Source organism: Micrococcus cohnii (assembly GCF_014205175.1).
In the GTDB taxonomy this organism is placed as follows: domain Bacteria; phylum Actinomycetota; class Actinomycetes; order Actinomycetales; family Micrococcaceae; genus Micrococcus; species Micrococcus cohnii.
On the sequence record NZ_JACHNA010000001.1, the window covers coordinates 1,032,055 to 1,089,725 of the forward strand.

A 57,671-nucleotide genomic window follows, 5' to 3' on the forward strand; every position below is an offset into this window, starting at 1 on the left:
TGGACTCGCCGGCGGCCGAACAAGTGCTCGGCATGCTCAAGCACTCCGCCGTCGGGACGGGCTCGAGCGTGGCGGAGCATGTCCGCGGCTTCGCGGACCACGTGCGTGCGGACGAGGTCATGGTGACGGCCCTGGCCCCGGACCTGGCCCCGCGGCGGCGCACCCTCGAGCTGCTGGGCGAGCACCTGGTCCGTGCCTGATCACCGCAGCACGATGCCGCCCGCCGCCGGCCCGCTCACAGACCGTAAAAGTGCTTCTCGAACACCTGCCGTGCGTGTCGGCTCACCCTCAGGTAGTGCTGCTCGAACTCGGTGCCGGCGGCATCAGGCCCGAGACACCACAGCGCCAACACCGCCAGGTCGGTGGCCTTGGCCGGCAGCACGTCGCTGGTCTTGCCCGTCCACAGGAAGCTGACGGCCCGCACCCGCGTGGCCAGCAGCCACGCGGCTTCGAGGGCCCGGGCGTCCTCTGCCGGCAGCAGCTCGTGCTCGGCCAGGGCGCACAGTGCCGGCAGCGTCTGGGTCGTGCGGAGAGCCTCGACCCGGTGAGCATGCCGCAGCTGCAGCGTCTGCACGAGCCACTCGACATCTGAGAGCCCACCGCGGCCGAGCTTGACGTGCCGGGCGGGGTCCGCGCCGCGTGGCAGCCGCTCGGACTCGACCCGAGCCTTGATCCGGCGAATCTCGCGCAGCTGAGCGTCGGTGAGATCGCCGCGGTAGCGCACCGAGTCGATCCACTCGCGCGTGGTCTCCGCCAGGTCCGGATCGCCCGCGATCACGCGGGCGCGCGTCATCGCCTGGCGCTCCCACACCTCGGCCCAACGTTCGTAATACTCGCGGTAGGACTCGAGGGTGCGGGCCAGCGGCCCCTGCCGGCCCTCGGGCCTGAGGTCAGCGTCCATCTCGAGCGTGCGCTCGCCGGGCAGCGGCGGGGAGGCCGGCCTCCGCAGCAGCGCAGCCACCTGCTGGGCGATCCGCACGGCCTGACGCTGCGCGGCGTCCTCGTCGACCCCCGGCCGTGGACGATGCACGTACATGACGTCCATGTCCGATCCATAGGTGATCTCGCGCCCGCCCTGACGGCCCATGGCGATCACGGCGACGTCGGTGAGCAGCTGTTCCTCGGCCTCCAGCACGCGCAGGCACGTCTGGAGCGCACCGACCACGGCGACGGCGTCAATGTCGGCCAGGGCCAGGGACGCCTGGCTCTGGTCAAGCCGACCCAGGGCATCCGCGACCGCGATGCGCAGCACCTCACGACGCCGCACCTGCCGCACGTGCCGGATCACCTGGGCGGCGGTCTCGTCGTCGCTGTGCCGTGCCAGCCGGGCTCCCAGCTGCCGCCACAGCGCGGCCGCGTCGATCGGGCTGAGCTGTTTGTCGTCACCGAACCATGCCGCGGCCTCGGGCGTGTGCTCAAGCTGGTCGCCGATGAAGCGCGATGTCGAGAGAACGCGGCACAGCCGTCTCGCCGCGGCATCCGAGTCCCGCAGCATCCGCAGAAACCACGACGAGGATCCCAGATTCTCGGAGAGTCGGCGGAAGGCGACCAGGCCCGTGTCCGGATCGGCGCCCTCGGCGAGCCATCCCAGCATGACCGGCAGCAGATGACGCTGCATCGCGGCCCGGCGGGACACACCCGTGGTCAGCGACTCGATATGGCGCAGGGCCCCGCGCGGGTCGCGATAGCCCAGGGCAGCCAACCGTGCCCGCACGGAGTCCGCGCTCAGCTGTGCCTCCCCCGCCGACAGGGCCGCCGTCGTCGAGAGCAGCGGGCGGAAGAAGATGCGTTCGTGCAGCTGCCGGACCTCGCGTCGGACCTGCCGGAACCGGGCCTGCACGTCCTCCCCGCGCGTGGGGCGCACATCCGCCGCCCCGCGCATCACCCGGGAGAGCACGCGCAGCGCCTCGTCCTTGGCCGGCAGAAGGTGGGTGCGACGCATGTGCGTCAGTTGGACACGGTGCTCGAGGCAGCGCAGCCACCGGTAGTGCTGCGCGAGGGCCTCGGCGTCGCGCGTGCCGATGTAGGCGGCCTGTTGCAGGCGCGAGACCGCCTCGAGCGTGCCGCGCACACGCACGGTCTCATCGGCACGGCCGTGCACCAGCTGCAGCAGCTGTGCTGTGAACTCGACGTCGCGCAGTCCGCCGGCACCGAGCTTGATCTGCCGCTCGCGTTCGGCCGGGGCGATGTTCTCCTGCACCCGTGCCCGCATGCGCCGCACGTTTTCGACGAAGCCCTCCCGCTGCGAGGACTCCCACACCAACGGCCAGATCCGGTCGATGTAGACCTGCCCGAGCGCGGCGTCCCCGGCGATCGGCCGCGCCTTAAGTAGCGCTTGGAACTCCCAGCCATGGGCCCACCTCCGGTAATACTGGGCGTGCGAGTCCAGGGTCCGCGAGAGCGCTCCGTCCTTGCCCTCCGGGCGCAGGTTCGCGTCGACCTCCCACAGCCCGGGTTCCGGGGCGGCTGCACCGATCACCTTCGAGATCCCGGCGGCCAGGTCCGCGGCGATGCCGGACACCTGCGCCTCGTCGAGCTCCGCTGTTGCCGGGCAGTCCGGATCCGTGGAGTCCGGCGTCTGGGACGGCGTCGGATCGGCGTGGACGAAGATCACGTCGACGTCGGAGATGTAGTTCAGCTCGCGGGCCCCGCATTTGCCCATCCCGATGACGGCCAGCCGCACCTGCGCGGCGGCCTCGCCATGACGCTCGCGCAGCTGCGCACGAGTCACCGCGAGCGCGGCCTCGATCGCAGCCGCCGCGAGATCGGCCAGCCAGGCCGAGACGCTCGGCTGGACCGCGGTCGGGTCCTGTGCGGAGAGGTCCCGCAGGGCGATCGCGGTCAGCTGCCGGCGGTACGCACGGCGCAGCGCGACGGCGGCGTCGGGACCGTCCAGGCCCGCCACGGGCGGCCCGGTCCGTCCGGGTTCGGCACGGACCGCCTCGAGCAGCAGAGAGCGCAGCCGGTCCCGCCCGTCGGACCACGCCGTGCCCTCACGGGTGGGGTCCGGCTCCCCCAACGCCGGTGCCGTGGCGACAGCCCGCGCCGGGTCGAACACCAGGTCGGCGTTCTCGGGCACGCGGATGAGGAACTCCGCCAGGCTCTCGGAGGCTCCCAGCAGCCGCATCAGGGTGGCGGCCCGGTCCTCGTCGCTCAGGACGGCGTGCAGGCCGGGGACCCGTTCGGACAGCCGGATCCACAGCAGCAGAGCCTGGTCGGGGTCCGGCGCGTGGGCCAGGGCGCCCAACAGCGCGTCCCGGTCGAGCTGAGCGAGCTCAGGATCGGCGAACAGCCGCTGGGCGCGGCTCAGGTCCGTGAAGCCCGCCGCCGTCAGGGCGCGGCGGGACGGGCCGTCGTCGGGGGCGGAGGAGCCGGGCAGCTCATTCATAGGCACTGCTGCTCAGAGCCCGGTGAGGTAGCGCTTGATCTCGTACGGGGTGACCTCCACACGGTAGTCGTCCCATTCCTGACGCTTGTTGCGCAGCAGCGTCGAGAAGACGTGCTCGCCGAGCACCTCCGCCACGAACTCGGAGTCCTCCATCACGCGCACCGCGTCGTGCAGCGTGCCCGGCAACGGCGCGTGGCCGAGGGCCCGACGTTCAAACGTGGTCAAGGCGTTGACGTCGTCCTGGGCGGGGTCCGGCAGCTCGTAGCCCTCTTCGATGCCCTTGAGCCCCGCCGAGATCAGCACCGCGTACGCGAGATACGGGTTGGCGGAGGCGTCGATGCCCCGGTACTCGATGCGGGCGGAGCCGGCCTTGTCCGGTTTGTACAGGGGCACCCGGACCAGCGCCGAGCGGTTGTTGTGGCCCCAGGAGACGTAGGCGGGCGCCTCTCCGCCGCCCCAGAGTCGCTTGTAGGAGTTCACGAACTGGTGAGTGATCGCGGTGATCTCCTCCGAATGGCGCAGCAGTCCCGCAATGAACTGACGCGCGGTGCGCGAGAGCCGGTACTCGTCGGCCGGGTCGTAGAAGGAGTTGGAATCGCCCTCGAACAGCGAGAAGTGCGTGTGCATGCCGGATCCGGGGTGATGGGAGAACGGCTTCGGCATGAACGTGGCGTACAGCCCCTGGCTGCGGGCGACCTCCTTGACGATCGTGCGGAAGGTCATGATGTTGTCGGCCGTCGTCAGGGCGTCCGCGGCGCGCAGGTCAATCTCGTTCTGTCCCGGCCCGTCCTCGTGGTGGGAGAACTCGACGGAGATCCCCATCTCCTCCAGCAGCGTCACCGAGCTGCGGCGGAAGTCCTGGGCATCGCTTCCGGGCACATGGTCGAAATAGCCCGAGGTGTCCGCAGGCACCGGCTGCCCGTCGGGCCCGGGCTGGTCGCTGGCGAGCAGATAGAACTCGATCTCCGGGTGGGTGAAGCAGGTGAACCCCATGTCCGCGGCCTTGTCGAGCGCACGGCGCAGCACATGCCGCGGATCGGCCGGGTACGGCTCGCCCTCCGGCGTGAGCACGTCACAGAACATGCGGGAGGTCTCATCGTCCTCGCCGCGCCAGGGAAGCACCTGGAACGTCGACGGGTCCGGTTGCAGCAGCATGTCGGACTCGAAGATGCGGGTGTACCCGTCGATCGACGAGCCATCGAAGCCCAGGCCCTCGGAAAACGCCGCGTCCACCTCGGCGGGCGAGAGCGCGACAGACTTGAGCGTGCCGATCACGTCGGTGAACCACAGACGCACGAAGCGCACGTCCCGGTCCTGGATGGTGCGGAGAACGAAATCCTGCTGACGGTCCATGCGCTCACTCTAGGCCGGTGCCCGACGACACCGACAACCGCCGCGCGACGGACCTGCCCGTGCCGCGCGGCCCTAGAATCGTGAGCATGTCCAGCGCAGAGCAGAACCCCGCGTCCCCCGCCGACACCGCATCCGTGTACGGCCCGCCGGCCCCGGCGAAGTACCGCACCGTGCACTTCCAGCGGGCGAAGGACGAGGGACGCCGGTTCGCGATGCTCACCAGCTACGACGCCATGACGGCAGAGATCTTCGATGCGGCCGGCGTCGAGATGCTGCTGATCGGCGACTCGGTCGGGAACACCGTGCTCGGCCACTCGACGACCCTGCCGGTGAGCCTGGACGACATGGTGCTGTTCGCCTCCGCCGTGACTCGCGGGGCCACCCGGGCTTTCGTCGTGGCGGACCTGCCGTTCGGCTCGTACGAGGCCTCCCCGCAGGACGCGGTCGCCGCGGGCGTTCGCCTGGTCAAGGAGGCCGGCGTGCACGCAGTGAAGATGGAGGGTGACGAGCGCTTCGCCGAGCACGTGGCCGCCATGACCGCCGCCGGCGTGGCCGTCATGGCCCACATCGGCTTCACCCCGCAGTCCGAGAACGTCCTGGGCGGCTATCGGGTGCAGGGCCGCGGCGAGGACGCGACGCGGCGCATGGTCGCCTCCGCCCGCGCCCTCGAGGAGGCCGGGGCGTTCGCGGTGCTGATGGAGATGGTCCCCTCCGAGGTCGCCGCCGCCGTGGACGCCGCGCTGACCGTGCCGACGGTCGGCATCGGCGCCGGCGCCGAGACGACCGGTCAGGTGCTCGTCTGGCAGGACATGCTCGGGATGCGCACCGGGGGCGTGCCGCGGTTCGTGCGCCGGTACGCCGACTTGCACGGCACGATCACCGACGCGGTCACCCAGTACCGCCGCGATGTGCTCTCCGGGCAGTTCCCCGCCCCGGAGCACGGCTTCGAATCCTGAGCCGCGGCGCCTCGGTCCGCCGGCTCAGCTGGCGTCGTTCAGCGGGTTCGCATCCCAGTCTCGGTCTTCAGCGTTCTGTTCGTCAGTGGCCTCGTTGTTCGCCGCGACGCGGCTCATCGCCGCCACGGCCTCGTCCCGGCTGGCGTAGGGACCCAGCAGCTGCGACCAGTCAGACTGGGCCCCCTGCTCGACCTCGCCGGTGCGGACGTTGTACCAAAACTGCGTGTCTTCGCTCATGGTCGACCAGCCTAGACCGGCGGCCCGGAGCCCGGCGATAGGGTGGCGACCATGTCCGAGAACTCCACGCACCCTGCCCCCACGCACAATGGCCCGCGACCAGACGGCCCCGCCGCCCCGGCCGAGGGCTCCCGCGCGCCGGTGGGCACACTCGCCCCGGGCGTGCAGTCCCCCGCGCCGCCGGTGCCCGCCTCGATTCCCCGGCCGGAGTACGTCGGGAAGAAGGACGCCGACGAGGGCAACGCCTCGGACGTCTACGACGCGGCCGGGATCGAACGCATCCGCGCGGCCGGGCGCCTGGCGGCCGAGGCCATGGAGCACACCGCCGCGCACATCCGTCCGGGCGTGAGCACCGACGAGCTGGATCGCATCGCGCACGCCTACCTCGTCGAGCACGGCGCCTACCCCTCGTGCCTGGGCTACCGCGGGTTCCCCCGCTCCATCTGCACGTCCCTGAACGAGGTGATCTGCCACGGCATCCCCGACGGCACGGTCCTCGAGGACGGCGACATCGTCAATCTGGACATCACCGCCTACCTCGACGGCGTGCACGGCGATCACAATCGCACCTTCCTCGTCGGCGACGTGGACGAACAGTCCCGGCTGCTGGTCGAGCGCACCCACGAGGCGATGATGCGCGGGATCCGGGCCGTGAAACCGGGCCGACAGATCAACGTGATCGGCCGGGCCATCGAGTCCTACGCCAAACGCTTCGGCTACGGCGTGGTGCGCGACTTCATCGGCCACGGCGTGGGCGTCGAGTTCCACTCCGGCCTGGTGATCCCCCACTACGACACCGCACCGGCCAATGACCGCCTCATGGTGCCCGGCATGGTCTTCACGATCGAACCGATGATCACCCTCGGCACTCATGAGTGGCAGATGTGGGACGACGGCTGGACGGTCGTCACCAAGGACCGGCAGCGGACCGCTCAGTTCGAGCACACCATCGTGGTGACCGACGACGGCGCGCAGATCCTCACGACCACGGACTGAGCCTGACGGCCCCTGCCGCCACCGGTCCGTAGACTTAGGCCCGTGAGCAACGACAGGCAGACCACGCGCGGCAAGTACCCCACCGTGATGGGGGTGGACATCGGCGGCACTGGGACCAAGGGCGGGCTGGCGCGCCTCGGCTCCGGGGCGAAGGCCGGCACCCTGCGAGGCGATCGGTTCCGCCTGCCCACGCCGCAGCCGGCCATGCCGGCGACGGTGGCGCAGACGGTCGCGCAGGTGGCCGCCGAGCTCGGCTCACGGGAGAAGGCCCCGCCGGCCGGCTCGGCCGTCGGCGTCTGTTTCCCGTCGATCATCCGTGGTGGCGTGTGCTGCTCGGCGAGCAACATCGACTCCAGCTGGATCGGCACCGATGTGGCCGACCTGCTCGCCACGCACTTGGACCGCCCCGTGACCGTCCTGAACGACGCGGACGCCGCCGGCCTCGCCGAGGCGCGCTACGGAGCCGGACGCGGGCGCTCCGGCACCGTCATGGTGGTCACTCTGGGCACGGGCATCGGCGGCGCCCTGATCCACGACGGTCGGCTCGTGCCGAACTTCGAGGCGGGCGCACTCGAGCTGGACGGCGTGATGGCCGAGTCCCGTGCCTCGGCCAAGGCGCGTGAGCGCGAGGGGCTCTCGTGGTCCGAATACGCTGCACGTCTGCAGCGTTACTTCACCCACCTGGAGCGGGTCTTCTCCCCGGATCTGTTCATCGTCGGCGGCGGCATCTCCAAGCGCCCCGACGACTACCTGCCGCTGCTGGATCTGAGCACGCAGATCATCCCCGCGCAGCTGCAGAACAACGCGGGCATCGTCGGCGCGGCTCTGGCGGCGCACGACGACCCGGCCGACGCGAACTGACCGACCGCGGCGGTCCCGGACAGACCGAGGGCGGTTCCGGCTTCCCCTCCGGAACCGCCCTCGGCCATTCTCGAGCCGATCCGGAAATGCCACCGTCGGGGCGGCCCGCTCGGATCAGCCTCGCGCCATACTCTAGCGGGTGAACAGGCGCGGCTGTAAAGCGGGACGACGCGGGGTCTCCCCAGTCTCCCGCAGGTCGTCGAGCGCGGCCTGGAAGTCCTGCAGGGACTCGAAACCCCGGTAGACCGAGGCGAAGCGCAGATACGCCACCTGGTCGAGCCGACGCAGCGGTTCGAGGATCGCCAGCCCCACGTCGTGAGCGTCCACCTCCGCGTGTCCGGTCGCCCGGATGGCCTCCTCGACCTCCTGGGCGAGCATCGCCAGGTCGTCGCTCGTCACGGGTCGGCCCTGGCATGCCTTGCGCACTCCGTTGATGACCTTCGACCGGTCGAACGGCTCCGCCACGCCCGAGCGCTTGACCACCGTGAGCGCCGTCGTCTCCATCGTCGTGAATCGTTTGTGGCAGGACTGACACTGGCGTCGGCGTCGGATGGCCGACCCGTCCTCCAGAGAGCGCGAGTCGACGACCCGAGAGTCCTCGTGCCGACAGTAGGGGCAGTGCACGGTCGCCTCCTCGAAGCGCGCGGGAACAGTGGTGGACGCAGACCGACCCGGGGCCGGGCCTGCGCCCATGCTACGTCCGCCGTGGCCCGGGCGCGGCTCCCGTCAGCTCAGGCAGTTCGAACCGAGCAGAATCTTCAGGTCCCCGAACAGGGCCGGGTTCGGACTGACCCGGAACTGCGGCGCCAGCTGGAACACCTCGGTCGACCGCTGCCCGACCAGCTGCAGCCGCACGTCGTTCGGTCCCTCGTGGTTGCGCAAGGTGTCCGCGAGCTGCCCCATCAGGTCCTGGGTCGCCCGGAACGAGGGAATCGAGATCGTGACCGGGCCTGCGTCAGCGTCCTTGAGCTCGGGGATGGTCATCTCCTGCGCCGAGAGCACAACCGACCCGTCATCACGACGCTGCACGCGCCCGCGCACCGCCACCACGAGGTCCTCAGCCAGCATCATCGCGATCGGGGCGTACACCTGGCCGAAGAACATCACGTCCATCGAGGCACCGAGATCCTCGATCTCGCAGCGGGCGTACGCATTGCCTGAACTCTTGGCCACACGTCGCTCCAGGGTCGTGATGAGCCCGGCGATCGTCACCGACGATCCGTCGGCGGGTCCGTCGTCGTCGAGCACGCGGGTGATCTGCGTGTCCGCGTACTGGCCGAGCACCCCGTCGAGCCCCTGCAACGGGTGGTCCGAGACGTAGAGGCCCAGCATCTCGCGTTCGAAGGCAAGTTTGTCCTTCTTCGTCCACTCCGGCAGCTCCGGCACGACCACGGACTCCTGCTGCTGGTCCTCGGCCGCGTCCGCCGCACCGCCCAGCGCGAAGATGTCGAAGGTGAACTCGCCGTGGTCCTCCTTGCGCTTCTGGGCGACGGTCGCGTCGACCGCCTCCTCGTGCACCGCGAGCAGCGCCCGGCGCGCATAGCCGAGCGAGTCGAACGCGCCGGCCTTGATCATCGACTCGATCGTGCGCTTATTGCACACCGCCAGCGGCACTTTGGCCAGGAAGTCGCCGAACGAGGTGTAGGCGCCCTTGTCCTCGCGTCCGGCGACCATGCCCGTGACGACGTTCGCGCCCACGTTGCGCACCGCGCCCATGCCGAAGCGGATGTCGGTGCCCACCGGGGTGAAATTCTGGTGGGACTCGTTCACGTCCGGCGGCAGCACCGTGATGCCCATGTGGCGGCACTCGTTGAGGTACATCGCCAGCTTGTCCTTGTCGTCGCCGACGGAGGTGAGCAGTGCGGCCATGTACTCGGCCGGGTAGTGGGCCTTGAGGTAGGCCGTCCAGTACGAGACGAGGCCGTAGGCGGCCGAGTGCGCCTTGTTGAACGCGTAGTCGGAGAAGGGCAGCAGAATGTCCCACAGGGCCGTGACGGCGGCCTCCGAGTACCCGTTGTCCAGCATGCCCTGGTGGAAGGCGACGTACTGCTTGTCCAGCTCCGCCTTCTTCTTCTTGCCCATCGCCCGGCGCAGGATGTCCGCCTGGCCGAGCGTGTACCCGGCGACCTTCTGCGCGATGGCCATGACCTGCTCCTGATACACGATCAGGCCGTAGGTCGTGTCGAGGATCTCCTTGAGCGGCTCCTCGAGCTCGGGATGGATCGGCGTGATCTCCTGCTGCCCGTTCTTGCGCAGTGCGTAGTTGGTGTGCGAGTTGGCGCCCATCGGCCCTGGCCGGTAGAGCGCGATGGTCGCGGAGATGTCCTCGAAGTTGTCGGGGCGCATCATCTTCAGCAACGCACGCATCGGCCCGCCGTCCAGCTGGAACACGCCCAGGGTGTCGCCTCGGGCCAGCAGCTCGTACGAGGCCGGATCGTCGACGTCGAGGGTCTCCAGGTCCAGGTCGACGCCCTGGTTCGCCTTCACGTTCTCGATGGCGTCCGAGATGATCGTGAGGTTGCGAAGCCCCAGGAAGTCCATCTTGATCAGCCCCAGCGACTCCGCCATCGGGTAGTCGAACTGGGTAATGACCTGGCCGTCCTGCAGGCGACGCATGATCGGGATGACGTCGATGACCGGCTCCGAGGACATGATCACCCCGGCCGCGTGCACGCCCCACTGACGTTTGAGCCCCTCGATGCCCTTCGCGGTCTCGAAAACCTCCTTGGCCACGGGGTCCGACCCGATCAGCTCGCGGAACTCACCCGCCTCGCCGTAGCGCGGCGCGTCCGGGTTCTCGATGTCTTTGAGCGGGATGTCCTTGGCCATCACCGCCGGGGGCAGCGCCTTCGTCAGGGACTCGCCCATCGAGAAGGGCTGGTCCATCACGCGGGCGGAGTCCTTCAGGGCCTGCTTCGTCTTGATCGTGCCGTAGGTGACGATCATCGTGACGCGCTCGTCGCCGTACTTGCGCGTGACGTAGTCGATCACCTCGCCGCGCCGGCGGTCGTCGAAGTCGACGTCAAAGTCCGGCATGGACACGCGCTCCGGGTTCAGGAAGCGCTCGAAGATCAGCCCGTGCTTGAGCGGGTCCAGATCCGTGATGCGCAGCGCGTACGCGACCATCGAGCCCGCGCCCGAGCCGCGGCCCGGGCCCACGCGGATGCCGTTCTCCTTGGCCCAGTTAATGAAGTCCGCGACGACCAGGAAGTAGCCGGGGAAACCCATGCTGATGATGACGTCGAGCTCATAGTCCGCCTGCGCGCGCGAGGCCTCAGGGACGCCGTCGGGGTACCGATAGGCCAGGCCCGTGGCGACCTCCTTGATCAGCCAGCTCGTCTCGTCCTCCCCCTCGGGCGTGGGGAACTCCGGCATGTAATTGGCATCGGTGTCGAACGACGTCTCACACCGCTCGGCGATCAGCAGCGTGTTGTCGCAGGCCTCGGGCAGCTCCTTGAACAGCTCGCGCATCTGCCGCGGGGACTTCAGGTAGTACTCCGTGCCGGAGAACGCGAAGCGGGAGCCGCCTTCGTCGTAGCTGGGCTCGTTGAGCTTGGATCCGGACTGCAGCGCCAGCAGCGCCTCATGCGCCTTCGAGTCGTGCTCATGTGTGTAGTGCAGGTCGTTCGTCGCGACGAAGGGCAGGTCCAAGTCCTTGGCCAGCCGGCGCAGGTCGGTCATGACGCGGCGCTCGATGTCGAGTCCGTGGTGCATGACCTCGCAGAAGTAGTTGTCCTTGCCGAAGATGTCCCGGAAATCCGACGCCGCCTGCAGGGCCTCGCGATACTGGCCCAGGCGAAGGCGGGTCTGCACCTCGCCCGAGGGGCAGCCGGTCGTCGCGATCAGGCCCGTGGAGTACTGGCTGAGCAGCTCCTTGTCGATGCGCGGCCACTTGGCGTACACCGAGTCCAGCGAGGCGATCGAGCTCATCCGGAACAGGTTGTGCATCCCGGTGTTGTTCTCGCTGAGCAGGGTCATGTGCGTGTAGGCGCCGCCGCCGGAGACGTCGTCGCCCTTCTGGTGCGGCTCGCCCCAGCGGGTCTTCTCCTTGTCCGTGCGGTGCTGGCCGCCCGGGGTCACGTAGGCCTCCAGCCCGATGATCGGTTTCACGCCGGCCGCCGTGGCCTTCGACCAGAAGTCGTAGGCGCCGAACAGGTAGCCGTGGTCCGTGATGGCCAGCGAGTCCATGCCGAGTCGGTTGGCCTCGGCGAACAGGTCGTCGAGCTTCGCGGCCCCGTCGAGCATCGAGTACTCAGTGTGCGTGTGCAGGTGGACGAAGCCGCCGTCCTTGACGGCCTCGGCGGTGGTCTCTGCGGACGCGGTCATCGGGGGCACCTCTTCGGCGGGTCGGAGTGGTCAGGTCGCGCGACGCGGTCAGCGCTCGCGCAGCAGGGTCAGCGCGTGCGCCAGATCGTGCGGATACTCAGAGACGATCTCGAGGTGCTCACCCGTGACCGGGTGCGGCAACTCGAGTCGATGGGCGTGCAGCCATTGGCGGGTCAGGCCCAGCTCGGCCGCCTGCCGCGGATTCGCCCCGTAGGTCAGATCGCCGACGCAGGGGTGTCGCAGGGCGGAGGTGTGCACACGAATCTGATGGGTGCGGCCGGTCTCGAGTCGGACCCTCAGCAGCGAGGCGCCCGCGAACATCTCGATTGTCTCGTAGTGCGTCACCGACGCACGGCCCCCGTCGATGACGGCGAAACGCCACGCATGGCCGGGGTGACGTCCGATCGGAGCGTCGATCGTCCCCTCGAGCGGGTCCATCATGCCCTGGACCAGCGCGTGGTAGATCTTCGTCGGCACCCGATCGCGGAACTGATCCTTCAACACCGTGTAGGCCTGCTCGGTCTTGGCCACAGCCATCACGCCGGTGGTGCCCACGTCCAGGCGGTGCACGATTCCCTGTCGTTCCTGCGCGCCCGAGGTCGAGATGTCGTAGCCGAGCGCCGCCAGGCCCCCGGCCACCGTCGGCCCGAGCCAGCCGGGAGAGGGATGCGCCGCCACGCCGGTGGGCTTGTCCACGGCGAGCATGTGCTCATCCTCGTACAGGATGCGCATGTCCTCCACGATCTCGACCCTCACTTCCCGTCCGTCGGCGTCCTCGGGGACCTCGACCACGATGATCTCACCGGCCACGGCCTTCGCGGACTTCGCCAGGACGCGGTCGCGCCGACCGGTGCGGGTCTGAGCGCGGACCAGGCCGCGTGCGAACAGGTCGGCCAGCGCCGAACGGGACACCGCGTGCTGCTCGGCGAGCAGAGCGTCGCAGCGGCGTCCGGCCTGCTCCTCACGGACCTCATACCGCACGGTGATGCCGGGGCGCAGCGCCATTCAGCCGCGCCCCACGGTGTCACCGGTGGCGGCCTCGACGTGGTGGTCGCGTTCCTCACCCTCGCGGGTCCCGTCGAGGCGTCGACCCGTGAGCACCAGCAGCGCCAGCGCGATCATCGAGCACACGATGAACGAGTCCGCGACGTTGAACACCGCGAAATGCGGCACGGAGATCATGTCCACGACGTGCCCGCGCGCGAAGGACGGGGGCCGGAAAAGACGGTCGGTCAGGTTGCCCAGCACCCCGCCGAGCAGTCCGCCGAGGCATAGCGCCCACGGCCGCGAGCGGACTCGCACCAACGCGACGAGCGCACCGACCGCGACGATCGTCTGGACGAGCGTGAACACCCAGGTCATCGACGTTCCGATCGAGAAGGCCGCACCCGGGTTCAGGACGTGGTGCCAGCGCAGCAGCCCCGGGAGGACATCGATGCTCTCCCCCACGGCCAGAGTCGCCTCGACCCATGCCTTGCTCCCCTGGTCCGCGGCATAGGCGGCCGCCGCCACGACCGCGGCGAGCCCGCCGAGGCGACGCCCCGCGGGGTCCGCGGAAGCGCTCATGCGATCCCCCGCAGCACCAGCTTCGCCAGGCTGACGGCCAAGTAGAGCACGATGAACGCCAGGTCCAGGGCGATGCCGCCCAGCTGCAGCGGAGGGACCACGCGGCGCACGGCCGCCAGGGGACGGTCGGTCAGGGCCGCGACGGCACTGGCCAGCACCAGCACGATTCCTCGGGGACGCCACTGCGGCGCGAACGCCTCCACGACGTCCAGCACGATGCGCAGCGTCAGCACGAGCTGCGCCAGCGTCAGGACGATGTAGAGCAGGTTCAGCAGCGTGATCATGCGATCGGGTCAGTCCTCGTCGAACAGGTCGGTGGACTCGGACTTCTTCTCGGCGTCCTCGCCGACGACCTCCACATCGGCCGGAGACAGCAGGAACACCTTGCTGGTGATGCGGGTGATCGTCCCGTGCAGGCCGAACACCAGACCGGCGGCGAAGTCGACGAGACGCTTGGCCTCGTTGTCGCCCAGCTCGGTGACGTTCATGATCACGGGGGTGCCGTCACGGAAGGCCTCGCCGATGGACTTCGCGTCGTTGTAGGAGCGCGGGTGGACGGTGGTCAGAGTGCGCACAGAGGCTCCTTCGGTCGACGAGGCTGCGGCTCGCTTGATGGGGGTGACGGGGGCACGGTACTCGCCCTCCGAGGCGCGGTCGGTGCTCGACCGGGTGCGGGAGGACGACGCGTCCGCGGCTCGGGCCGCGGCGGAGTCCGTGCCGCGGGGGGCGGCCGGCCGGCTGCCTGAGCGGGGAGCGGGCGCCTGCGCTTCGACGCTGCGTGGCGCCGGCCGGCGGGTCTGCTCGGCGCGCGGAGCCTCGCGCTCGGCCGGCTCGGTCCGCCGGACCTGCTCGGTCTCGATGGGCCCGGTGTCCACCGCATCGTGCTCGTCGCGCACGTCAGCGGCACGCCGCGGCGCGGGACGAGGATCGTCGTACTCCTCGCCATCGGCCAGGCCGAGGTAGATCATCGTCTTCTTCAAGGCGCCAGACATACGTCGCTTCCTTCACGGGGGATGATCGCTTGCGCCGACGGGGCTCGCGATCGCCGTCACTTGCGGTCTGTTCTTCGACACGGCCGCTGTCGTCCGCGCCAGTCACGGCGCGACGGACACGCGGGCGCGCCGTGGGACCACGCTATCCCACGCGCGTGGTCCCACCCAGAATGTCCGAGCCCACCCTCAGGTGTGTCGCCCCGGCCGCGACGGCCTGCTCGAGGTCGGCGCTCATGCCCATCGACAGCCAGTCCGCCTCCGGGTGGCTCTCGCGCAGGCGCGCGCCGTGCCGGGCCAGGCCGGCGAACGCCTCGGCCGGATCGATGCCGCGCGGGGCCACACACATCAGGCCGCGCAGGCGCAGCCGCGGGCGGGCTGCGATGGTCGCAGCGATCTCGGCGATCGCGTCGGGGGCGGCCCCGCCACGTGCCCCGATGCCCACGGGCCGCTCCTGTGGCGGTCGTGGGTCGAGGTCGACCTGCACGAGGCAGTCCAGCGGCTCGCGTTCGGACTCGCCGGCGGCGTGCGCCCGTTCGGCGGCGACGTCCATGGCACGGCCCAGCGCCTCGACCAGGTCGACCCGGTCCACAGAGTGCACCGCGGAGGCGTAGCGCACGACGTACTTGGACTTATTCGTCTGCAGCTGGCCCACGAAGTGCCAGCGCGGGGCGCTCGCTCCCGCAGCCTGCGCGACGGCAGCGGCCTTGGGGCGCGCCTCCTGATCGCGGTTCTCCCCCACGTTCCGCACCCCGGACTCCACCAGGGCGAGCACGTCCGTGGCCGGGTGCGTCTTGGTGACGACGATCAGCTCCGGCGCCTGAGTCCGACCGGCGTCCTGGCACGCAGCCGCGATGCGTGCGCGCACCTCGGCCAGGGCGGCTGCGATCTGCTCTCGGCGTGACTGCTGTCTGGCCTCCGTCATCGGTGGGCTGTCCCTTCTGCACTCTTCGACCGTGTCCCTGGCGGCGAGGTCCGCGGGGCGTGCTCGGTCCACACGACTCCCACGAAACGTCCGCGCCCGGGGGCTCGACGATGGGAGAACAGCCGCTGGTCCTCCCGGGTGCAGGCCTCCACGCGTTCGACCTCGACACCCAGCCGACTCAGGACCGCCTGCGCCCCGGCGCGCAGGTCGAGCGCGGGGGTGCCCCAGGACGTCACGGCCTCGGCCTCCGGCAGGATGCGCACGCTCTCTCGGCGGAGCTTCTCGGGGACCTCATAGCAGGCGCCGCAGATGCTCGGACCGATCCACGCGCGCAGGGTGGGGCTACAGGCGCCACTCTGCGCCTGTGCGGACCGACGTAAACGGGCCACCGTGTTCTGCAGCACACCGTCGAGCAGACCGCGGCGCCCCGCGTGGGCCACCGCCGTGGCGCCCGTCGACTCGTCGACGAACACGACCGGCAGGCAGTCAGCGACCATGATCGCCAGAGGCGTCATTCCGTCGTGACTGACCAGGGCGTCCGCCTCGGCCTGCCCACCAGGGGACGCCGCGGCGCCGCCCCAGGCGTGGCCGGTGGCGTCCACGACATCGGCAGAGTGAACCTGCCGGACATAGGCGGTCGAGCCCGCAGCGACGCCCATGGCGGACTCGAGCGCACGGCGGGACCGGGCCACCTCGGCCTCGGTCCCGCCCCCGTCGGGTCCGCCGAGCACGTGGAAGGCCAGGTTCCCGGCGGCCACGCCGGTGAACCCGAAGCGCACAGTGCGCGCTTCGTTCGGCGTGCTCACCGGAACCGAGGCCAGATGCACGAACGGGCCGGAGGCCGTCGTGCCGACCGCCTCCGGCCCCGTGGGATGCGACATGGTCATGCCCCTCGCTGCGCTCCGCCTCGGGTCGAGGCCGGAACGCCGCCGATCACTTCAGGAAGTCCGGCACATCGAGGTCGCCCGAGCCGTTGCCCAGGTCCGGCTCGACGACGGTCGGCAGGTCCTGCTGGCGACGCTGCCCCTGCTGGGACTGCTGATCGGTCTGCTGGCCCGGCTGGGACGGCTGCGTGCTCTGCCCCTGCTGCGGCTGACGCAGCGGCTCCGTGCCGTACACGCTCTGCTGCGACTGCTGCTGAGCCGGCTGGGACTGGGACTGCTGGGGCGACTGCTGACCCGAGGAGGGCTGCTGCTGGCCGGAGCCCGGCAGGGGCGCCGACTGCTGCGACTGCTGGTTCGGCTGGGTGAAGGCCTGCGAGGTCGGCGCCGAGGTCACGTCCACCTTGTCGAAGCCGGCCGCGATCACGGTCACGCGCACCTCGTCGCCCAGAGCGTCGTCGATGACGGCACCGAAGATGATGTTCGCCTCCGGGTGCGCCACCTCCTGGACCAGGCGCGCCGCCTCGTTGATCTCGAACAGGCCGAGGTCCGAGCCGCCCTGGATCGACAGCAGCACGCCGTGCGCGCCGTCGATCGAGGCCTCGAGCAGCGGCGAGGCGATCGCCAGCTCGGCCGCCTTCACAGCGCGATCCTCGCCCTGGGCGTGGCCGATGCCCATGAGCGCGGAGCCAGCACCCTGCATCACGGACTTCACGTCTGCGAAGTCAAGGTTGATCAGGCCCGGGGTGGTGATCAGGTCCGTGATGCCCTGCACACCGGAGAGCAGGACCTGGTCGGCCTGGCGGAAGGCGTCCATCACCGAGACGTTGCGGTCCGAGATCGACAGCAGGCGGTCGTTCGGGATCACGATGAGGGTGTCGACCTCATCGCGCAGCGCGTCGATGCCGCTCTCCGCCGAGGAGGCACGGCGCCGGCCCTCGAACGTGAACGGGCGGGTGACGACGCCGATGGTCAGAGCGCCCAGGGAACGGGCGATGCGGGCGACCACGGGGGCGCCGCCCGTGCCGGTGCCACCGCCCTCGCCGGCGGTCACGAAGACCATGTCGGCGCCGCGCAGCGCCTCCTCAATCTCCTCGGCGTGATCCTCGGCGGCCTCGCGGCCGACCTCGGGGTTGGCACCGGCACCGAGACCGCGGGTCAGCTCGCGGCCGACGTCGAGCTTCACATCGGCGTCGGACATCAGCAGGGCCTGCGCATCGGTGTTGATGGCGATGAACTCGACGCCGCGCAGGCCGACCTCGATCATGCGGTTCACGGCGTTCACGCCGCCGCCGCCGATGCCGACGACCTTGATGACGGCCAGGTAGTTCTGGGGTGCAGCCACGGTGTTCAGTCCCTTGTCTCGTAGAGCATGTCTGTGTCCGACGGGCGTCGGCACCCGACGGCTGTCGCCGCGGGCGGACCGGCGGTCCCACCGCGCCGCCCGGAACGGACGACCGCCTTCAAGCCGAGCTTGAGCGGGGCGTCGCGCCGGTCTGATTCAGCGCCAACGGTACTTCGACTCGAGCGCGTCGCGCAAAGCACACGCCGCGAGAACACGCGGAGTACAGGCCGAATACTTCAACCTTCACGTCAGAGTTGAATGCCGTGACCACTCCCCGCGGCACACCCGGGGCCGCCCGCCGCGCCGTCGGAAACCTTCACCTTCATCCTGTCGTTGAAACCTGGGTCTGGCCGTAGTCCTGCGGGCGATCGCCGAGGTGCGCTGAGACCCGGCGTGTCGTTGGGTCGGACGGAACGCGCCGCGCTCGGCCGGCGCCGGCCAGCGCCCACTCAGCGGGTGACTGGACGCTCGGGCACCGAGAGGTCCAGTTCGTCGACGTCCTTGAGCCGAGCACCGTCCTCGGCTGTCAGCAGCGTCTGCAGGACAGCGGACTTCGTCTCGGCCTCCTGCGGGTCGCCCCACACGACGGTCAGCCCCCCGTCCAGAACCAGGCGGACGTCGTCCGGGTCCTCGGCTCGAAGGCGTTCGACCTTCTCTGACACCTCCGACGGCAGCGCGTTGACGACGCGGCCCACGGCGACGCGTGTCGGTCGGTCGGCCTGGAGCAGTTCGTCGGACACCGTGGGCAGCTCCTCCGGCGGCCGCCCGTCCCGTCCAGGTTCGACGACGGAACCGTCGGCCAACAGCAGCCGGGCCGTCTCCCCCTCCGTCCGGGCGACGGGCCGGTGCTCATGCACCGTCACCTCGAGACCGTGCGGCGGCGAGGCGACCATGTCCACCTCGTGCACACCGGGCACCTCGGTGGCGAGCCGTTCGACGCGGTCCCGGCTGATCTGCGGCAGCGGCGTGCCGCTCAACGGCTGGAGCCGGCGGCGCACGTCCCCGGGGTCGACGTGGTGGGTCCCCTCGACACGCACCTCGCGGACCTCGAGCACGGGCGAGAAATAAAGCACCAGACCGCCGGCCACGAGCACCAGCGCCAGCACCGCGGCCACGAGCCACCGCCACCACCGACGCAGCCCAGAACGCGGACGCACCGGGAAGTCGATGACCGTGCCGGGGCCGCTGCTGGTTTCCGCCATGCTCAGGCGCGCTCGGCGAGCTTGTCGACGATCGCGGCACCGTACTGGGTCACGTCGCCGGCGCCCATCGTCAGGATGACGTCGCCGGTGCGTGCCTGGGCGACGATCTCGTCCACGGCGCGCAGCGGATCGTACGCCACGAGGCGATCGGTCTCCTGCGTGGTGCGCAGGCGGCCGGAGATGAGCGAGGAGTCAACGCCCGGCATCGGCGCCTCGCGCGCGGCGTAGACCTCGAGCACCCGCACTCGGTCGGCCGCCGAGAGCGCCTCGGCGAACTGGTCGGCGAAGTCCCGGGTGCGCGAGTACAGGTGCGGCTGGAACAGCACGTGGACGCGGTGTTCGCTTCCGGCCACCGAGCGCGCTGCGGCCACCGCGGCGGTGACCTCCGTCGGGTGATGCGCGTAATCATCGAACACGCGCACTCCGGCCCGCTCACCGCGGAACTCGAAGCGCCGCGCGGTGCCGGTGAAGGCGCCGAGCCCGGCCGCCGCGTCCTGCGGATCCATGCCCGCGTGGACCGCGGCCAGCAGCACCGCACCCGCGTTCAGCGCATTGTGCACACCGGGCAGGCGCAGCGCGACCTCGATCTCGCCGAGCTGAGCGCGGTCTCCGGTGAACTCGAAGCGGGCCCGCTGGCCCACACCCCGGCCGGCCTCGTCCACCGACGTCTCGCGCAGCAGCAGATCCGGGACGAGGCCCTCCCGCTCGGCGGTGCCGTAGGTCAGCACGCGGGCCGACACGTTCTCGCGGGCCCACAGCGCCAGCTGCGCGGCCCCCTCGTCGTCCAGGCATGCCACGAGCGCCCCGCCCCGCTGCGCGGAGGGCAGCTGGGCGGCGAACACGCGGAACACCTCGTGCACGGCCTCGGCGGTGCCGTAATGGTCGAGGTGATCGGCCTCGACGGTCGTGACGATGCCGACGGTCGAGGGGTAGTTCACCAGAGTGCCGTCGGATTCGTCCGCCTCGGCGACGAACCACTCGCCCTCGCCGTGCGCGGCGTTGGTGCCCAGGCCGGCCACGGCAGCCCCGACAGCGAAGGTCGGCTCCCAGCCGGCGTGGGAGAAGGCCATCGCCGCCATGGACGAGGTGGTGGTCTTGCCGTGCGTGCCGGCCACCGCGAGCACCTTGTGCCCGCCCATGGCCAACGCCAGTCCCTCCGAGCGGTGGAGCATACGCAAGCCTCGGGCGGCCGCCGCGTCGTACTCGGGATTACCGGGGCCGGCGATGGACGAGGCGATCACGGTTGTCACATCCTCGCCCACGTTCGCGGCGTCGTAGCCGACGTGGATCTGTGCGCCCCGGGCCGCGAGCTCGGCCATGACGGGCAGATCTTTCGCGTCCGTGCCGGAGATCGGCGTGCCCTGCTCCTGCAGGATGCGGGCCACCCCGGACACCCCGACTCCGCCGATGCCGAGCAGGTGCACGCGTCCCTGCGCGGACTGCCCGGCCTCGGTGGTGTGACGGGGGGTGTTCTCTGCGCTCATCGGCGGGCTCCTTCTGCGGCGTCGCGGGTCAGTTCGGCCATGGTGTCGGCCGCGTCGGGCAGGCCGTGCCGGGCGCTCGCCTCCGCCATGGTCCTCAGGCGCATCGGGTCCGTGGCCAGCGGAATCAGCTCGCGACGGACCCAGTCCCGGCTGAAGGCGTCGTCGCGGACCTGCAGCGCACCGCCATCGGCGACGAGGGCCTGGGCGTTCAACGCCTGCTCGCCGTTGCCGATCGGCAGCGGCACGAACACGGCGGGCAGGCCGACAACGGAGACCTCACAGACCGTGCCGGCGCCCGAGCGCGCGACGATCAGGTCCGCAGCCGCATAGGCCTGTTCCATGCCGTCCAGGTACTCGGCCTGCACGTAGCCGGGCCGGCGCAGGGGCTCGCCCGCGTCATCGGTGAGCTGCTTGCCACGCCCGGTCAGGTGGAACACCTGCAGGCCGGCCTCGAGCAGGTCGTCCAGGCTCGCCTCGACGGTGCGGTTCACGGCGAGGGCGCCGGAGCTGCCGCCGGTGACCACGACGGTCGTCATGTCCGGGTCCAGGCCGAGCTGCCGGCGCGCCTGCGCCCGCCGTTCATGGCGGTCCAGGCGGGCGATCTCCGGGCGCATCGGCATACCGACCACATGGGCACGCGACATCGGGGTGTGCGGCAGCGCCACCGCCACGTGAGTCGCCCAGCGCGCACCGACCTTGTTGGCCAGCCCCGGGCGGGCGTTGCCCTCGTGGACGACGATCGGGATCTTGAGCGAGCGGGCCGCCAGGTACATGGGCGTCGAGACGTATCCGCCCACCCCGACCACGACGTCCGCGCGTCGCTCACGCAGGATGCGCGTGGACTCGCGCACCGCCGTGATCATCCGACCGGGAAACCGCACGACGTCCATGGAGGGCCGGCGTGGAAACGGGACACGCTCGATCGTGTCGAGCTCGAACCCGGCCGCCGGCACGAGACGGGTCTCCATGCCGTAGTCGGTGCCGACCATGCTGCACACCGCCGGCACCGGACGAGTGCCGTCACCGCGCTGGCGCGGCTCGCGCAGGGCCCTGCCGATGGCCAGCATCGGCGAGATGTGCCCGGCCGTGCCGCCGCCGCAGAGCACCACACGCAGGGCGCGGTCGTCATGCCCGGCCCGTCCCTGCTCGTGGCGGGGGGCCTCGGCGGATGCAGCGCCGTCGTTCCGGGGGGCGTGGGTGCTCATGCGAGCGCTCCTTCGAGGTAGGGGGACGCAGACATGTGCGTCAGCGGGCGGGGCCATGCGCGGTGTGATCAGGCGCGCCGGTGACCTGTTGAAGCTTAGCGAGCGCATCCCGCCTCGCCACCTTCCGCTCATCGCGCGCGAAGGCGAGCACAATGCCGACGGCGATCAGCGACTGGGTCAGCGCCGAACCGCCGTAGGAGATGAACGGCAGCGGCACGCCCACCACGGGAAGCACTCCGGAGACCATGGCGATGTTCAAGAACGCCTGCCCGACGAACCAGGCCAGGATTCCGAAGGTCGTGATCCGGACGAACACGGAGTCACTGCCGACCGCGACGCGGTACATGCCAGCGGCGAGCGCGGTGAAGAGCAGGACCACCAGCAGAGTGCCCAGCAGCCCCAGCTCCTCGCCGAGGATCGTGAAGATGAAGTCGTTCTGCGCCTCCGGCACGTAGCTCCACTTCTGCCGGGACTGCCCCAGTCCCACGCCCCACCAGCCGCCCGAGGCGAGGGCGTACAGTCCGTTCTCCGGTTGGAAGCACGGGTCCGTGGGGTGGTCACAGTTGCCCAGCCACGCCTGCACACGGACCATGCGGTGACTGGCGAACAGGGTGAGCCCGAGCGTGGCGATGATCGCGAGTCCGGCCGCCGCAACGAACAGGATCCGGTTCGTGCCGGCCACGTACAGCATCGCGGCGAGCACGCAGACCACGATCAGCGCGGTGCCCAGGTCGTTGCCCGCCATGATCAGCCCCAGCACGATCAGACCGACCGGGAAAATCACCGGCACGACGTCGTGCTTGACCTGCCCGAGGAGCCGTCCCTTGCGCTCGAGCACGGCCCCGCCCCACAGCGCGAGGGCGAGCTTGGCCGCTTCGGCGGGCTGAGCCTGCAGGGGCCCCACACGAAGCCAGTTCCGGTTGCCGCCGACCTCGACGCCCAGCGGCGTGAAGGCCACCAAAGCGAGCAGCACGACGGCGATCCCGACGGCGGGCCAGGCCAGGGCTCTGATCGCCCGCACCGGCAGGAAGGCGGCTCCCAGCAGGCCCACCAGGCCGCCGGCCGCCCAGAACAGCTGGCGCCAGAACAGTCCGTACGACCCGTCGGCCGAGCCGATGCCCTCGACCGAGGACGACGAGAGCACCATCACCAGACCGATGACGGTGAGCATCAGTGTCGCTCCGCCGATCACCATGGCCGTGACTCCGAGCAGACGCGGGCCTTCCAGCAGACCCCACAGTCGCGGACGGCCCGCCGAGAGCATCCCGCGCGGGGAGCGACGTCGTGCCGAGCTCTCAGGCACCGGGCTCCCCCGCGGCCGTGTCCCAGCCGTGGCGCGTCATCAGCTCGGCGACCGCGTCGATGAAGGCCTCGCCACGGTGAGCGTAGGAGCGGAACTGGTCCATGGAGGCGGCCGCCGGCGCCATCAGCACGACGTCGTCGGGGCGCGCGAGCTCGTCCGCACGCGTCACGGCCGCCGTCATCGCGGCCGGACCGTCCTGTCCGCCCCGGCCCGCGGCGTCGGCCATGATCCGTTCGACGGGGACCTCGGGCGCGTGCTCGGCCAGCGCGGCCATCAGCGACGACGAGTCGACGCCGAGCACCAGTACGGCCCGCAGGCGGTGGGCGTGCTCACGCACCAGCTCGTCGTAGGTCACCCCCTTGGGCATGCCGCCGGCGATCCACACGATCGAGGAGAACGCGGCCAGGGACGCGTTGGCTGCGTGCGGGTTGGTCGCCTTGGAGTCGTTCACCCACATCACGTCACGGCTCTTGGCGACGACCTGGATGCGATGCTCACCACGGTCGTAGCCGCGCAGTCCCTCGCGCACGGCCTCGGGGCTCACTCCCACGGCGCGGGTGAGCGCCGCCGCGGCGGCCGCATTGGCGACCGTGTGCCGCGGGGCCACCGGTCCCAGGTCCGCGCGTTCGGCCAGGGCGACGGCCTCGGTGCGCCGGTTCTCGGTGAAGGCCCGGTCCACGAGCAGCCCGTCGACCAGACCCACCGTGGACAGGCCCGGGGTGTCCGTGGAGAAGGAGACGGCGCGGCAGCCCCCGGCCACGTCAGCCCGCTCGACCAAGCGCAGGGTCACATCGTCGTGCTCGTTGAACACGCAGGCCAGCCGAGTGCGCTCGTAGATCCGGCCCTTGGCCTGCGCGTAGGCCTCGTAGGAGCCGTGCCAGTCCACGTGGTCCTCGGCGAGGTTGAGCACCGCGGAGGACTCCGGCTCGATGGAATGGGTCCAGTGCAGTTGGAAACTGGACAGCTCCAGAGCCAGCACGTCGAAGCCCTCGGGGTCTCGCACAGCGTCCAGCACGGGGGCGCCGACGTTGCCAACGGCGGCGGCACGGCGGCCGTCAGCGCGCAGGATCGACTCCACCATGGCCACGGTCGTGGTCTTGCCGTTCGTGCCGGTCAGGCACACCCACGCGGCTGCGCGCACCTTGTCCCGCACGCGCCAGGCCAGCTCGATATCGGACCAGATCGGCACGCCGGCCGCGTGGGCAGCCATCAGCAGCGGTTGGTCCGGACGCCAGCCGGGGCTGGTCACCACGAGGTCGGGCGCCTGCCCGTCGACCATCTGCAGCTCGTTCGTGGCGGCGCGGTCCAGCAGCACATCGGCCACCCCCACGATGCGCAGGGTGTCGGCGCGCTGCCGGTTCTCCTCGGAGTCGCTGCCATCGACGACGACGACCCGGGCGCCGAGCTCCACCAGCGTGTCCGCGACGGAGAATCCGGTGACGCCCAGCCCTGTGACGAGGACCCGAAGCCCAGACCAGCCGTCGGCGTGCCAGCTGCTCAGCCCGGCCACCCGGGGGGTCTGCGCGATCGGTTCGTGCACCGGCTCCAGACCGGCGGTGTCGGTGGAGGCCGCGGTCACGGTGCCACCCCCTGCAGGGTGCCTGCGCTCAGCAGCCACTCCGAGTAGAAGATCGCCATGCCGATGACGACGCAGACCAGGCTGATCAGCCAGAAGCGCACGACCACGGTCACCTCGGCCCAGCCCTTGAGCTCGAAGTGGTGCTGCAACGGCGCCATGAGGAACACGCGCTTGCCGCCGGAGAGTTTGAAGTATCCGACCTGGATGATCACGGACAGCGTGATCGCCACCATCAGGCCCGCGAGCACGATCACCAGCAGCTCGGTGCGCGTGAAGATCGCGAAACCGGCCAGCGCCCCGCCGAGTGCCAGGGAGCCGGTGTCCCCCATGAAGATCTTGGCCGGGGAGGTGTTCCACCACAGGAATCCCATCAGGGCGCCGGTGAGGATCGAGGCCAGCAGCGCGAGGTCCAACGGATCGCGCACCTCATAGCAGCCCGCGCCGGTCACCCGACCGCAGGCCTGGCTGGCCTGGAAGATGGACATGAGCACATAGGCGCCGGTGACCATGGCGGTCGCGCCAGTCGCCAGGCCGTCGAGCCCGTCGGTGAGGTTCACGGCGTTCGTCGTGGCGGTCGTGATCAGATTCGACCAGATCACGACGAGCAGGTACATGACGATGGGCCCGAGGAAGGCAAGGTCGAGCCACGGGATGTCGCGCACGAAGGAGATCGCCGACGAGGCGGGAGTGAAGCCGTCCTCGTTGGGGAAGTTCAGGGCCAGCACGGCGAAGATCGTGCCGATCAGCCCCTGCAGCACGATCTTGCCCCGCGGGGTCAGGCCGAGCGACTGCTGCTTCGTGATCTTCGTGAAGTCGTCGATGAACCCGACGAAGCCCATGCCGACGGTCAGGAACAGCAGGATCAGTCCCGAGGCGGACGGCCCGGCCGGGCCCAGGCCGAACAGGCCCATGAGGGCGTGCGTCAGGAAGTAGACGACCACGAGTGCGACCAGGAAGACCGCGCCGCCCATCGTCGGGGTGCCGCGCTTGGTCTTGTGCGTGGTCGGCCCGTCGTCACGGACGAACTGGCCGTAGCCCTTGTGGACCAGGAACTTGATGAACAGCGGGGTGCCGATGGCCGTGAAGATCAGGCCGAGGACGCCGCCGATGAGCAGTGCGATCACGCCCGCCCCTCCTTGGTGTCAGTGGTCGATGCCGCCGTGCCGGAGGCCGGGGCGGCCGCCAGACGTTCGCCGAGTGCTGCGAGTCCGGAGCCGTTCGAGGACTTCACCAGCACGATGTCCCCCGGCCGCAGCTCCCGTTCGAGCACGGCGTAGGCCTCGTCGAGGTCGGCGGCGAAATGCGCCTCCTCGCCCCACGAGCCCTCGTTCAGGGCCCCGATGTAGAGCGGACGGGCACCGGCGCCCACCACCAGCAGCTGCGCGATGTTCAGCCGGACGATCGACTCTCCGACGAGGGTGTGCTCCCGGATGTGCTCGTCGCCGAGCTCGAGCATCTCCCCGAGCACGGCCCAGGTGCGGCGACCGGTGGCCCGCCCGAGTCCCGCGAGGGTCTTGAGCGCGGCCCGCATCGACTCGGGGTTGGCGTTGTAGGCGTCGTTGTAGATCGTCACACCGTCGGCCCGGTCGGTCCGTTCCATGCGGAAGCGGCTGGTGGGGCCCAGTCCGTCGAGCACGCGAGCGATCGCGTCCGCGGGCACACCCGCGGCGAGCGCGGCCGCGGCCGCGGCCAGGGCGTTGGCGGCGTGATGTGTGCCCGTCAGGCCCGAACGCACCGCGGTGCCCGGCGCGCGGACGTCCTCGCCGAGCACCAAGTCGAACCCGGGGCGCCCCTCGTCGTCGGCGTGCAGGCCCCGGCCCAGGGCCACGCCCCGAACCTGACCGTCGGCGATCTGCTCGCCCAGTCCGGACACGGCGTCCTCATCGACGCTGAACCACATAACGGGCGCCGTGGTGCGTGCGGCCATCGCGGCCACGCGTGGGTCGTCGCGATTGAGCACGGCGACCCCGTCGGAGCCGAGCGCCTCGACGAGCTCGCCCTTGGTCTTGGCGATGTTCTCCACCCCGCCGAACGTGCCGGCGTGCGCGGTGCCTACCATGAGCACGACGCCGATGTCCGGTGGCGCGATGTCACACAGGTACTCGATGTTGCCGACGTGGTCGGCGCCCATCTCGAGCACGAGATACCGCGTGTCCAGCTCCGCCTCGAAGACGGTCAGCGGCACGCCGACCTCCCCGTTGTACGAACCGATCGGGGCGATGGTCGGGCCGTGCTCGGCGAGGATCGCCGCGAGCAGGTCCTTCGTCGTGGTCTTCCCGGCCGAACCGGTGATGCCGATGACCGTCGTCGGCGAGTGCGCGCGGACACGCCGCACCACCTCGCGGGCGATCGCGCCCATGGCCAGGACCGCGTCCTGGACGAGGATCGACGGGTGCGGGTTCCGGTCGGCGTCGTGGGTCTCGCGTTCGGCGAGCACAGCGGCGGCCCCGGCGCTCAGCGCGGCGTCGATGAAGTCGTGGCCGTCGGCCTTCTCGCCCGGCTTGGCGACGTACAGGACTGCCTCCTGCGCGCCGACCTGACGGGAGTCCGGGGTGACGGCTCTCAGCACGGTCTGCGGGTCCAGCCCCGGCTGGATCCTGCCGCCTGTGACCTGGGCGATTTCGTCTGCGGTGAGTGCGATCATGTCGGGTAGACCTTACCGCGCCGCGTTCGGGTGCTCGGTCAGGTCCGCGCCGTCAGGCCCGTGCCGTTCGGACAGCCGCGCGCGCAGCTCGACCCGGTCGTCGATGTCCACGCGCACCCCCGCGAAGTCCTGATACGTCTCGTGGCCGCGCCCGGCCAGCAGGATGCTGTCCTCATCGGAGGCGAGGCGCACGGCCAGCGCGATGGCGTCGGCGCGGGGCGCGGACTCGTGGACCTCCACGTGCCGCCCCCGCGCGCACCCGGCCTCGGCCTGCTCGCGCACACCGGCAAGCACCTCTGCGCGGATCGCCGCCGGGTCCTCGCTGTGCGGGTCGTCGTCAGTGACGACCACGACGTCGGCGTGCTGCGCGGCGATCCGTCCCATCAGCGGTCGCTTGGTCGCATCGCGGTCACCAGTCGCGCCGAAGACCAGGATCGTCCGGCCGCTCGAGCGGCCCGTCGCCTGCCGGGCGCGGGCCAGGGCCGTCATGGACTGCACCAGGCCATCGGGGTTGTGGGCGAAGTCGACGACGCCGTCCGGCTCGCGGCCGACGACCTCCATGCGACCGGGCACGGCCGCGGCGAACGGCCCCTCGCCCGCCGGCACGTCCGTGACCTCGGCGACCGCGCGGACCGCCTCCTCCAGGCCGAGGTCCGGGACCAGACGCTCGAGAACCATGAGCGCCGCCAGCGCCGCGTTGGCGACATTGAACAGCCCGGGCAGGCCCACCGACGCGCGAAGACGCACTCCGGTCTCGGCGTGCTCGAGGGCGAAACGGTGTCCCAGGCCGTCCGGCGTCGCCTCCACGACGCTCCAGTCGGCCTTCAGTTCGGGGTGCTCGGCCGCCAGCCTGCCCGGCCGCGCCGCGGCCGGGCCAAGCGCCAGGGTCGTCGTCTCGGCGGTGGCCGCCTGCGCCATCGCGACGCCGTGCTCCGGGCCCTCGCCGCCATCGAGGACGATCACGGCCCGCGCCGTCCGCTCGGCCGTGAACAGCCCCGCTTTGGCCTCGAAGTACTCCTGCATGGAGCCGTGCAGGTCCAGGTGGTCCTGGGTCAGGTTCGTGAACCCGGCCACGGCGTAGCGCAAACCCGCGATCCGCTCGTAGGACACGGCGTGGGAGGAGACCTCCATGACGACGGTGTCGACGGCTTCCTCGCGCATCAGGGCCATCAGTCCGTGCAGCTGTGTCGACTCCGGGGTCGTCAGCGACGACGGCACGGCCCGGCGTCCGGCGCGGGTGAGGATGGTGCCGATCACGCCCGTGCGGCGGGACAGGGCCTCGAGGAGCGACGCGGCGAGGAAGCTCGTCGTCGTCTTGCCGTTCGTGCCGGTGATGCCCAGCAGGCTCGGCCCCGCGTCCAGCCCGTGCCCGTAGATGCCGGCCGCGGCGAGACCCGCGGCCGTGCGCACGCGGGGCACCACGAGGGCCGGCGCCTGCTCGAGCCCCGCCGAGCGCATCAGCTCGAGCCCATCGGCATCGGTGAGCACGGCCGCCGCGCCGGCCTCCCACGCGGCCCGCGCGAACTGCGCACCGTGCGCCTTCGCGCCGGGCAGCGCGATGTACAGGTCACCGGAACGCACAACCCGGGAGTCCAGACAGGCCCCGGTCACCGGTGCCGCCTCATGCACCGGACCATGCTCGCGGACCTGAACGCCGGCCTGACGCAGCCGGGCGGTCAGGTCGGACAGCCTGGTCCCCGCCGTACTGCTCGGCCGGAACGCGAGGTCCTGCTCGGCAAGGGTGAGACGGTCATCCGTGGTCATCTGCGGCTCCTGTGCGGTTCAGCGTGGTCGGGGGCGAGGTGACGGCGCGCCGTCACCAGGGTCGGTCCTGCGGGTCGTCGACGAAGACGTCGTAGTCGTGGGGCTCGTCGCCGGTGGCCGGGACGTTCTCGTGGCGGAGCATGAACTCGAGCATCTCGGCGGCGGTCTTGTCGACGTCGGCGTCGAGCGTGCGCCCCTCGGGGCGATGCAGTGAGACGGACACGACGAAGCGCGGGTCGTCGAGCGGAGCGACCCCCGTGAAACCGAGGTTGTAGCCGTCGTACGTGCCCGATTCACCGGCCACCTGCGCGGTCGAGGACTTGCCGCCGACGCGGTATCCGGGGATCTTCGCGTCCTTGCTCGTACCCCGCGTGACGACGGTCTCCATCATGCGCAGCAGCTGTGTCGCCGTCTGCTCGTCGATGACGCGTCGGGGCTCACCGGCGTCCCAACGGTGTTCCGCGCCGGAGGCGTCGACCGTCGCGTCGATCAGGCGAGCCGGCACGAGCTCGCCGCCGTTGGCCAGCGCCTGGTACATCTGCGCGGTGTGCAGAGTGGTCTGGGAGTACCCCTGGCCGAACGTCGTCGTCAGGCGAGTGCGCTGGTCCCACTCCTCCGGCGGACGCAGCCGGCCGGAGGCCTCATAGGGCATGCCGACCTGAATGGGTTCGCCGATGCCGAACCGCTTCATGTACTCATAGCGCGTCGTCGCCGAGACCTCCCGAGCGACCTGCACCGTGCCGACGTTGTACGAGCGGGCGAAGATGCCGGCGACGGTCATCTCGTACTCGGCGTGCGGTGAGGCGTCGTTGATGGTCTCGCCGTCGAACTCCTTCTTGCTGGGCACGTCGTACCCCGTCTGGGCGGTGACGTCCGAGGCGTCGAGGGAGGCCGCCATCGTGAGCGCCTTGCCGGTCGAGCCCGCCTCATAGGCCTGCGTCATCGCCGTGGGGCGCCAGAACATCTGGTCGACCCCCTTGGGGTCGGCGGGGTCGACCGTGGTGGAGTCGGCCATCGCGATCACCTCGCCGGTCTTCACGTCCATCACGACGATGTTCCCCCACTCCGCCTCGTACTCCGCCTGTTTGGCCGCGATGAGCTCCTGGGCGTACCACTGGGCGTCCTTGTCGATCGTCAGCCGCAGATCCGAGCCGTCGACCGCGGGGATCTCGCTGTGATCCGCGTTGGGGATGCGCACTCCGTTAGCAGCGACCTCGTATTGACGGCGGCCCGGCGTACCCGCGAGCACCTCCTGCTGCGAGACCTCCATGCCCTCCTGGGCCACGCCGTCGGCCGAGAGGAACCCGACGATGGAGCCGGCGACCGGCCCGTTCGGGTACATGCGTCGGTCCACGGGCTCGGCGATCAGGCCGGGGATCTTCAGGTCCAGCGCCAGATCGCGCAGCTGCGGGGTCACCGAACGCTTGACGACGGCGTACGGCTTGTCGCCCACCATCAGCTTCTTGAGCTCGTCCTCGGGGATGCCGATGACGCCCGAGAGTTCGCGCAGCCGATCCTCGATCTCGACGTGCTCATTCTCGCCGGTCTCGGCGTTCCACTCCTGGAAGTCCTTGACGAGACGCTGATCAACGACGAGGTCGAAACGCTGCACCGAGGCCGCGAGCACATCGCCGTCGCGGTCCAGGATCGCGCCGCGCTGCGGCGCGATGGACTGGGTGCGCATGCGCTCCTCGACGGCCTTGGTCGCCTGTCCGAACGGGTCGAGGCCCTGCACCCAGACCAGGCGCAGGCACAGCACGAGCAACAGCAGCAGGGAGACGAGCATGAGCCGACGTGCCCGTCGGCGCGTCGGCACCCCCGGCCCGGCCACGTCCAGGTTCGCGAGAGGCCCCGGCATCAGCGCGAGCCGGCCTCGTCCCCCGCACGGGAGCGACCGTCCTGCGCGGGCTCGTCACCGGAGCGCCGGTCGCCGTCCTTCTTCTCGTCCTTGTGGTCCTTCGTCTCCGCGGCTCGGTCCTGCGCGCCAGAGCCCTCGACGTCCTTCAGCTGCGGCCCCTCGATGCGACCGGCCGGCAGCGCCTCGCCTTCGAGCTCCTCCATGCCGACGGGTCGGTCCAGCGGTGCCGGCGGCGCGACGAACATCGCCGAGCCCTCCTGCTCGGAGGCCGCCTCCACCTGGCCCGTTACGCGCTGGTCGGCGACGTCGACCGACGCCGTGCCGGAGGCCCTGACCAGGCCGAGCGCCTCGGCCCGCACGGCGAGATTCTGCGGTGACTCGAGGTAGCTGACGCGCTGTCCCAGCAGCTCATTGGCCTCGGTGACTTCCGTCTGCTTCTCCTTCAGCTCCAGCAGCTCGAACTGGCGATTCGAGACGGTGATGTTGACCACAAGCACGAGGAGGAGCGAGAAGAGCAGGATGCCCAGGCAGAGGACCGTCATGCCCCGCCCGGTGCTGGGCAGGGGGGCGGGGACCACGGCGAGCGGGGTGCGCGGGCGGGCCGCCTCGAGGGGTCGCCCGGACTCGTCGTGGACGCCGTTCTGCTCATCGACGTCCCTCGCGTTCGCCGTTGCGGCCATGCGGTGTTCCTCCACAGCACTCATGCCTTGCTCCTTGACGCCCTGATCTTTTCAGCTGCACGCACCTTCACCGAGGAGGCGCGAGGGTTTTCAGCAATTTCTCGGGAATTCGCCTTCTCAGTGCCCCGCGTGAGCATCGCCACCACCGGCTCGTGCTCCTCGAGCACGACCGGGAAATTCGGCGGCGCAGTGGAGGTCGCCCACTCGTTCAGGTGGCGCTTGACGATCCGGTCCTCAAGCGAGTGATAGCTCATCACCACGACACGCCCGCCGATCTGCAGCCGGTCGAGCACGGCCGGCACCGCGGCCTCGAGCACGTCCAGCTCCTCGTTCACGGCGATGCGCAGGGCTTGGAAAGTGCGTTTGGCCGGATGCCCGCCTTTCGCCCCCGCCGCGACGGGCACGGCCGACCGGATCACCTCGACCAGCGCGCCCGTGGTCGTCAGCGGCCGCTCGTCTCGAGACCGGACGATGGCACGAGCGATCGGGGCGGCGAACTTCTCCTCACCGTACTGCCGGATGATGCGCCGCAGCTGCGCCTCGTCGGCCTCGGCGACCAGATCGGCGGCCGTGCGGGCGGCATCGGTGTCCATCCGCATGTCCAGCGGCGCGTCGTAGGAATAGGCGAAGCCGCGCTCGCGCGCGTCGAGCTGGTACGAGGAGACACCGAGGTCGTAGAGGGCGGCGTCCATGCGGTCGACGCCGGCCGCTGCGAGAGCCTCGGGAACCTCCTCGTAGGTGCCGTGGTGGGCCACGAGCCGCTCGGCGAGGGGACCCAGACGCTCCGCGGCCATGGCCAGTGCGTTCGGGTCACGGTCGATGCCCACGACCACGAGGTCCTCGTGACGCCGCAACAGCTGCTCGGTGTGTCCGCCCATGCCGAGAGTGCCGTCGACGGCGATCGGGGTGCGCCCCGCAGCCCGCGCCGCATCAAAGGCGGGCTCCAGGAGTTCAATAACGCGCTCAAGCATGACGGGCACATGCCGGTCCCGCGGGGACAGGCCCGTCGTCGGGGTGGCGTCCATGCGGGCCCTCCTTCTGCTGTTCCGGCGCGGTTCCGGGCCTCCGGCGCACCATGCACGCGGAGCGGCCCGAACGGTGATCCCCATCCGTCCGCGATGCCCGCCTGGCCCGGGGGAAGTCGGGTCAGGTGAGCGACGCGTCGGCTGGAGGTCACGGTCAAGGTCGATGCTCGAGAGCCTGCACCCGGAGGTCTCAGACGATTCCGGGCACCACTTCTTCGTCGGTGTCGGAGAACGAGCTCTCCTGCTCCTCGAGATAGGAGTTCCACGACGCCAGATCCCAGATCTCGGCCCGGGTGCCGGCGCCGATCACCGCGACCTCCCGCTCGAGCCCGGCGTACTGCCGCAGCGGAGCGGGGATCGTGACCCTCCCCTGCTTGTCGGGAGTCTCGTCTGAGGCCCCCGAGAGGAACACGCGGATGTAGTCCCGCGCCTGCTTCGAGGACAGGGGCGCCGACCTCATCTGCTCGTGGACCCTCTCGAACTCCCGAGCACTGAAGACGTAGACGCATCGCTCCTGACCGCGGGTCAGAACCAGCCCGTCGGCGAACTCCTCACGGAACTTCGCCGGCAGGATCAGACGGAACTTCTCGTCCAGACGCGGGGTGTACGTGCCCAGGAACACTGGCCACCCCCTGCCTCCGGTCGAGAGGCGCCGCCGGCGCGACACCCATACCCTCTACTGTGCTCCACTTTACCCCACCATTCACCACCGCCCAAGGGTCCCCCGCGCCGACGGCCGCCCACGACCCCGCAGATCGGCATGAGAATGCGGACACGGGCCCGGGGAGGAATGTGGAGGGGGCAGCGTCGATGCTCACCCGCACTGGACGGTGCCACCACGCCGACGTGCGCCCGGACAGCAGGCAACCCCACTTGCCGAGCGAAATCCGCCCCACCACGGCACGCCTCTCGGGCAGGGTGGAGCGATGTGGGGGGGGCAGCTCAGGCACAAACAAAGGCCCCGCCCGATCCACCTGGATCAGGACGGGGCCAGCAGAGACGGGAGCAGGCTGCGACGGTCAGCGTCCGCCGCGACGGCGCTCCCAGTCCTGTTCGAGTCGAGCCATGAGACCGGAGCCCGTGCGGCGGGCACCGGCGCCGTGTGGACGCCCCTCAGCGCGACCGGACGCACGAGAACGCGAGGAGCGAGCCGTCGCGACGAACAGCCCCGCCCCCATCAACGCGACGCCGAGGACCCCCACGACGATGCTCTGCAGACTCACACCGACCAGCACCGCGGCCAGGCCAGCGACGACCAGCAGCGAGCCGAACACCACCCGGCGCACATTGACCCGAGGCCGCGCATCGGACATCCGCGTGACGAGACGGGGATCCTGCTGACTCAGCTGCTGCTCGAGATCCTCGAGCACGCGCCGCTCGCGCTCCGACAGTGCCATCGCTGACCGCCCTTCCCGTGGCATCACAGGCGGCGCAGACATGACCGCCCAGGTCCAGAATTCTAAGACCGCTCCCCCTCATCTGCCACCGATGGGTCCAACAATGTCGCCGGGCCCAGTGCGGCGGAGGGGAAACGTCGGCGCACATCGTCCAGGGCCTGCTCCGCCCGGCCCCACCTGCGCGGATCGACGTCGCTGCCGCCGTCGGCATCCGGGCCCGCGGCGAACAGTGCCGGCTGCGCCTGACCGTGGCCCACCGACCCCAGCCGCTCGGCGCGCAGCCCCAGCAGCCGCACCGGATGGCGCCGCTCAGACAGCAGCGCACGCACCGCACGTCGGGCAGGCTCATACAGCACCGCCGCCAGGTTCGTTGGCTCCGTCAGCCGGGCCGTGCGCGAGCGGACCGCCCCCTGCTGATCCTTCACCCGCACGGTGACGGCCGACGCCATCGTCCCGGCCGCCCGCAGCCGCGAGGCCACTGCGTGCGCCAGGCGCAGCACATGCCCATCGATCTCGGCCGGGTCCTCAGGGTCATGGTCGAACGTCTTGTCCTGACCCACACTGCGCGCCGGCTCACGCGGCCCGACCGGCCGCGGGTCTCGCCCCGCCGCCAATTCGGTCAACCGTGCCCCGTGCTCACCGAAACGGGCCCGCAGCCACGCCGGATCGCACGCGGCAAGGTCGCCGATCGTCTCGACGCCCCGACGCGTGAGCCGGTCGGCCAGCACCGGACCCACGCCCCACAGCCGGCCCACCGGCAACGGATGCAGGAACTCCACCAGCCGCTCCCCGGGCACGACCAGCATCCCGTCCGGCTTCGCCGCCTCCGAGGCCATCTTCGCCGCGAACTTCACCGGTGCACCGCCGACGGAACAGGCAAGCCCCGTCTCGGCACGCACCCGCTCACGGATCCGACCCGCGATCGCCTCCGGTGGTCCCAGACGCCGACGAGCACCGGAGACGTCCAAGAACGCCTCGTCGATGCTCAGCTGCTCCAGCACCGGGGTGACCTCACCCAGCACCTGCATCACCTGCCGAGAGACAGCCAGGTACTTCTCCCGATGCGGAGCAAGCAGACGCAACTGCGGACACAGGCGACGGGCATGACCGACCGGCATCGCCGAGCGCACCCCGAACCGACGCGCCTCATAAGAGGCCGAGAGCACGACCGCGCGCAGCCCCTCACCGGCCACCGCCGTCGGCATCCCGGACAGCTCCGGCCTCTCGCGCAGCTCCACAGACAGGAAGAACGCATCCATGTCCACGTGCAGAATCGACGCCTCACGGGGCGGGGCTAGGGTGGAGCGCATGGTCCCCCATGATGCCTCCCGCACCCCCGGTCCCGCCGCCGTGGGCCTCGATCAGGCGCGCACCCTCGTCGAGGCGCGGCTCGCCCGCATCCTTGACCACCATCGTGAGCACGCCGCCCGCATCCACCCGGACGCGGCCCCCGTCGTCGACGTGCTCTCCCGGCTCAGCGGCGGCGGCAAGCGAATGCGCGCCCTGCTCGCCTGGATCGGCTGGCGCGCTGCCGGAGGCGCCGCCAACGCCGAGCGCATCCTCACCGCCGGCGCCGCCGTCGAGCTGTTCCAGACCGCGGCCCTCGTGCACGACGACATCCTCGACCGCTCCGACACCCGGCGCGGCATGGCCAGCGTGCACCGATCCTTCGAGGCCAGCCACCGCCACCACGGTTGGCGGCACGACCCCGAGCACTACGGCGTCTCCGCCGCCATCCTCGCCGGCGACGTCTGCCTGGCCCTCGCCGACACCACGTTCCTGGAAGCCATTCTCGGCTCGGCCAGGCCCGACCGGGCCCTGGCCGAGATGCAGACCATGCGTTTCGAGGTGATGGTCGGCCAGTACCTCGACGTCCTGGCGGAGATGGTGCCACCGGCCGCCGACACCGCTGCAGCAGGCGCCCGCGCCGAAACCGTCGTCGAGTACAAGTCCGCCCGCTACTCCGCCGTACACCCGCTCGCGCTCGGCGCGCTGCTGGCCGGCGGCGACGACGCGCTCGTCGCGGCGTTCGAACGCGTCACCCTGCCCTTCGGCATTGCCTACCAGTACCAGGACGACCTGCTCGGCGTGTTCGGCGACCCCGACCTCACCGGCAAGCCCGCCGGCGACGACCTGCGCGAGGGCAAACGCACCACCCTCATCGCCCACGCCGTCGCACTCCTGGACCCGTCCACCGCCGCAGAGCTGGACGCCGACCTCGGTCGTCCCGACTTGACCGACGAGCGCATCCACCACTGGCTCCGCCGACTCACCGACTGCGGTGCCCGGCAGCGCGTCGAGGACGACATCCGCACCCGCCTCGAGGAGTCCACCGCCGCACGCGCCGGACTCGTCGAGGCCGGCGCCGCCGAGGACGCCGTCGCCGATCTCACGGCACTCATGGATTCACTGGTCCACCGCAACGCCTGACCCACGCGCCTGCGTCGCCCTCACCAGGCGAGCGCCTGCGTCACCCTCACCAGGCGAGCGCCTGCGCTCGACGCCTCACCTCGGTCTTGCGACCGTCCCGGAGGGCGTCGACGGGTCGACCCGGCAGGGACTCGTCCGGGCGGAACAACCAGCCCAGCGCCTCCTCATCGCTGTATCCCGCGTCCGAGAGCAGCGTCAGGGTCCCGCGCAGCGCAGGCAGCACACGCCCCCCGTCGAGGAACAGTTCCGGGACGCTGCGCATCGGCGGGTGGCCGCGGCGCACCGCGATCACAGCGCCGTCCTTGATGAGGTTGTGCACGCGCGTCACGCGCACATCGAGCCGTTCAGCGACCTCGGGCAACGCAAGCCAGTCGCCGACCAAGGCGTCGATCTCGGGGCTGATCTCCGGGGATTCGGTGTCGTCGTTCACCCAGCCCACTCTAGGCGTCACCACCGAGGCACACCCAGCGCCCACACCCATGCCCTCCTCACGCAGCCCTCGACCTCGACCCAGGGTGTAATCGGGTTGTGACATCTCGAAATCATTTCGTTACAGTTTCTCTCGGTTCTCGTCGGCTCTGATCGCGCCGTGATGGGGGCGCTGGCGTCCCCGGCTGAGATCCTGGACTCGGTGAGCTCCCGCGGTCGCTCCGCACGCTGTCTGTCCCGCATCATCGAACCCCTCGAAGGACTGTCATGCACGTCGCCCCCCAGCCCTCCCGTCAGCGTCGCGGCCTCCGCGCCGCCGCCACCGGCTCCCTGTTGCCCCTCGTCGCTCTGGGTGGTGCCGCCCCGGCCATGGCCCAGCCGGACACACAGTCTTCCGCCCAGCCCGCCCCCGAGCAGACGACTCCGCGCCCCGCCACCGAGGCGCAGACCGACACCAGCACCCCCTCCCCGGGCCCGGCCACCGCCGGTCAGCAACGCACGGCCGAGCGCGTCTACACCGTGCGGGCCGGTGACTCCCCGTGGCTGATCTCCCAGCGCTATGACGTGCCTCTCGAGCGCCTGCTCGAGCTCAACGACCTGACCATGGACTCGATCATCCACGTTGGCCAGCGCATGGTCCTCGACGACGGCGCGTCCGCCGCCGAGCAGCCGGCCACCCCGCAGCGCCAGGCCGACGTCGAGCAGCCGGCCGCGCAGGATCAGACCGCCCCCGCCGCGGTGGAGCGCACCGCGGACGCCGCCCCGACCGCCGACGCCACCGTCCAGCAGAGCCGCGAAGAGGTGGGCAACACCTTCCTCGGGCATGTCTATCCCGATCACGTGGTCACGTCCGCGAACGAGAACCTGGCCCGCCTGCGCTCCGCCCCGGTGCCGACCCCCGGCGAGGCCCAGCAGCTGATCCGGCAGGAGGCCCAGCGCATGGGCGTCGACCCGGCCCTGGCGCTCGGCCACGCCTACACCGAGTCGAACTTCCGCCACGACTCCGTCTCCCCCGCGAACTCGGTCGGCCTGATGCAGGTCATGCCCTACTCCGGGGAGTTCGCCTCTCAGGTGGTCGGCCGCGAGCTGAACCTGCTCGACCCGCGGGACAACGTGATCGCCGGCCTGGTGATCATCCGCCACAACCAGGCGCTCGCCGCGAACCAGGATGAAGCGATCGGCGCCTACTACCAGGGCCTCGGAGGCATCCAGCGAGAGGGCTTCGAGCCGTTCACCCACACGTACATCGCACGAGTCAAGGCCGCCGCCGCGATGTTCTGACCGGGGCGCGGCGCAGGACGCCCCGCCGTCCCGCGCCGCGTGCCCTACCCTGTCTGCATGACCGAATCGCGCCACGACCCCGTGGTGGGCGCGCTCCTCGACGGCCGATACGAGGTGCGTTCGCTCATCGCGCGCGGCGGCATGTCCACCGTCTACCTCGCTTCCGACACCCGGCTCGAACGCGACGTGGCGCTGAAGGTGATGCTGCCCCACCTCGCCGAGGACGACGCTCTCGTCGCCCGGTTCGAGCGAGAGGCGAAGACCGCGGCCCGCATCTCCCATCCGCACGTCGTCGGGGTGCTCGACCAGGGCCATGACCGCTTCGGGGGGCAGACGTTCGCCTACCTGGTGATGGAGCACGTGCCCGGGACCACGTTGCGCCACGTGATCCGTGAGGACGCCCCGCTGCCGGTGCGCGCCGCGTTCACGTACGTCCTTCCTCTGTTGGAGGGGCTCGCCGAAGCCCACGCACTCGGGCTGATGCACCGCGACGTCAAACCCGAGAACGTCCTGGTCAGCCCGACCGGGACGGTCAAGGTCGCCGACTTCGGTCTCTCTCGCGCCACGACGGCCCACACCTCGTCCGGCCAGGCCCTCGTCGGGACCGTCGCCTACCTCTCCCCCGAACTCATCTCCGGGTCCCCGGCGGACGCACGCTCGGACGTGTACGCCGTCGGGATCCTCCTGTATGAGCTGCTGACCGGCCGACAGCCCTTCACCGCCGCGAGCCCCGTTCAGGTCGCCTACAAGCACGTCAACGAGCGGGTGCCCTCACCCCGTGCCCTCACACCCACGGTTCCCGAGGCCATCGCCGACCTCGTCCTGTGGTGCACCGAACCGACCCCGGACCGACGCCCCGACGACGCCTCCGTGCTGCTGGCCGCCGCGCACGAGCTGCTCGTCACCGAAGACCCCGAGCAGCTCGACGCCGTGCCGCCGCCCCGTGACGCCGCGGCGGAGCAGCCGGCGGATGCCTCCCCCACGGCGGCGGTCGTCTACGACCCCGAGGGCACGCACGCTCCCGAGCCCTTCGTGTCCCCCACGCCGACCGATGGTGACGAGCAGACCGTCGTCCTGGACGCGGACCGAGTCCCACAGGAGCAGGCCACAACGGCTCTGCCGCCGCACGACGCCCACACCGTGCCACCGGGTGCCCGGGACGATGTCGACCCCGACGAGACGAGCGTGCTGCCGCGCACCGACGTGCCCACAGCGCAGACCCGGGCCACACCCGAGCCGGACACGGACGCCGGTGGCCCCGGCCGTGTCGGTGACGGTCCGCACGAGCCCGCCGACGATGAGGCCGCAGACCGGGGTGTCGCTGCGGTGCCGCCCGGGCCGCTCACCGCCGACGCGTCCCCAGCCGAGCCCGGCACGCACGCCGAGGACCCGGTCCCCGGCTCGCGTGCCGCGCGCCGTGCGGCGCGGCGGCCGAGTGTCGATATCGGTGCCGGCACCCTGCGCACCCTGTTGATCGGGGTGGCGGTGACCCTGCTGCTGACCGGCATGGCGCTCATGCTCGGGTGGACGCTCGGCGCCGGGAACGTGCCGTTCTCATCGGCACAGGGCACGGTGCCCCCGCTGGTGGGAGCGCCGCGGGAGGCGGCCATGGCCGAGCTGGCCGCGACCGGCGTGCAGGTGGATGTCAGTGCCGAACACGACGAGACCATGAGCGCCGGCTCCGTCATCGCCACGGTCCCCGCCGCGGGCGCCGCCGTCGGGAGAGGGGACCGTGTGCAGCTGACCGTCTCCTCCGGCCCCGCCCCCGTGCTCACGCCCGACCTGACCGGCGAGCAGGCAGAGTCGGCGCGCCTGAGCGCCCGCGACGCGGGCCTGCTCGCGCACGTGCGTGAGCGTCGGCATGACCGCGATGTGCCCGAGGGCGAGGTCATCTCCCAGGACCCCGAGCCCGGTGCCGAGTCCACCCGGAACTCCGTCGTCGAGCTCGTCGTCTCCTCGGGCCCCGCCTCCCACGCCGTGCCCGATGTGACGGGCCGCTCCTCCGAGCAGGCTCGCGAGCGGCTCGAAGAACTCGGCTTCGAGGTCCGAGACGACTCCCTGCCTGGGTCTTCGCTGCTGCGTCTGGGCGGACGCGAGGGGGCCGTCCTGCGCCAGGAGCCCGCCGCGGGGACCCGGCTGGAGGAAGGCCAGACCGTCACGCTGCGCTCCCTCTGATCCCCCGGGCCGCTCAGCCGCGCGAGGTGTGGGCCAGCGCCGCCGTGACCGCGAAGGCCAATTCGAGTGACTGCTGGTGGTTCAGACGAGGATCGCACAGCGACTCGTAGTGCTCGGCGAACGCCGACTCCTCCACCACGTCCGCGCCGCCCAGGCATTCAGCGACGTCGTCGCCGGTGAGCTCCACGTGCATGCCTCCCGGGTGCGTGCCCAGCTGGCGATGCACGTCGAAGAACCCGGTCACCTCGTCCATGATGTCCTCGAAACGACGCGTCTTGTACCCGTTCTTCGCTGTCACGGTGTTGCCGTGCATGGGGTCAGTGACCCACACCGGGCTCAGGCCGGCATCCCGCACACCGGCGACGAGGTCCGGCAGCACGTCGCGGATCCGCTCGGCGCCCATGCGGGTGATGAACGTGAGCCGACCCGGCTCCCGCTGCGGGTCCAGCTTCTCCGCCAGGGCGATCGCGTCGGCCGCCGTCGTGGTGGGCCCGAGCTTCACGCCGATCGGATTGCGCACGCGGGAGAGGAAGTCCACGTGCGCCTCGTCGACGGCGCGGGTCCGCTCCCCGATCCACAAGAAGTGCGCGCTCGTGGCGTAGGGGTCGCCCGTGCGGGAGTCCTCACGGGTCAGCGCCCGCTCATAGTCGAGCAGCAGGGCCTCGTGGGCCGAGTAGAATTCGGTGCGCCGCATCGCCTCGAAGTCGACGCCCGCCGCGTCCATGAAACGCACGGCGCGGTCGATCTCCGCCGCGATCTCCTCGTATCGCGCGTAGGCCGGGTTGGCGAGGAAGCCCTGGTTCCACCGGTGCACGCTGCGCAGATCCGCGAAGCCGCCCTGTGTGAAGGCCCGGACCAGGTTCAGCGTCGACGCGGAGGTGTGGTACGCCTGCACCATCCGCCGGGCGTCATGCCGTCGAGACTGCGCGGTGAAGTCGTACCCGTTCACGATCTCGCCGCGGAAGGAGGGAAGCGTGACGCCCTCGCGCGTCTCGGTGTCCGACGAGCGGGGTTTGGCGAACTGACCGGCGATGCGCCCCATCTTCACGACGGGCACCGACGCACCATACGTGAGCACGGCGGCCATCTGCAGGATCGTCTTCACCCGGGCGCTGATGCGGTTCGCGGTCGAGCCGGCGAACGTCTCTGCGCAGTCACCCCCGGTCAACAGGAATGCCTCCCCGGCGGCGACGTCGGCCAGCCGGGTGCGCAGCACGTCCACCTCTCCGGCAAAGACGAGCGGAGGCACCTGTCCCAGCTCGGCCACGGCCGCCTCAAACGCCTCGGCGTCGTGCCACTGCGGAGCCTGCCGAAGGGGCAGCTCACGCCACGCGTCGAGGCCGGGCGTGGTGGCCGGACCCTCCGACGTGGCGGTGCCGAAGGCCAGGATCTCGTCACGCGATGCAGCATTCATGGGCCCAGCCTAGGGGGTCGTCGACGAACCGGGGACGCGCCATGACACCCGGTTCACTGTGCGAGACGCCGGCCGAGTCGCCTCAGGACGTCCCGGGCCGGTGCACTCGCCCGGCCTTGACGTCGGCGGCGTAGAGGTCCACGTACTCCTGTCCGGACAGACGGCGGATGGCCTCCATGATCTCGTCGGTGACCTGACGCAGCACGGCGATGTCCTGCGCCTGCTCGCGCAGGTGGCTGAAGTCCAACGGCTCGCCGAAGATCACGCCCACCCGCCGGATCGTGGGCACCGTCCGTCCGATCGGCTGGACACGGTCGGTGCCGATCATCGCGATCGGCACCACCGGCACACCCGCGGCCAGGGCCAGCTTCGCGACGCCGATCTTGCCGCGGTGCAGGCGTCCGTCCGGGCTGCGCGTGCCCTCGGGGTAGATGCCCAGCAGCTTGCCCGCACGCAGCGCATCCAGGCCGGCGTCGAGCGAACGCAGGGACGCCGCTCCGCCCGACCGGTCCATGGGCAGCTGGTTGGCGGCTTCGAAGAAGCGTCGGGTCACCCAGCCCTTCACGCCGGAGCCGGTGAAGTACTCCATCTTGGCGAGGAAGTGCACCTGTCGGTCCAGCAGCGCCGGCATGAACACCGAGTCCGAGAAGGACAAGTGGTTCGAGGCGAGGATCGCGCCGCCGGTCTCGGGCACGTTGGCGCGGCCCTTCACCCACGGCCGGAACAGCAGCCTCGTGATCGGCGAGACCACGAACGTGCGGGCAGACCAGTAGAAGGTGGACATGTCCCTCCTGGTGTGTGTCAATGACGCCGGGCGGCCGGAGATCATCCGACCGGGAACATCCTACGGGGACAGGCGAATCAGAGCGGGGCGGGCACGTCGAGGCCGAGCAGCGCGTTCTCGACGACCTCGCTCAGCGCCGGATGGATCCAGTACTGTCCTCGAGCCATCGTGTGGGCGTCGAGTCCGAACGACATGGCCTGCACCAGCGGCTGGATCAGGTTCGCCGCGTCGGGGCCGATCAGGTGGGCGCCCAGCAGCCGGCCGGTCTCGCGGTCGGCGACGAGCTTGCAGATCCCTTCGGTGTCCTCCATCGCCCAGCCGTAGGCGACATCGCCGAACCCCTGTTCCTTGACGGTGACCCGGTCGGCGCCCAGACGCGCGACCGCTTGGGCCTCGGTGAGCCCCGCCGCGGCGATCTGCGGGCGGGTGAACACCGCGGCCGGCACCGGGTCGAGGTCCGCGGCCCGCAGTCGTTCAGGATTCTCGAGGTTGTGGGCCACCACGCGCGCTTCGTAGTTGGCCACGTGCTTGAGCTGCCACGTGTTGGCGATGTCGCCCAGGGCCCACACGCCCGGCACCGGCTCGCCGTCAGCCAGCACCCGCTGGAACCGGTCGACGGCCAGAACGCCGTCCTCGGTCACGTCGAAGCCGGCGGCCGCCGCATCGATCCGATCGACGTTGGGTGTGCGGCCCGTCGCCACCAGAACGAGGTCCGCATCGATGGTCGATCCATCGGAGAGCCGCACCCGGGCGGCGTCATCGGTGTCTTCCACGCCGGCCACCTGCGTCTCGAGGCGCAGGTCCCACTGCTCGGCGGCGATGCGCGTGAAGGTCCGTGCGACGGTCTCATCGTGCGCGCTCAGCAGCCGTGCGCCGCGCACCACCTGCGTGACCTGCGTGCCGAAGGCCGAGAAGACCGAGGCGAACTCCGCGCCGACGAATCCGCCGCCCATCACGACGAGGCGCTCGGGCAGTTCCTCCAGGCGCATGATCGTGTCCGAGGTGTGCACGCGCGGACCGGCCAGACCCGGCAGCTCCGGCAGCGTCGGACGTGAGCCGGCGGCGACGACGACCTGCGCGCCGCGCAGACGCCGCCCCGAGTCCGTGACCAGCTCGCGCAGCCCGGTGAACCGGGCCCGTTCGGCGACGACAGTGACGTGCTCCTGCTCGTCGCGACGGAATCGCAGCCCGGCCTCGCTGATCGCGTCGACCCGACCGAAGACGCGATCCCGCAGTGCGGCGAAATCCACCCGGCCAGCGGGCAGCTGCACGTCCACGCGCGCCGCGTCGGCCGAGGCCGCCGCGAGCGAGGCCGGGTATGCGTACATCTTCGTCGGAATGCAGCCGCGATTCAGGCAGGTCCCGCCGAAAACCCCGTCATCGACGATCGCGACGCGGCGGTCGGCCCACTGCTCACCGATCAGGGAGTTGCCCGACCCCGAGCCCACGATGATGAGGTCGAACTGTTCCACCCCCCGGTCAGAGGTGTGTGCGGTATCGGAGTTCTGCTCAGTCATGCTCCCAGCATACGGACGCCGATGGGCCGGGGCCGGCGGGGTGCTCCCCCGTCGGCCCCGGCCCGCTCACGACTCTGGGTCCGGCAGCCTCACTCGATGACGACGATCAGGTCGCCGCCGTTGACCGGGGTCGTCTCGTCCAGCACGACTCGACGGACGGTGCCGGCGACCGGCGTGGTGATCGCCGCCTCCATCTTCATCGCCTCGATGGTCGCGATCGGGTCGCCGGCCTGCACCTGGTCCCCCTCGGCGACGGTGACCGTGACGGAGCCGGCGAAGGGCGCGGGGACCTGGCCCGGCTGCGAGGCGTCCGCCTTCTCGGCCGCCTTGACCGTCGACTCGACCGAGGTGTCCCGCACCATCACCTGGCGCATCTGTCCGTTGAGGGTGACCATGACCATGCGCATGCCCTTGTCGTCGGGCTCGGACACCGACTGCAGCACCGCCAGCAAGCGCACACCGCGGCCCAACGAGATCACGTGCTCCCGGCCGGGCACGAGCCCGTAGAGGAAGTCACGCGTGTGCAGCGTGGACGTGTCACCGTACTGATCGACGTGCTGGTCATAGTCCTTGGTCGGACCGGGGAACAGCAGACGGTTCAGCGCCTGACGACGCTCGGCGCCCTGCTGGCTCAGAAGCCGCTCGTCTTCCGCCGGGATCTCCTCGACGCCGCCGCCCTCACGCCGCCCCTGCAGGGCGTTCGTCCGGAACGGCTCGGGCCAGCCGCCGGGCGGGTCGCCCAGCTCGCCGCGCAGGAAGCCGACCACCGAATCCGGGATGTCGAAGTCCTGCGGCCGCGCGCGGAACTCCTCCGGATCGACGCCGCGGCCGACCAGCTGCAGGGCCAGATCGCCGACGACCTTCGAGGACGGGGTCACCTTGACGATGTTGCCGAGCATGTCGTTGGCAGCGGCGTACATCGACTCGATCTGCTCGAAGTGCTCGCCGAGGCCCAGGGCGATCGCCTGAGTGCGCAGGTTGGACAGCTGCCCGCCGGGGATCTCGTGGTGGTAGACACGGCCGGTCGGGGCCTTGAGACCGGCCTCGAACGGGGCGTAGATCGAGCGCACCGACTCCCAGTACGGCTCCATGGCCGCCGCCGCATCCAAGGTCAGACCGGTGTCGCGCTCGGTGTGCTCAAGCGCGGCCACCAGTGCCGACAGCGGCACCTGGCTGGTCGTTCCCGCCAGCGACGCGGTGGCGGCGTCCACGGCGTCCACACCCGCCTCCGCGGCGGCGAGCAAGGTGGCCAACTGGCCGCCCGCCGTGTCGTGGGTGTGCAGATGCACCGGCAGGTCGAACTCCTCGCGCAGGGCCGTGACGAGCTCGCGCGCCGCGGCCGGGCGCAGCAGGCCCGCCATGTCCTTGATGGCCAGGATGTGGGCGCCGGCGTCGACCATCTTCCGGGCCAGGTCGAGGTAGTAGTCGAGCGTGTAGAGCCGCTCGTCCGGGTCCGTCATGTTGCCCGTGTAGCACAGGGCCGCCTCGGCCACCGCGGTGCCGGTCGCGCGGACCGCCTCGATCGCCGGCGTGATCTGGCTGACGTCGTTCAGGGCGTCGAAGATGCGGAAGACGTCGACGCCCGTGGCGGCCGCCTCCTGCACGAACGCGTCGGTCACCTGCTGCGGATACGGCGTGTAACCGACAGTGTTGCGGCCGCGCAGCAGCATCTGGATCGGGATGTTCGGCATTTCAGCGCGCAGCAACTCGAGCCGGTGCCACGGGTCCTCGGCCAAGAAGCGCAGCGCGACGTCGTAGGTCGCCCCACCCCACGCCTCGACGGAGAACAGTCCGGGCAGGGTGTGCGCAACGGCCGGTGCGGCCGCCAGCAGATCACGCGTGCGCACACGGGTCGCCAGAAGCGACTGGTGGGCGTCACGGAACGTCGTGTCGGTGACCGCCAGGGCCGTCTGCTCGCGCAGCGCCCGGGCGAACCCCTCAGGGCCCTTCTCCAGCAGCACGTCGCGCCAGCCCGACGGCGGGGTGTTGTCCGGGTCGCGGCTCGGTCCGTCGAACGGCGACCGGTCCGGCTCCTGGGACTTGTCGCCGGGGTGGGCGGGCAGCCGGTCGCGCGGGTCGATGCCGTCGATCCGCTCACCGTGCGGCCGGTTCACCGTGACGTCGGCGAGGTACTGCAGCGCCTTCGATCCGCGGTTCTTCGAGCGGTTCACGCGCGCCAGCTCGGGGTGCGCGTCGATGAAGTCCGTAGCGACGTCACCGGCGAGGAACTGCTCGTCGTCGAGCACGTTCATCAGGAACGGGATGTTGGTCGCGACGCCACGGATGCGGAACTCGGCCAGCGCACGGCGGGCGCGGTGCACCGCAGTCAGGTAGTCCCGGCCGCGGCACGTCAGCTTGACCAGCATCGAGTCGAAGTGCGGGCTGATCTCGGCCCCGGCGTAAATGGTGCCGCCATCCAGGCGCACACCGGACCCGCCGGCCGAGCGATAGGCCGTGATCGTGCCGGTGTCCGGACGGAAGCCGTTGGCCGGGTCTTCCGTGGTGATGCGGCACTGCATCGCGAAGCCGCGCGGCGCCAAGCGGTCCTGAGAGATCCCCAGCTCGGCGAGGCTCGCGCCGGCGGCGATGCGCAGCTGGGCACCCACCAGGTCGACGTCCGTGACCTCCTCGGTCACGGTGTGCTCGACCTGGATGCGGGGGTTCATCTCGATGAAGACGTGCTGGCCGGCCCGCTCGCCGGCGGTGTCCACGAGGAACTCCACGGTGCCGGCGTTGACGTATCCCATCTCCTTGGCGAAGGCGACGGCGTCACGATGCAGCGCCTGACGGATGTCCTCGTCCAGGTTCGGCGCGGGCGCCATCTCGACGACCTTCTGATGGCGACGCTGTAGCGAGCAGTCGCGCTCGAACAGGTGCACGACGTCGCCGTGCGAGTCCGCGAGCACCTGCACCTCGATGTGGCGCGGGCGCAGCACGGCCTGCTCGAGGAAGACGGTCGGGTCGCCGAACGCGGTGTCCGCCTCGCGCATGGCGGCCTCGAGGCTGCCACGCAGGTCCTCGGCCCGCTCGACGCGGCGCATGCCGCGGCCGCCGCCGCCGGCCACGGCCTTCACGAAGATCGGGAAGCCGATCGTCTCGGCTTGCTCGAGCAGCCAGTCCACATCATCGCTGGGCTCCGAGGACGCCAGCGTCGGGATGCCCGCCCGCTTGGCGGCGCGCAGGGCCTCGACCTTGTTGCCGGTCAGCTCGAGCACATCCGCCGGAGGACCGACGAAGGTGATGCCGTTCTCGGCGGCGACACGCGCCAGCTGCGCGTTCTCGGACAGGAAGCCGTAGCCCGGGTAAATCGCGTCCGCGCCGGCGTCCTTGGCGACACGGATGATCTCGTCGACGTCGAGGTACGCCCGAATGGGGTGCCCTTCCTCGCCGATGCGGTAGGCCTCGTCCGCCTTCTGCCGGTGGATCGAGTTGCGGTCCTCGTACGGGAACACCGCCACGGTGCGGGCTCCCTGCTCGTAGCATGCACGGAATGCACGCACCGCGATCTCACCGCGGTTGGCCACGAGGACCTTGCTGAACATGGTCGATCCGTCGGAGCGATCCGCCCTCACGGCGCCGGAGGACTCATTCTTCGCTTCAGTGGTGGTCATGTCAGGAAGTGTGCCACAGCAGTTGTGTCACTCACGACACATTCTGCGCGCGGACACGAATGTGGTCAGACCATTGCCCTCGTTCCCGGCCAGGACACGACGACGCCCCGCCACAGACATGACGGGGCACACATGAATGCGGTCCGGGCCGCTCGCGGACTCGGACGGTCAGGACGCGGTCTGCTGCGCCTTCGCGCGCCGCCGCCGGGACAGCTCGTCGTCCGGTTGAGCGCCCTCGACCGCCGCCGCGAGGGACTCGCTGGGCAGTTCGGCCAGCGTGCCCTCGACTTCGCGCCAGACGCGCCCCACGGCGATGCCGAACACGCCCTGCCCGCCCTGGACCAGGTCGATGACCTCGTCCGCGGACATGCACTCGTACACCGACGCGCCGTCGGACATGAGCGTGATCTGGGCCAGGTCGTCCACGCCGCGCTGCCGCAGCTGCCCGACAGCCGCGCGGATCTGCTGAAGCGAGACGCCGGTGTCCAGCAGCCGTTTGACGACCTTGAGCACCAGGATGTCGCGGAAGGAGTACAGACGCTGGGAGCCGGAACCGGCGGCGCCGCGCACCGTCGGCACCACCAGCTCGGTGCGCGCCCAGTAGTCCAGCTGACGGTAGGTGATGCCGGCGGCCTTGCACGCGGTCGGTCCGCGGTAGCCGGCCTGCTCGTCGAGCTGCGGCATGTCGTCGGTGAAGAGCACGCCCTGCTGGGCGCGCGGGGCGGGTGTGCCGACCGCTGTGGGCCGACCAGAACCTGCATGGGGTGTCACGAATGAGCCCTCCTGGTCGTGGTCCCGCGGGGTGACTGGCAAGCGGGCTGCTCGTCGGGATCGCCGGTGACCGTGGCGAGAGTCCGACGGGCGCCCGCAGGGAAGTGTGCGGCACCTGTGCGAGTCACGGTACGGTGGCCGACTCCCCTGATCAATCACCGCCGCGCAGGGATATCGGCGTGTCGGAGGCGGAGCGTGCACGGCATGCGCGTCGTCGCTCGTGCCGCGCGGTCGAGCCATTCAGGCGAAGTCATCCGGATCGACGTCGTCGATGAACCGCCGAAAGGTGTCCAGATCGTCGGCCTCGGCCTCGGCGACCGGCACACCGGACTCTGCGACGAGACGCGGTTCGGCCAGCACCGGCGCCTGCGCCCGCAGCGCGACGGCGATGGCGTCGGAGGCCCTCGCATCGAGAGAACGGCCCCCGGTCAGCTCCAGCCGGGCATGCACGGCATCGTCCCGGATATGGGTGAGCCAGGCCGCCTCCACCCGCGCGCCGAGCGCTTCGACGGCGTCCACGAGCAGGTCGTGCGTCAGCGGCCGCGGAGGCCGCTGTCCATCCAGGACCAGCGCGACCGCGGTCGCCTCGGGCACACCGACCCACACCGGGACGACGACATCACCGCTCGGGGTGAGCAGCAGCAGGGCGTAGTTCTGGGTCGGCAGATCGACGCGCACCCCGAGCACGGTCAGCGGCACAGCCGCCTCGTCGGTCGTCGGCTCCCGACTCATAAGGACCGCCCATGCCTGGTCTGACGACGCGGAGTTCGCGCCTGCTCGGCGTTCGCGATCGCTTCGGTGCGCGGATCGTGCTCCGGCTGCGCCGAGGTGCGGCACCGGAACGGCGTGAGCGCCTCCGCCAGCAGCGCCGAGTGCAGCTGCACGCAGGCCTGTTCCAGGGTCGCGGCGGTCTCGTCCAGGCGGGCCCGAGTGCCGGCGTCACGGCGCGAGCTCATCGGCACCAGGACCCGCTCGAGCAGGCCCATCTCCCGGTCCGCGGCAGCCCGGAAGGGCCGCAGGTGCCGGGGGTCGAGGCCGTGGTCGGCCAGCGTTCGGGCCGCTCGCACCACGGCGAGGCCGTGCGCGGAATACCCGTCCGCCTCGGGCGCGGGCAGCAGCCCGTAGCGCTGCAGCTCATCGATCAGGGCCTCGTCGACTTCCGCCAGGCGGGCGATCTCGGCCCGGCTGTACCGCTGCGGGGCGCCGGTCACGCCGAGGGGCAGACCGTCGGCGTCGAGCTGTGCACCCGGCACGGGGACGCCGAGCACGTCGCTGGGACGCTCTCCACGGTCGATGGCCTCCAGGTGCTCGCGGATCCGCTTGAGCGGCAGGAAGCGCTCACGCTGCAGGGTGAGCACGAAACGCAGCCGTTCGACGTCCGCTGCGGTGTAGGTCCGGTATCCGGCGGACGTGCGGCCGGGCCGGATGAGTCCCTTCGCCTCGAAGAACCGCAGCTTCGAGGCGGCCAGGCCCGGGAACTGCCCCGCCAGCTCGTCGAGGACCTGCCCGATGGTCAGCACGGACGACGACGCCCCCGTGTCTGTCTGGGGGCGTCGTGTCCTCGGCGGTCGGGAGGCGTCCTGCATCCGGGCAGATCAGGCCTGGCCCGCCGCGTGGTACGTCATGCGGAACTTGCCGATCTGCACCTGCATCCCGGTGCGCAGCAGCACGGCCTCGATGCGGTCCCGGTTCACGAACGTGCCGTTCAGCGAGTTCGAGTCGACGAGCTCGTACCCCTCGGGGCGACGACGGAACTGGGCGTGCCGGCGGGAGACCGTGACGTCGTCGAGGAAGACGTCCGCCTCCGGGTGGCGTCCCACCGTGACGACGTCCTGGTCCAACAGGAATCGGGCACCGCCCTCGGGTCCGTCATGCGAGACCAGCAGAGCCGAGTCCGCAGGCAAGGCCTGCACCGCCTCCCGATGCTCGGGCGTGAGAGCGTGCTCGGAGACGGGCGCGAGGTCCGCGAGGCTGATGCTCGATGTCGTGGGCTGCGGCTCGGGCCGCCCCTGCGACGCTGCGTGATCGTGGGTCATGGTTGCTCCTGCGTGCCAGGGCGGGTCGGACCCGCCGCGATGATGGGTGAGTCAGGTCAGCCGACCTGAGCGCGATACCCCTCGGCGTCCAGCAGCGAGTCGAGGACGGACGCGTCGCTCAGACGCACCTCGAAGAGCCAGCCGCCCTCGTAGGGCGCCGAGTTCACGAGGCCGGGCTCGTCGTCGAGGTCGTCGTTGACAGCGGTGATCTCTCCGGAGACGGGGGCGAAGACGTCGGAGACCGACTTGGTCGACTCGACCTCCCCGATGGCGTTGCCCGCCTGGATCTCGGAACCGACCTCGGGCAGGTCGACGTAGACGACGTCGCCGAGAGCGTCCTGCGCGAAGTCGGTGATGCCCACGCGCACGACGGAGGCGTCGTCGGTGGTCTGGATCCACTCGTGCTCGGCGGAGTACTTCAGGTTCTCGGGGATGGTGCTCATCGGTGCGCCTTTCCTGTCAGGGAGACAGCGGATGCCGCTGGGCGGACCGCTGCCGGTGGAATCGTCTGCGTCACAGCCTAACCGACGCGCGCCCGGCTGGCGCGGCCGATCGGGGCCGGGAACGAGGACGCCCCCGACCGACACGATCGGGGGCGTCGCTGCGGTGACCGGCGGTGTGGCCGGCTCAGATCACGCCGCGCATGGCCCGGGCCACGGGCTTCTTGATCGCGAGCATCAGCAGGCCAATGGCGATCGTGGCCACGCCGATCACGCCGAAGTAGGTGGCCTCCGTCTCGGTGGAGTAGAACGAGGCGAGGCTGCCAGCCAGTGCGGTGCCGATGGCCACGGACAGGTTGTACAGGGCCACCATCAGCACGGGGAAGGCCGCCGGGGCCAGCTTCGTGGACAGCGACAGCCCGACCGGAGAGACCAGCAGCTCGCCGGTCGTGGCGAGGAAGAGGATCAGCGTCAGCCACAACAGCGGCACGGCGGTCACGTCGGCCTGCGGGATGAACAGCAGGAACGCGATGCCGATCGCGATGATGCCCAGACCGAACTTCGTCGGGGTCACCGGTTGGCGCCGGCCCAGCTTCGTCCACAGCGCGGCGAACACGGGGGCGAAGAGGATGATGAAGATGGGGTTGATCGAGTTGACCCACTCCATCGGCATCTGCCAGCCGAACAGGTCACGGTTCAGCCGAGTCTCCGAGTACAGGGCGATCACGGTGAACTGCTGCTGGAACAGCGCGAAGAACACGACGGTGCCGACGAACAGCGGGATGAAGGCCCACACGCGGCTGCGCTCCTCAGCGTCGACCTTGGGCGAGCGCAGCAGCACGGCGAAGATCGCGATCGCGGCGACGGCGGCGAAGACGGCGACGCAGTTCGACGCGTTCTCTAGCGTGACGACGCCCGCCACCATCAGCGCGGCCATCAGACCGAGGATCGCGAGGACTGCGAGGACGACCACACCGATCCGGCCGCGGGGCAGCGGATCCGGCACGCGGTGCACGAGCTTGGGGAGGTTCTTACGCGTCAGCGCGTACTGGATCAGGCCGATGGCCATGCCCGCGGCGGCGAGGCCGAAGCCGACGTGGAACCCCCAGCTGTCGCGCGCCCAGCCGGTGAGCAGCGGGCCGAAGAGGGCGCCGATGTTGACGCCCATGTAGAACAGGGAGAAGCCGGCGTCGCGACGCGTGTCCTCGCGGGCGTACAGCGAACCCACGATGTTGGCCGCGTTGGCCTTGAGGCCGCCGGAGCCCACCGCGACGAGGATCAGACCGAGAGCCAGTCCGAAGCCGCCGGGCACCAGGGCCAGGGCGATGTGGCCGAGCATGATCAGCACGGCGCTGTAGAACATGGCCCGTTCGGAGCCGATGAGCCGGTCAGCGATCCAGCCGCCGGCGATGCAGAAGATGTAGACGGCGCCGCCGTAGGCGCCAACGATGCCGGTCGCCAGGGACTCGTCCATGCCGAGGCCACCGCGGGTGACCTCCCAGCTCATGTAGAACACGAGCATGGCCTGCATGCCGTAGAAGGAGAAGCGCTCCCAGAGTTCAACGGAGAAGATGTTCGCCAGCGGCATCGGCTGGCCGAAGAACATCTTTCCGGACGGATTGTGCGAGTCGGCGCCGGGGGCCTGCGTGTCCCCCGGAGCGGATGAAGTATGCGAGTTCACCGGAGGTACTTTCCTCTAGTCGCACACATGATGCAAGTCACCCGGAGGAGCCGCCGTCCGTCGGCAGGGACTGCCCGGACATGGAAAAGCCACGGTCCGAGACGTTGCGGGCACGTCTCGGACCGTGGCACGTGGTCGGGCTAGCGGGATTTGAACCCACGACCTCTTGACCCCCAGTCAAGCGCGCTACCAAACTGCGCCATAGCCCGTGGCGCTCCGGTCACGCCGGAACGGCACCAGAACACCATACAGCATTCCGGGCCGTTCCCGCGCATCGCGGGCGTCAGCGGCGACGTCCCCGCTTCTCGCGCACGCGCATGCCGATCTCGATCGGGGTGCCCTCGAATCCGAAGGTCTCGCGCAGGCGCCGGGTGATGAACCGGCGGTAGCCCGGGTCCAGGAACCCGGTGGTGAACAGGACGAACTTGGGCGGGCGCGAGGAGGCCTGCGTCGCGAACAGGATGCGCGGCTGCTTGCCGCCGCGCACCGGGTGCGGGTGCGCCGCGACGAGCTCGCCCAGGAAGGCGTTGAGCTTGCCGGTCGGGATACGCGTCTCCCACGAGTCGATCGCCGTTTCGAGCGCCGGGACCAGTCGGTCCTTGTGCCAGCCCGTCTTCGCAGAGATGTTCACGCGCGGCGCCCAGGCGACGTGGGCCAGGTCCCGGTCGATCTCCTTCTCGAGGCTGTGCCGACGGTCCTCGTCGACCTCGTCCCACTTGTTGTAGGCGAGCACGAGGGCACGGCCCGAGTCCAGGGCCATCTGAACGATGCGGACATCCTGCTCGCTGATGACCTGGGGCGCCTCGAGCAGCACGACGGCCACCTCGGCGCGGTCCAGGGCCGCGGCGGTGCGCAGCGAGGCGTAGTAGTCGGAGCCGTGCGCCATGTGCTGACGGCGGCGGATGCCGGCGGTGTCCACGAACCGCCACAGCTGGCCGCCGAGCTCAACGAGTTCGTCCACGGGGTCACGCGTCGTGCCGGCCAGATCGTCCACGACGACGCGGTCCGATCCGGCCAGACGGTTCAGCAGGGAGGACTTGCCGACGTTCGGTCGTCCCACGAGCGCGATGCGGCGTGGGCCGCCGCGCGGCATGAGACCGCCGTGCGCCGACTCCTGCGGCAGTTCCTCGAGCACGGCATCGAGCAGGTCGCCCACGCCGCGGCCGTGCACGGCGGACACCGGATACGGATAGCCGAAGCCGAGCGACCACAGCTGGGCGGCCTCGGCCTCCTGCATCAGGTCGTCCACCTTGTTCGCTGCGACGATCACCGGCCGGTCCTTGCGGCGTAGCATCGAGACGACGGCCTCGTCGGTCGCGGTCATGCCGACGGTGGCGTCGACGACGAGCAGCACGGCGTCGGCGACGTCCACGGCGAGCTCCGCCTGCTCGGCGACGCGCGCGTGGATGCCCTTGGCGTCGTGCTCCCAGCCGCCGGTGTCCACGACGGTGAACGCGCGAGCGTTCCACTCCGCGTCGTAGGAGACGCGGTCGCGGGTCACGCCCGGCACGTCCTCCACAACGGCCTCGCGGCGGCCGATGATGCGGTTGACCAGGGTTGACTTGCCGACGTTCGGCCGTCCGACGATCGCCAGCACGGGCGGGACGGGCGCGTCGGGCAGATCGGCGTCCTCGTCGTCCCAGCCGGTCAGCAGGGCGGCGTCGTCCTCGTCGAGCTCGTAGTCGTCGAGACCGGCGCGCAGGGAGGCGGCGCGCTGGGCGGCCTCCTCGTCGGTGATCTCGGCGAGGCGCTGCTCGACGCGGTCCTCACCGCTGGGGACATACTCCTCGACCTGCTCGGGCAGGCCGCTGTTCTCGTTCTCGGTCATCGTCCGGGTCCTTCCACGGCCGAGTCGACGGCCTGCTCGTTCACTGCGGCCATCACGGCCTGCACGGTCTGCTCGAAGTCGAGCTCGCTCGAGTCGACGAGGGCGACGCCCTCGGCCGGGGCCTCGAAGCGGGAGACCGCGGCGTCGGCGCGGTCGCGCCCCCCGACCTGCGCCGTGAGCGTTGCGGCGTCCACGCCGGTGGCGCCGGCGGCCGTCAGCTGACCGGAGCGCCGGGCCATGCGGACCTCTTCGCTCGCGGTCAGCAGCACGCGGGCGTCGGCGTCGGGGGCCACGACGGTTGTGATGTCCCGGCCCTCGGCGACGATGCGGCCGGCCTCATCGATCTCGCGGCGCTGGCGCTCACGCAGCAGCTCACGCACGGGGATCACGGCGGCCACCGCCGAGACGACTCCGGTCACCGCGGGGGTCCGAATCGCGTCGGTGACCTCGTGCTCGCCCACGACGACGCGCTCGAGGTCCGGGTCCGTGGAAAGAGACAGAACCATGGACGCCGCGGCGGCGTGCACGGCGTCCGCGTCGTCCAGATCGACCCCCTCGTGCACACAGTGCCAGGCCAGCGCCCGGTACATCGCCCCGGTGTCCAGATAGCCGGCACCCAGCCTGCGCGCCAGCTCCTTGGCGACGGAGGACTTTCCCGAGCCGGAGGGGCCGTCGATCGCGATGACGAGCCGCCCGGACGCCCGGGGCGCGACGTCCACGGGCTCGCCCGTCACGTCGACCGGGGTCTCGGCCGCACGCCCGGCGTCCGGGCTCTCGAACTTCTCGGTCATCTCAGACCACCTTCCATCCACGTCTCGTCAGGGCCTCGGCGAGCTCATCGCGCCGGGCCGGCAGCACGGAGATCTCCAGCATGCCCACCTCGTGGCCCGAGGCATGGTCCATGCGCAGATCCTCCACGTTCACTCCAGCCTCCCCCACATCAGCCAGTACGCCCGCCAGCTGGCCCGGGGTGTCGTCCACAACCACGGTGACGACGCAGAACGCCTGGGGCGCGGCGCCGTGCTTGCCGGGGATGCGGGCGTGGCCGGCGTTGCCCTCGGCGATCAGCCGGGCCATACCCCAGCGGGCCCCCTCCGCGTCGGGGTCCTCGAGCGTCACGATGAGCCGGTCGAGATCCTGGCGCACCGCGTGCAGCGTCTCGAGCACAGCGGCGGCGTTGCTCGAGAGGATCTGGGTCCACAGCTGCGGGTCCGACGCGGCGATCCGGGTGGTGTCCCGCAGGCCGTTACCCGCCAGTTCGAGGCTCGTCGCCGACGCGCCCTGCATGCGCGCGGCCACCAGGGACGCGGCCACCTGCGGCAGGTGGGAGACCAGGGCGACCGCGTCATCGTGCTCGGCGGCGGGCATCAGACGCACGGTCGCCCCGCATGCCTCGGCCAGCCCGCGTGCCGCGGCCACCGCATCGGGGTGAGTCGACTCCTCCGCGCACACCACCCACGGGGCGGCGAGGAACAGGGTGCCGCGCGCCGCCACGGGGCCGGAACGCTCCCGACCGGCCATCGGGTGGGTGCCCACGTAACGGGACACATCCGTTGCGCTCAGCTCCCCCGCGTCCTGACGTCGCCGCAGCTGGGCGGCGACCGCGGTCTTCACCGACGCCACATCGAGCACGAGGGCGTCCGGCCAGCGCCGCAGCGAGTCCGTGACGACGTCCGCCGTCACGTCCGGAGGGCAGGAGACAACGACGAGACCGGGAGCCAGACCGGCGTCCGTGACCTCGGCGGGGTCCAGCGCGACGGGGACCCCGGCACCGATGTCGCGGGCGACGGCGAGGGCTGACGGCGACGGGTCGTGCAGGAGAACCTCACGTCCCGCTGTCCGCAGGGCGAGCCCGATGGAGGCGCCCAGCAGGCCGGTCCCGCGCACGAGCACCGGGCCCGGCAGTCCGGCGGGGTCGCCGGACGCCAGGTCCAGGGACTCAGAGGTCACAGCCCCACCATGGACTTGAGCGTGCCGAGCTCCTGGGCGTTCATCACGCGCACGCTGCCCTGTTTCTGGTCACCCAGCAGCACGGGGCCGATCTTGACGCGCACGAGCCGCTCGACGGGATGGCCCACGGCGGAGAACATGCGGCGCACGATGCGATTCTTGCCCGAGTGCAGCACGACTTCGACGAGGACGTGACCCGGTGTGGAGTCCACCAGCTTGAAGGAGTCGACCTTCGCGACGCCGTCGTCGAGCTCAACGCCCGCGCGCATCTGGTTCGACACGCCCTTGGGCAGGGGACCCTTGATCTGGACGAGATAGGTCTTGGGCACCTCGTACGAGGGGTGTAGCAGGCGGTTGGCCAGCTCCCCGTCGTTGGTGAGGATCAGCAGCCCCTCGGTCTCGTTGTCGAGCCGACCCACGTGGAACAGGTGCTCCTGGCCGGACTTGAGGTAGCTGGCGATCGAGGGCCGACCGTCCGGGTCCACCATCGTCGAAATGACGCCGCGCGGTTTGTTGAAGACCATGTACTGCTTGGTCACGTCCGTCTGCACGGAGATCCCGTCGACGCGGATCACGGAGCGCTTCGGATCCACACGCACGCCGGGCTCGGCGACGATCATCCCGTCCACCTCGACACGCCCTTCGGCGATGAGGTCTTCGCAGACACGTCGGGAGGCCACGCCCGCAGCAGCGAGAACCTTCTGCAGCCGTTCGCCGTCCTCATGGTGGACCGCGTCGAGGTTCGCGGCCTTCGCGCGAGCCGCGCCGGCGCCTTTGCCCCGGCGCTGCCGACGCGGTGCGGGCGCGTCGTAGTCGTCGAACTCACGGCTGACCCGGCTCTGGTCCTGCCCTGTGCGACGGCCACCGGCGCCGCGGCGGCTCTGGGCGGCACCGGGCTGGCGCTGGAAATCACGCTCCTGGAACGGCCCGCCTCGTTTACCGACGGCGGGGGTTCGTCCGGAGCCTCGCGGCTTGCGGGAAGTCATGGAGAGTGTCCTTTCACAGATGCGATCGAGCGCGTCCGGACAGCTGCCGGACGCGCTCGTCCCATTCTCGCAGACGCATGGTCGCAGGTCACCGTGTCGGTGGGCACGCGGCCCACGGCGGAGGGCCTGGCAGGGAACGTCAGTAGTCGATGTGTTCCCACGCCGACGGCTCCGCTGAGCTTGGCCGTCGTCGACTCACGGCGCCCCGCCGCGGCAGATCAGCTCGCGGGCGAGCTGCTGGTACGCCTTGGCGCCCTCGTGGTTGCGGGCGAATGCGGTGATCGGCGCGGCCGCCACCGTGGCGTCGGCGAACTTGATTGAGCGCTTGATCACTGTTTCGAACACCTTGTCCCCGAAACCAGAGACGAGCGAGC

49 protein-coding genes and 1 tRNA gene (2 of these 50 only partly in view) are annotated in these 57,671 nt (G+C 70.7%); 7 read left to right on the top strand and 43 right to left on the bottom strand.

Going from position 1 to position 57,671, the window contains the following annotated elements; genetic code table 11:
• A protein-coding gene (locus HDA30_RS04710) for an LLM class flavin-dependent oxidoreductase (protein WP_246418835.1) crosses the window boundary here: on the top strand, positions 1-200 show its 3' end. Its footprint begins 766 nt before the window's first position; only the last 200 of its 966 coding nucleotides appear in the window; its start codon lies beyond the left edge, outside the window; the stop codon is at positions 198-200.
• A 35-nt stretch (positions 201-235) separates the two neighbouring features.
• On the opposite strand, the gene HDA30_RS04715 is transcribed toward HDA30_RS04710, so the two are convergent.
• On the bottom strand, positions 236-3,388 hold the full coding sequence (locus HDA30_RS04715) for a bifunctional [glutamine synthetase] adenylyltransferase/[glutamine synthetase]-adenylyl-L-tyrosine phosphorylase (RefSeq protein ID WP_184241235.1): 3,153 nt from the start codon (positions 3,386-3,388) through the stop codon (positions 236-238).
• A 12-nt stretch (positions 3,389-3,400) separates the two neighbouring features.
• Entirely contained in the window at positions 3,401-4,741 is a 1,341-nt protein-coding gene (gene glnA, locus HDA30_RS04720; RefSeq protein ID WP_184241236.1) for a type I glutamate--ammonia ligase, read from the bottom strand.
• An 86-nt stretch (positions 4,742-4,827) separates the two neighbouring features.
• On the opposite strand from glnA, the gene panB reads away from it, so the two are divergent.
• Positions 4,828-5,697, top strand: a complete 870-nt coding sequence (gene panB, locus HDA30_RS04725; RefSeq protein ID WP_184241237.1) for a 3-methyl-2-oxobutanoate hydroxymethyltransferase — start codon at positions 4,828-4,830, stop codon at positions 5,695-5,697.
• A 24-nt stretch (positions 5,698-5,721) separates the two neighbouring features.
• Here the strand turns inward: panB and HDA30_RS04730 are convergent, their stop codons facing one another.
• Positions 5,722-5,934 carry an SPOR domain-containing protein gene (locus HDA30_RS04730; RefSeq protein ID WP_158496059.1) on the bottom strand — a complete coding sequence of 71 codons (213 nt, stop codon included), beginning with the start codon at positions 5,932-5,934 and terminating at the stop codon, positions 5,722-5,724.
• Positions 5,935-5,985: 51 nt separating this feature from the next.
• Here HDA30_RS04730 and map point away from each other — a divergent pair, with 51 nt between their 5' ends.
• The gene (gene map / locus HDA30_RS04735) at positions 5,986-6,930 is read left to right on the top strand and encodes a type I methionyl aminopeptidase (protein WP_158496060.1); all 945 of its coding nucleotides are present in this window, start codon (positions 5,986-5,988) and stop codon (positions 6,928-6,930) included.
• 87 nt (positions 6,931-7,017) lie between these two features.
• Positions 7,018-7,791, top strand: coding sequence for a polyphosphate--glucose phosphotransferase (ppgK, locus tag HDA30_RS04740; protein WP_184242355.1), 774 nt, complete (start codon positions 7,018-7,020; stop codon positions 7,789-7,791).
• A 132-nt stretch (positions 7,792-7,923) separates the two neighbouring features.
• Here the strand turns inward: ppgK and nrdR are convergent, their stop codons facing one another.
• From nrdR to dinB, 23 genes are all read right to left on the bottom strand, one after another.
• Positions 7,924-8,415 (bottom strand): transcriptional regulator NrdR, encoded by a 492-nt coding sequence (nrdR, locus tag HDA30_RS04745; RefSeq protein ID WP_158496061.1) that lies wholly within the window; start codon positions 8,413-8,415, stop codon positions 7,924-7,926.
• A gap of 102 nt (positions 8,416-8,517) precedes the next feature.
• Positions 8,518-12,117, bottom strand: a complete 3,600-nt coding sequence (dnaE, locus tag HDA30_RS04750; protein WP_184241238.1) for a DNA polymerase III subunit alpha — start codon at positions 12,115-12,117, stop codon at positions 8,518-8,520.
• A gap of 48 nt (positions 12,118-12,165) precedes the next feature.
• Positions 12,166-13,122, bottom strand: coding sequence for an RluA family pseudouridine synthase (locus HDA30_RS04755; protein WP_184241239.1), 957 nt, complete (start codon positions 13,120-13,122; stop codon positions 12,166-12,168).
• Positions 13,123-13,683 (bottom strand): signal peptidase II, encoded by a 561-nt coding sequence (gene lspA / locus HDA30_RS04760; RefSeq protein WP_184241240.1) that lies wholly within the window; start codon positions 13,681-13,683, stop codon positions 13,123-13,125.
• Entirely contained in the window at positions 13,680-13,967 is a 288-nt protein-coding gene (locus HDA30_RS04765) for a YggT family protein (RefSeq protein WP_158496065.1), read from the bottom strand. Before HDA30_RS04765 ends, lspA begins: the two co-directional genes overlap by 4 nt.
• 9 nt (positions 13,968-13,976) lie before the next feature.
• On the bottom strand, positions 13,977-14,675 hold the full coding sequence (locus tag HDA30_RS04770) for a cell division protein SepF (protein ID WP_158496066.1): 699 nt from the start codon (positions 14,673-14,675) through the stop codon (positions 13,977-13,979).
• A 142-nt stretch (positions 14,676-14,817) separates the two neighbouring features.
• Positions 14,818-15,597, bottom strand: coding sequence for a YggS family pyridoxal phosphate-dependent enzyme (locus HDA30_RS04775; protein ID WP_184241241.1), 780 nt, complete (start codon positions 15,595-15,597; stop codon positions 14,818-14,820).
• A complete protein-coding gene (locus tag HDA30_RS04780) occupies positions 15,594-16,478 on the bottom strand; it encodes a purine nucleoside phosphorylase YfiH/LACC1 family protein (RefSeq protein ID WP_184241242.1) in 885 nt (294 codons plus the stop codon). The genes HDA30_RS04775 and HDA30_RS04780 overlap by 4 nt, the downstream gene beginning before the upstream one ends.
• Before the next feature lie 52 nt (positions 16,479-16,530).
• A complete protein-coding gene (gene ftsZ / locus HDA30_RS04785; RefSeq protein ID WP_158496069.1) occupies positions 16,531-17,823 on the bottom strand; it encodes a cell division protein FtsZ in 1,293 nt (430 codons plus the stop codon).
• Positions 17,824-18,272: 449 nt separating this feature from the next.
• Positions 18,273-19,025, bottom strand: a complete 753-nt coding sequence (locus tag HDA30_RS04790) for a cell division protein FtsQ/DivIB (RefSeq protein WP_158496070.1) — start codon at positions 19,023-19,025, stop codon at positions 18,273-18,275.
• A gap of 2 nt (positions 19,026-19,027) precedes the next feature.
• On the bottom strand, positions 19,028-20,509 hold the full coding sequence (gene murC / locus HDA30_RS04795) for a UDP-N-acetylmuramate--L-alanine ligase (protein ID WP_184241243.1): 1,482 nt from the start codon (positions 20,507-20,509) through the stop codon (positions 19,028-19,030).
• Positions 20,506-21,714 (bottom strand): undecaprenyldiphospho-muramoylpentapeptide beta-N-acetylglucosaminyltransferase, encoded by a 1,209-nt coding sequence (gene murG, locus HDA30_RS04800; RefSeq protein ID WP_184241244.1) that lies wholly within the window; start codon positions 21,712-21,714, stop codon positions 20,506-20,508. The genes murC and murG overlap by 4 nt, the downstream gene beginning before the upstream one ends.
• 40 nt (positions 21,715-21,754) lie before the next feature.
• The gene (gene ftsW, locus HDA30_RS04805; RefSeq protein WP_343059297.1) at positions 21,755-23,017 is read right to left on the bottom strand and encodes a putative lipid II flippase FtsW; all 1,263 of its coding nucleotides are present in this window, start codon (positions 23,015-23,017) and stop codon (positions 21,755-21,757) included.
• Positions 23,010-24,596, bottom strand: coding sequence for a UDP-N-acetylmuramoyl-L-alanine--D-glutamate ligase (gene murD / locus HDA30_RS04810; RefSeq protein ID WP_343059298.1), 1,587 nt, complete (start codon positions 24,594-24,596; stop codon positions 23,010-23,012). The genes ftsW and murD overlap by 8 nt, the downstream gene beginning before the upstream one ends.
• Positions 24,593-25,720, bottom strand: a complete 1,128-nt coding sequence (gene mraY, locus HDA30_RS04815) for a phospho-N-acetylmuramoyl-pentapeptide-transferase (protein ID WP_158496073.1) — start codon at positions 25,718-25,720, stop codon at positions 24,593-24,595. The genes murD and mraY overlap by 4 nt, the downstream gene beginning before the upstream one ends.
• A complete protein-coding gene (locus HDA30_RS04820) occupies positions 25,717-27,240 on the bottom strand; it encodes a UDP-N-acetylmuramoyl-tripeptide--D-alanyl-D-alanine ligase (protein ID WP_184241245.1) in 1,524 nt (507 codons plus the stop codon). Before HDA30_RS04820 ends, mraY begins: the two co-directional genes overlap by 4 nt.
• Positions 27,241-27,252: 12 nt before the next feature.
• On the bottom strand, positions 27,253-29,004 hold the full coding sequence (locus HDA30_RS04825; RefSeq protein WP_184241246.1) for a Mur ligase family protein: 1,752 nt from the start codon (positions 29,002-29,004) through the stop codon (positions 27,253-27,255).
• 52 nt (positions 29,005-29,056) lie between these two features.
• Positions 29,057-30,862 (bottom strand): peptidoglycan D,D-transpeptidase FtsI family protein, encoded by a 1,806-nt coding sequence (locus tag HDA30_RS04830; RefSeq protein WP_184241247.1) that lies wholly within the window; start codon positions 30,860-30,862, stop codon positions 29,057-29,059.
• The gene (gene ftsL / locus HDA30_RS04835; RefSeq protein WP_184241248.1) at positions 30,862-31,566 is read right to left on the bottom strand and encodes a cell division protein FtsL; all 705 of its coding nucleotides are present in this window, start codon (positions 31,564-31,566) and stop codon (positions 30,862-30,864) included. The genes HDA30_RS04830 and ftsL overlap by 1 nt, the downstream gene beginning before the upstream one ends.
• The gene (rsmH, locus tag HDA30_RS04840; RefSeq protein WP_158496078.1) at positions 31,563-32,567 is read right to left on the bottom strand and encodes a 16S rRNA (cytosine(1402)-N(4))-methyltransferase RsmH; all 1,005 of its coding nucleotides are present in this window, start codon (positions 32,565-32,567) and stop codon (positions 31,563-31,565) included. Before rsmH ends, ftsL begins: the two co-directional genes overlap by 4 nt.
• 190 nt (positions 32,568-32,757) lie before the next feature.
• Positions 32,758-33,189, bottom strand: coding sequence for a division/cell wall cluster transcriptional repressor MraZ (gene mraZ, locus HDA30_RS04845; protein ID WP_158496079.1), 432 nt, complete (start codon positions 33,187-33,189; stop codon positions 32,758-32,760).
• A gap of 397 nt (positions 33,190-33,586) precedes the next feature.
• Entirely contained in the window at positions 33,587-33,964 is a 378-nt protein-coding gene (locus tag HDA30_RS04850) for a DUF3040 domain-containing protein (RefSeq protein ID WP_158496080.1), read from the bottom strand.
• A 62-nt stretch (positions 33,965-34,026) separates the two neighbouring features.
• Entirely contained in the window at positions 34,027-35,274 is a 1,248-nt protein-coding gene (gene dinB, locus HDA30_RS04855; protein ID WP_158496081.1) for a DNA polymerase IV, read from the bottom strand.
• Between dinB and HDA30_RS04860 the strand changes: the two genes are divergently transcribed.
• Entirely contained in the window at positions 35,273-36,394 is a 1,122-nt protein-coding gene (locus tag HDA30_RS04860; RefSeq protein WP_184241249.1) for a polyprenyl synthetase family protein, read from the top strand. The two genes, dinB and HDA30_RS04860, sit on opposite strands and share 2 nt — an antisense overlap.
• Positions 36,395-36,440: 46 nt before the next feature.
• Here HDA30_RS04860 and HDA30_RS04865 read toward each other — a convergent pair whose 3' ends face one another.
• On the bottom strand, positions 36,441-36,875 hold the full coding sequence (locus HDA30_RS04865; protein ID WP_184242360.1) for an Rv2175c family DNA-binding protein: 435 nt from the start codon (positions 36,873-36,875) through the stop codon (positions 36,441-36,443).
• Between the two features lie 215 nt (positions 36,876-37,090).
• Between HDA30_RS04865 and HDA30_RS04870 the strand changes: the two genes are divergently transcribed.
• Complete coding sequence (locus HDA30_RS04870) at positions 37,091-38,104, top strand: transglycosylase SLT domain-containing protein (RefSeq protein ID WP_184241250.1); 1,014 nt, start codon at positions 37,091-37,093, stop codon at positions 38,102-38,104.
• Between the two features lie 57 nt (positions 38,105-38,161).
• On the top strand, positions 38,162-40,279 hold the full coding sequence (locus tag HDA30_RS04875; protein ID WP_184241251.1) for a protein kinase domain-containing protein: 2,118 nt from the start codon (positions 38,162-38,164) through the stop codon (positions 40,277-40,279).
• A gap of 13 nt (positions 40,280-40,292) precedes the next feature.
• On the opposite strand, the gene HDA30_RS04880 is transcribed toward HDA30_RS04875, so the two are convergent.
• The 16 genes from HDA30_RS04880 to HDA30_RS04955 all read right to left on the bottom strand — a co-directional run.
• Positions 40,293-41,693, bottom strand: coding sequence for a class II 3-deoxy-7-phosphoheptulonate synthase (locus tag HDA30_RS04880; protein ID WP_184241252.1), 1,401 nt, complete (start codon positions 41,691-41,693; stop codon positions 40,293-40,295).
• Positions 41,694-41,775: 82 nt separating this feature from the next.
• Positions 41,776-42,477: a lysophospholipid acyltransferase family protein gene (locus HDA30_RS04885; RefSeq protein ID WP_184241253.1), complete on the bottom strand. Its 702-nt coding sequence runs from the start codon at positions 42,475-42,477 to the stop codon at positions 41,776-41,778.
• Between the two features lie 77 nt (positions 42,478-42,554).
• On the bottom strand, positions 42,555-43,994 hold the full coding sequence (locus HDA30_RS04890) for a mycothione reductase (RefSeq protein WP_184241254.1): 1,440 nt from the start codon (positions 43,992-43,994) through the stop codon (positions 42,555-42,557).
• Positions 43,995-44,083: 89 nt separating this feature from the next.
• Entirely contained in the window at positions 44,084-47,536 is a 3,453-nt protein-coding gene (locus tag HDA30_RS04895) for a pyruvate carboxylase (protein WP_184242362.1), read from the bottom strand.
• Between the two features lie 237 nt (positions 47,537-47,773).
• The gene (locus tag HDA30_RS04900; RefSeq protein ID WP_158496087.1) at positions 47,774-48,376 is read right to left on the bottom strand and encodes a MerR family transcriptional regulator; all 603 of its coding nucleotides are present in this window, start codon (positions 48,374-48,376) and stop codon (positions 47,774-47,776) included.
• A gap of 240 nt (positions 48,377-48,616) precedes the next feature.
• The gene (locus HDA30_RS04905; RefSeq protein WP_158496088.1) at positions 48,617-49,108 is read right to left on the bottom strand and encodes a bifunctional nuclease family protein; all 492 of its coding nucleotides are present in this window, start codon (positions 49,106-49,108) and stop codon (positions 48,617-48,619) included.
• Complete coding sequence (ftsR, locus tag HDA30_RS04910; protein WP_343059299.1) at positions 49,105-49,896, bottom strand: transcriptional regulator FtsR; 792 nt, start codon at positions 49,894-49,896, stop codon at positions 49,105-49,107. The genes HDA30_RS04905 and ftsR overlap by 4 nt, the downstream gene beginning before the upstream one ends.
• 75 nt (positions 49,897-49,971) lie before the next feature.
• Complete coding sequence (locus tag HDA30_RS04915) at positions 49,972-50,412, bottom strand: FHA domain-containing protein (RefSeq protein ID WP_158496090.1); 441 nt, start codon at positions 50,410-50,412, stop codon at positions 49,972-49,974.
• A gap of 56 nt (positions 50,413-50,468) precedes the next feature.
• Positions 50,469-50,855 (bottom strand): glycine cleavage system protein GcvH, encoded by a 387-nt coding sequence (gene gcvH, locus HDA30_RS04920; RefSeq protein ID WP_158496091.1) that lies wholly within the window; start codon positions 50,853-50,855, stop codon positions 50,469-50,471.
• A 184-nt stretch (positions 50,856-51,039) separates the two neighbouring features.
• Positions 51,040-52,458, bottom strand: a complete 1,419-nt coding sequence (locus tag HDA30_RS04925; protein WP_158496196.1) for a peptide MFS transporter — start codon at positions 52,456-52,458, stop codon at positions 51,040-51,042.
• Positions 52,459-52,665: 207 nt separating this feature from the next.
• A tRNA-Pro gene (locus HDA30_RS04930) sits at positions 52,666-52,742 on the bottom strand.
• A gap of 74 nt (positions 52,743-52,816) precedes the next feature.
• Positions 52,817-54,361 carry a ribosome biogenesis GTPase Der gene (gene der / locus HDA30_RS04935; RefSeq protein WP_158496092.1) on the bottom strand — a complete coding sequence of 515 codons (1,545 nt, stop codon included), beginning with the start codon at positions 54,359-54,361 and terminating at the stop codon, positions 52,817-52,819.
• On the bottom strand, positions 54,358-55,152 hold the full coding sequence (gene cmk, locus HDA30_RS04940) for a (d)CMP kinase (RefSeq protein WP_184241256.1): 795 nt from the start codon (positions 55,150-55,152) through the stop codon (positions 54,358-54,360). Before cmk ends, der begins: the two co-directional genes overlap by 4 nt.
• 1 nt (position 55,153) lies before the next feature.
• Entirely contained in the window at positions 55,154-56,311 is a 1,158-nt protein-coding gene (locus HDA30_RS04945; protein ID WP_343059300.1) for a prephenate dehydrogenase, read from the bottom strand.
• Positions 56,308-57,297: a pseudouridine synthase gene (locus tag HDA30_RS04950; protein ID WP_158496094.1), complete on the bottom strand. Its 990-nt coding sequence runs from the start codon at positions 57,295-57,297 to the stop codon at positions 56,308-56,310. The genes HDA30_RS04945 and HDA30_RS04950 overlap by 4 nt, the downstream gene beginning before the upstream one ends.
• A gap of 195 nt (positions 57,298-57,492) precedes the next feature.
• Positions 57,493-57,671 carry the 3' portion of a ParA family protein gene (locus HDA30_RS04955; RefSeq protein WP_158496198.1) on the bottom strand. It continues 682 nt past the right edge of the window, so 179 of the gene's 861 nt are visible here — the last part of the coding sequence; its start codon lies beyond the right edge, outside the window; its stop codon occupies positions 57,493-57,495.

Coding starts and splice junctions, on each gene's coding strand:
- HDA30_RS04715 (WP_184241235.1), bottom strand. CDS start 3,388: ATGAATGAGCTGCCCGGCTCCTCCGCCCCCGACGACGGCCCGTCCCGC.
- glnA (WP_184241236.1), bottom strand. CDS start 4,741: ATGGACCGTCAGCAGGATTTCGTTCTCCGCACCATCCAGGACCGGGAC.
- panB (WP_184241237.1), top strand. CDS start 4,828: ATGTCCAGCGCAGAGCAGAACCCCGCGTCCCCCGCCGACACCGCATCC.
- HDA30_RS04730 (WP_158496059.1), bottom strand. CDS start 5,934: ATGAGCGAAGACACGCAGTTTTGGTACAACGTCCGCACCGGCGAGGTC.
- map (WP_158496060.1), top strand. CDS start 5,986: ATGTCCGAGAACTCCACGCACCCTGCCCCCACGCACAATGGCCCGCGA.
- ppgK (WP_184242355.1), top strand. CDS start 7,018: ATGGGGGTGGACATCGGCGGCACTGGGACCAAGGGCGGGCTGGCGCGC.
- dnaE (WP_184241238.1), bottom strand. CDS start 12,117: ATGACCGCGTCCGCAGAGACCACCGCCGAGGCCGTCAAGGACGGCGGC.
- HDA30_RS04755 (WP_184241239.1), bottom strand. CDS start 13,122: ATGGCGCTGCGCCCCGGCATCACCGTGCGGTATGAGGTCCGTGAGGAG.
- lspA (WP_184241240.1), bottom strand. CDS start 13,683: ATGAGCGCTTCCGCGGACCCCGCGGGGCGTCGCCTCGGCGGGCTCGCC.
- HDA30_RS04765 (WP_158496065.1), bottom strand. CDS start 13,967: ATGATCACGCTGCTGAACCTGCTCTACATCGTCCTGACGCTGGCGCAG.
- HDA30_RS04770 (WP_158496066.1), bottom strand. CDS start 14,675: ATGTCTGGCGCCTTGAAGAAGACGATGATCTACCTCGGCCTGGCCGAT.
- HDA30_RS04775 (WP_184241241.1), bottom strand. CDS start 15,597: ATGACGGAGGCCAGACAGCAGTCACGCCGAGAGCAGATCGCAGCCGCC.
- HDA30_RS04780 (WP_184241242.1), bottom strand. CDS start 16,478: ATGTCGCATCCCACGGGGCCGGAGGCGGTCGGCACGACGGCCTCCGGC.
- HDA30_RS04790 (WP_158496070.1), bottom strand. CDS start 19,025: ATGGCGGAAACCAGCAGCGGCCCCGGCACGGTCATCGACTTCCCGGTG.
- murC (WP_184241243.1), bottom strand. CDS start 20,509: ATGAGCGCAGAGAACACCCCCCGTCACACCACCGAGGCCGGGCAGTCC.
- murG (WP_184241244.1), bottom strand. CDS start 21,714: ATGAGCACCCACGCCCCCCGGAACGACGGCGCTGCATCCGCCGAGGCC.
- HDA30_RS04820 (WP_184241245.1), bottom strand. CDS start 27,240: ATGATCGCACTCACCGCAGACGAAATCGCCCAGGTCACAGGCGGCAGG.
- HDA30_RS04825 (WP_184241246.1), bottom strand. CDS start 29,004: ATGACCACGGATGACCGTCTCACCCTTGCCGAGCAGGACCTCGCGTTC.
- HDA30_RS04830 (WP_184241247.1), bottom strand. CDS start 30,862: ATGCCGGGGCCTCTCGCGAACCTGGACGTGGCCGGGCCGGGGGTGCCG.
- ftsL (WP_184241248.1), bottom strand. CDS start 31,566: ATGAGTGCTGTGGAGGAACACCGCATGGCCGCAACGGCGAACGCGAGG.
- rsmH (WP_158496078.1), bottom strand. CDS start 32,567: ATGGACGCCACCCCGACGACGGGCCTGTCCCCGCGGGACCGGCATGTG.
- HDA30_RS04850 (WP_158496080.1), bottom strand. CDS start 33,964: ATGGCACTGTCGGAGCGCGAGCGGCGCGTGCTCGAGGATCTCGAGCAG.
- HDA30_RS04860 (WP_184241249.1), top strand. CDS start 35,273: ATGGTCCCCCATGATGCCTCCCGCACCCCCGGTCCCGCCGCCGTGGGC.
- dinB (WP_158496081.1), bottom strand. CDS start 35,274: ATGCGCTCCACCCTAGCCCCGCCCCGTGAGGCGTCGATTCTGCACGTG.
- HDA30_RS04865 (WP_184242360.1), bottom strand. CDS start 36,875: ATGGGTGTGGGCGCTGGGTGTGCCTCGGTGGTGACGCCTAGAGTGGGC.
- HDA30_RS04870 (WP_184241250.1), top strand. CDS start 37,091: ATGCACGTCGCCCCCCAGCCCTCCCGTCAGCGTCGCGGCCTCCGCGCC.
- HDA30_RS04875 (WP_184241251.1), top strand. CDS start 38,162: ATGACCGAATCGCGCCACGACCCCGTGGTGGGCGCGCTCCTCGACGGC.
- HDA30_RS04880 (WP_184241252.1), bottom strand. CDS start 41,693: ATGAATGCTGCATCGCGTGACGAGATCCTGGCCTTCGGCACCGCCACG.
- HDA30_RS04885 (WP_184241253.1), bottom strand. CDS start 42,477: ATGTCCACCTTCTACTGGTCTGCCCGCACGTTCGTGGTCTCGCCGATC.
- HDA30_RS04890 (WP_184241254.1), bottom strand. CDS start 43,994: ATGACTGAGCAGAACTCCGATACCGCACACACCTCTGACCGGGGGGTG.
- HDA30_RS04895 (WP_184242362.1), bottom strand. CDS start 47,536: ATGTTCAGCAAGGTCCTCGTGGCCAACCGCGGTGAGATCGCGGTGCGT.
- HDA30_RS04905 (WP_158496088.1), bottom strand. CDS start 49,108: ATGAGTCGGGAGCCGACGACCGACGAGGCGGCTGTGCCGCTGACCGTG.
- HDA30_RS04915 (WP_158496090.1), bottom strand. CDS start 50,412: ATGACCCACGATCACGCAGCGTCGCAGGGGCGGCCCGAGCCGCAGCCC.
- gcvH (WP_158496091.1), bottom strand. CDS start 50,855: ATGAGCACCATCCCCGAGAACCTGAAGTACTCCGCCGAGCACGAGTGG.
- HDA30_RS04925 (WP_158496196.1), bottom strand. CDS start 52,458: ATGTTCTTCGGCCAGCCGATGCCGCTGGCGAACATCTTCTCCGTTGAA.
- der (WP_158496092.1), bottom strand. CDS start 54,361: ATGACCGAGAACGAGAACAGCGGCCTGCCCGAGCAGGTCGAGGAGTAT.
- cmk (WP_184241256.1), bottom strand. CDS start 55,152: ATGACCGAGAAGTTCGAGAGCCCGGACGCCGGGCGTGCGGCCGAGACC.
- HDA30_RS04950 (WP_158496094.1), bottom strand. CDS start 57,297: ATGACTTCCCGCAAGCCGCGAGGCTCCGGACGAACCCCCGCCGTCGGT.